This window comes from Paenibacillus sp. P36, from assembly GCF_045866505.1.
Taxonomy (GTDB): Bacteria; Bacillota; Bacilli; order Paenibacillales; family NBRC-103111; genus Paenibacillus_E; species Paenibacillus_E chondroitinus.
In genome coordinates, this window is record NZ_AP038372.1 from 6,367,824 (window position 1) to 6,425,079 (window position 57,256).

Annotated in this window: 59 protein-coding genes (2 of these 59 only partly in view); 7 read left to right on the plus strand and 52 right to left on the minus strand. The window is 47.0% G+C overall.

All coding sequences use genetic code 11. The annotated features are described in order from the left end of the window. Positions 1 to 88: the 5' portion of a DUF4267 domain-containing protein gene (locus tag ACKTT9_RS28325; protein ID WP_407868556.1), read on the minus strand. Its footprint begins 383 nt before the window's first position; 88 of the gene's 471 nt are visible here — the first part of the coding sequence; it begins with the start codon at positions 86 to 88; its stop codon lies off the left edge, out of view. Positions 89 to 207: 119 nt separating this feature from the next. On the opposite strand from ACKTT9_RS28325, the gene ACKTT9_RS28330 reads away from it, so the two are divergent. Beyond that, positions 208 to 540 (plus strand): helix-turn-helix domain-containing protein, encoded by a 333-nt coding sequence (locus ACKTT9_RS28330; RefSeq protein ID WP_157318613.1) that lies wholly within the window; start codon positions 208 to 210, stop codon positions 538 to 540. Here the strand turns inward: ACKTT9_RS28330 and ACKTT9_RS28335 are convergent. Beyond that, on the minus strand, positions 537 to 872 hold the full coding sequence (locus ACKTT9_RS28335) for a winged helix-turn-helix transcriptional regulator (RefSeq protein ID WP_407868557.1): 336 nt from the start codon (positions 870 to 872) through the stop codon (positions 537 to 539). The two genes, ACKTT9_RS28330 and ACKTT9_RS28335, sit on opposite strands and share 4 nt — an antisense overlap. Positions 873 to 1,134: 262 nt before the next feature. Here ACKTT9_RS28335 and ACKTT9_RS28340 point away from each other — a divergent pair, with 262 nt between their 5' ends. Together ACKTT9_RS28340 and ACKTT9_RS28345 are read left to right on the plus strand one after the other, a co-directional pair. After that, positions 1,135 to 2,034 carry an alpha/beta fold hydrolase gene (locus ACKTT9_RS28340; protein WP_407868558.1) on the plus strand — a complete coding sequence of 300 codons (900 nt, stop codon included), beginning with the start codon at positions 1,135 to 1,137 and terminating at the stop codon, positions 2,032 to 2,034. Beyond that, complete coding sequence (locus ACKTT9_RS28345; RefSeq protein ID WP_407868559.1) at positions 2,031 to 2,546, plus strand: dihydrofolate reductase family protein; 516 nt, start codon at positions 2,031 to 2,033, stop codon at positions 2,544 to 2,546. The genes ACKTT9_RS28340 and ACKTT9_RS28345 overlap by 4 nt, the downstream gene beginning before the upstream one ends. A gap of 242 nt (positions 2,547 to 2,788) precedes the next feature. Here the strand turns inward: ACKTT9_RS28345 and ACKTT9_RS28350 are convergent, their stop codons facing one another. Next, positions 2,789 to 3,130: a cupin domain-containing protein gene (locus ACKTT9_RS28350; protein ID WP_407868560.1), complete on the minus strand. Its 342-nt coding sequence runs from the start codon at positions 3,128 to 3,130 to the stop codon at positions 2,789 to 2,791. A 111-nt stretch (positions 3,131 to 3,241) separates the two neighbouring features. Continuing rightward, positions 3,242 to 3,877, minus strand: coding sequence for an NAD(P)H-dependent oxidoreductase (locus tag ACKTT9_RS28355; protein WP_407868561.1), 636 nt, complete (start codon positions 3,875 to 3,877; stop codon positions 3,242 to 3,244). A gap of 198 nt (positions 3,878 to 4,075) precedes the next feature. Between ACKTT9_RS28355 and ACKTT9_RS28360 the strand changes: the two genes are divergently transcribed. Continuing rightward, positions 4,076 to 4,723, plus strand: a complete 648-nt coding sequence (locus ACKTT9_RS28360) for a GntR family transcriptional regulator (protein ID WP_407868562.1) — start codon at positions 4,076 to 4,078, stop codon at positions 4,721 to 4,723. A 71-nt stretch (positions 4,724 to 4,794) separates the two neighbouring features. On the opposite strand, the gene ACKTT9_RS28365 is transcribed toward ACKTT9_RS28360, so the two are convergent. The 26 genes from ACKTT9_RS28365 to ACKTT9_RS28490 all read right to left on the minus strand — a co-directional run bounded on the left by ACKTT9_RS28365 (position 4,795) and on the right by ACKTT9_RS28490 (position 29,820). Continuing rightward, the gene (locus ACKTT9_RS28365; protein WP_407868563.1) at positions 4,795 to 5,397 is read right to left on the minus strand and encodes a DUF1003 domain-containing protein; all 603 of its coding nucleotides are present in this window, start codon (positions 5,395 to 5,397) and stop codon (positions 4,795 to 4,797) included. 59 nt (positions 5,398 to 5,456) lie between these two features. Then, complete coding sequence (locus tag ACKTT9_RS28370; RefSeq protein WP_407868564.1) at positions 5,457 to 5,987, minus strand: hypothetical protein; 531 nt, start codon at positions 5,985 to 5,987, stop codon at positions 5,457 to 5,459. A gap of 27 nt (positions 5,988 to 6,014) precedes the next feature. Further along, entirely contained in the window at positions 6,015 to 6,869 is an 855-nt protein-coding gene (locus tag ACKTT9_RS28375) for an SDR family oxidoreductase (RefSeq protein WP_407868565.1), read from the minus strand. Between the two features lie 98 nt (positions 6,870 to 6,967). Beyond that, a complete protein-coding gene (locus ACKTT9_RS28380; protein ID WP_407868566.1) occupies positions 6,968 to 7,471 on the minus strand; it encodes a DUF1572 family protein in 504 nt (167 codons plus the stop codon). A gap of 369 nt (positions 7,472 to 7,840) precedes the next feature. Continuing rightward, positions 7,841 to 8,809, minus strand: coding sequence for an MBL fold metallo-hydrolase (locus tag ACKTT9_RS28385; RefSeq protein ID WP_407868567.1), 969 nt, complete (start codon positions 8,807 to 8,809; stop codon positions 7,841 to 7,843). 2 nt (positions 8,810 to 8,811) lie between these two features. Beyond that, on the minus strand, positions 8,812 to 9,612 hold the full coding sequence (locus tag ACKTT9_RS28390; protein ID WP_407868568.1) for a hypothetical protein: 801 nt from the start codon (positions 9,610 to 9,612) through the stop codon (positions 8,812 to 8,814). 39 nt (positions 9,613 to 9,651) lie between these two features. Beyond that, complete coding sequence (accC, locus tag ACKTT9_RS28395) at positions 9,652 to 11,028, minus strand: acetyl-CoA carboxylase biotin carboxylase subunit (RefSeq protein WP_407868569.1); 1,377 nt, start codon at positions 11,026 to 11,028, stop codon at positions 9,652 to 9,654. Then, the gene (gene accB / locus ACKTT9_RS28400; RefSeq protein ID WP_407868570.1) at positions 11,025 to 11,537 is read right to left on the minus strand and encodes an acetyl-CoA carboxylase biotin carboxyl carrier protein; all 513 of its coding nucleotides are present in this window, start codon (positions 11,535 to 11,537) and stop codon (positions 11,025 to 11,027) included. Before accB ends, accC begins: the two co-directional genes overlap by 4 nt. A 49-nt stretch (positions 11,538 to 11,586) precedes the next feature. Next, complete coding sequence (gene accA, locus ACKTT9_RS28405; protein WP_407868571.1) at positions 11,587 to 12,600, minus strand: acetyl-CoA carboxylase carboxyl transferase subunit alpha; 1,014 nt, start codon at positions 12,598 to 12,600, stop codon at positions 11,587 to 11,589. A 1-nt stretch (position 12,601) separates the two neighbouring features. Then, positions 12,602 to 13,459, minus strand: coding sequence for an acetyl-CoA carboxylase, carboxyltransferase subunit beta (accD, locus tag ACKTT9_RS28410; protein ID WP_407868572.1), 858 nt, complete (start codon positions 13,457 to 13,459; stop codon positions 12,602 to 12,604). A gap of 2 nt (positions 13,460 to 13,461) precedes the next feature. Beyond that, a complete protein-coding gene (gene acpS, locus ACKTT9_RS28415; RefSeq protein WP_407868573.1) occupies positions 13,462 to 13,851 on the minus strand; it encodes a holo-ACP synthase in 390 nt (129 codons plus the stop codon). 5 nt (positions 13,852 to 13,856) lie between these two features. Then, positions 13,857 to 14,324, minus strand: coding sequence for a 3-hydroxyacyl-ACP dehydratase FabZ family protein (locus ACKTT9_RS28420; protein ID WP_407868574.1), 468 nt, complete (start codon positions 14,322 to 14,324; stop codon positions 13,857 to 13,859). Between the two features lie 17 nt (positions 14,325 to 14,341). Then, positions 14,342 to 15,124: an enoyl-CoA hydratase/isomerase family protein gene (locus tag ACKTT9_RS28425; protein ID WP_407868575.1), complete on the minus strand. Its 783-nt coding sequence runs from the start codon at positions 15,122 to 15,124 to the stop codon at positions 14,342 to 14,344. After that, a complete protein-coding gene (locus ACKTT9_RS28430; RefSeq protein WP_407868576.1) occupies positions 15,121 to 16,659 on the minus strand; it encodes a phytoene desaturase family protein in 1,539 nt (512 codons plus the stop codon). Before ACKTT9_RS28430 ends, ACKTT9_RS28425 begins: the two co-directional genes overlap by 4 nt. After that, on the minus strand, positions 16,649 to 17,473 hold the full coding sequence (locus ACKTT9_RS28435; RefSeq protein ID WP_407868577.1) for a 2-oxo acid dehydrogenase subunit E2: 825 nt from the start codon (positions 17,471 to 17,473) through the stop codon (positions 16,649 to 16,651). The genes ACKTT9_RS28430 and ACKTT9_RS28435 overlap by 11 nt, the downstream gene beginning before the upstream one ends. Beyond that, positions 17,473 to 17,715, minus strand: a complete 243-nt coding sequence (locus ACKTT9_RS28440) for an acyl carrier protein (RefSeq protein WP_407868578.1) — start codon at positions 17,713 to 17,715, stop codon at positions 17,473 to 17,475. Before ACKTT9_RS28440 ends, ACKTT9_RS28435 begins: the two co-directional genes overlap by 1 nt. Continuing rightward, positions 17,712 to 19,625, minus strand: a complete 1,914-nt coding sequence (locus tag ACKTT9_RS28445) for an HAD-IIIC family phosphatase (RefSeq protein WP_407868579.1) — start codon at positions 19,623 to 19,625, stop codon at positions 17,712 to 17,714. The genes ACKTT9_RS28440 and ACKTT9_RS28445 overlap by 4 nt, the downstream gene beginning before the upstream one ends. Further along, on the minus strand, positions 19,622 to 20,647 hold the full coding sequence (locus tag ACKTT9_RS28450; RefSeq protein WP_407873133.1) for a 3-oxoacyl-ACP synthase: 1,026 nt from the start codon (positions 20,645 to 20,647) through the stop codon (positions 19,622 to 19,624). The genes ACKTT9_RS28445 and ACKTT9_RS28450 overlap by 4 nt, the downstream gene beginning before the upstream one ends. Positions 20,648 to 20,695: 48 nt before the next feature. Continuing rightward, positions 20,696 to 21,433 (minus strand): SDR family NAD(P)-dependent oxidoreductase, encoded by a 738-nt coding sequence (locus ACKTT9_RS28455; RefSeq protein WP_407868580.1) that lies wholly within the window; start codon positions 21,431 to 21,433, stop codon positions 20,696 to 20,698. Positions 21,434 to 21,444: 11 nt separating this feature from the next. Continuing rightward, a complete protein-coding gene (locus ACKTT9_RS28460) occupies positions 21,445 to 22,188 on the minus strand; it encodes a 3-oxoacyl-ACP reductase family protein (protein WP_407868581.1) in 744 nt (247 codons plus the stop codon). Beyond that, a complete protein-coding gene (locus ACKTT9_RS28465; RefSeq protein ID WP_407868582.1) occupies positions 22,185 to 23,702 on the minus strand; it encodes a phytoene desaturase family protein in 1,518 nt (505 codons plus the stop codon). Before ACKTT9_RS28465 ends, ACKTT9_RS28460 begins: the two co-directional genes overlap by 4 nt. A gap of 88 nt (positions 23,703 to 23,790) precedes the next feature. Further along, complete coding sequence (locus ACKTT9_RS28470; RefSeq protein ID WP_407868583.1) at positions 23,791 to 24,078, minus strand: phosphopantetheine-binding protein; 288 nt, start codon at positions 24,076 to 24,078, stop codon at positions 23,791 to 23,793. Positions 24,079 to 24,164: 86 nt separating this feature from the next. Next, complete coding sequence (locus ACKTT9_RS28475; protein ID WP_407868584.1) at positions 24,165 to 26,537, minus strand: beta-ketoacyl synthase N-terminal-like domain-containing protein; 2,373 nt, start codon at positions 26,535 to 26,537, stop codon at positions 24,165 to 24,167. A 296-nt stretch (positions 26,538 to 26,833) separates the two neighbouring features. Continuing rightward, entirely contained in the window at positions 26,834 to 27,181 is a 348-nt protein-coding gene (locus ACKTT9_RS28480; protein WP_407868585.1) for a YrdB family protein, read from the minus strand. A 166-nt stretch (positions 27,182 to 27,347) separates the two neighbouring features. Beyond that, positions 27,348 to 28,604 carry an acyltransferase family protein gene (locus ACKTT9_RS28485; protein WP_407868586.1) on the minus strand — a complete coding sequence of 419 codons (1,257 nt, stop codon included), beginning with the start codon at positions 28,602 to 28,604 and terminating at the stop codon, positions 27,348 to 27,350. Beyond that, positions 28,594 to 29,820, minus strand: a complete 1,227-nt coding sequence (locus ACKTT9_RS28490; protein WP_407868587.1) for an FAD-dependent monooxygenase — start codon at positions 29,818 to 29,820, stop codon at positions 28,594 to 28,596. Before ACKTT9_RS28490 ends, ACKTT9_RS28485 begins: the two co-directional genes overlap by 11 nt. Positions 29,821 to 30,046: 226 nt before the next feature. Here ACKTT9_RS28490 and ACKTT9_RS28495 point away from each other — a divergent pair, with 226 nt between their 5' ends. Further along, positions 30,047 to 31,384, plus strand: coding sequence for a nucleotide disphospho-sugar-binding domain-containing protein (locus ACKTT9_RS28495; RefSeq protein WP_407868588.1), 1,338 nt, complete (start codon positions 30,047 to 30,049; stop codon positions 31,382 to 31,384). A 63-nt stretch (positions 31,385 to 31,447) separates the two neighbouring features. Here the strand turns inward: ACKTT9_RS28495 and ACKTT9_RS28500 are convergent, their stop codons facing one another. The 4 genes from ACKTT9_RS28500 to ACKTT9_RS28515 are packed head-to-tail and all read right to left on the minus strand — an operon-like array spanning position 31,448 to position 35,005. Then, positions 31,448 to 32,029: a TetR-like C-terminal domain-containing protein gene (locus ACKTT9_RS28500; RefSeq protein WP_407868589.1), complete on the minus strand. Its 582-nt coding sequence runs from the start codon at positions 32,027 to 32,029 to the stop codon at positions 31,448 to 31,450. A gap of 1 nt (position 32,030) precedes the next feature. Beyond that, positions 32,031 to 33,101, minus strand: coding sequence for a dTDP-glucose 4,6-dehydratase (gene rfbB, locus ACKTT9_RS28505; protein ID WP_407868590.1), 1,071 nt, complete (start codon positions 33,099 to 33,101; stop codon positions 32,031 to 32,033). Then, positions 33,098 to 34,012, minus strand: coding sequence for a glucose-1-phosphate thymidylyltransferase RfbA (rfbA, locus tag ACKTT9_RS28510; RefSeq protein ID WP_407868591.1), 915 nt, complete (start codon positions 34,010 to 34,012; stop codon positions 33,098 to 33,100). The genes rfbB and rfbA overlap by 4 nt, the downstream gene beginning before the upstream one ends. A gap of 12 nt (positions 34,013 to 34,024) precedes the next feature. Then, positions 34,025 to 35,005, minus strand: a complete 981-nt coding sequence (locus ACKTT9_RS28515) for a dTDP-glucose 4,6-dehydratase (protein WP_407868592.1) — start codon at positions 35,003 to 35,005, stop codon at positions 34,025 to 34,027. A gap of 212 nt (positions 35,006 to 35,217) precedes the next feature. Between ACKTT9_RS28515 and ACKTT9_RS28520 the strand changes: the two genes are divergently transcribed. Next, positions 35,218 to 35,934, plus strand: coding sequence for a hypothetical protein (locus ACKTT9_RS28520; protein ID WP_407868593.1), 717 nt, complete (start codon positions 35,218 to 35,220; stop codon positions 35,932 to 35,934). 28 nt (positions 35,935 to 35,962) lie between these two features. After that, positions 35,963 to 37,498, plus strand: coding sequence for an MDR family MFS transporter (locus ACKTT9_RS28525; RefSeq protein WP_407868594.1), 1,536 nt, complete (start codon positions 35,963 to 35,965; stop codon positions 37,496 to 37,498). Between the two features lie 51 nt (positions 37,499 to 37,549). Here ACKTT9_RS28525 and ACKTT9_RS28530 read toward each other — a convergent pair whose 3' ends face one another. The 18 genes from ACKTT9_RS28530 to ACKTT9_RS28615 all read right to left on the minus strand — a co-directional run. Beyond that, positions 37,550 to 38,140, minus strand: coding sequence for a TetR-like C-terminal domain-containing protein (locus ACKTT9_RS28530; protein WP_407868595.1), 591 nt, complete (start codon positions 38,138 to 38,140; stop codon positions 37,550 to 37,552). Positions 38,141 to 38,290: 150 nt separating this feature from the next. Then, positions 38,291 to 39,070 carry an SDR family oxidoreductase gene (locus tag ACKTT9_RS28535; protein ID WP_407868596.1) on the minus strand — a complete coding sequence of 260 codons (780 nt, stop codon included), beginning with the start codon at positions 39,068 to 39,070 and terminating at the stop codon, positions 38,291 to 38,293. Positions 39,071 to 39,202: 132 nt separating this feature from the next. Then, a complete protein-coding gene (locus ACKTT9_RS28540; RefSeq protein WP_407868597.1) occupies positions 39,203 to 40,402 on the minus strand; it encodes a macrolide family glycosyltransferase in 1,200 nt (399 codons plus the stop codon). An 89-nt stretch (positions 40,403 to 40,491) separates the two neighbouring features. Continuing rightward, positions 40,492 to 42,645: a pectate lyase gene (locus ACKTT9_RS28545; protein ID WP_407868598.1), complete on the minus strand. Its 2,154-nt coding sequence runs from the start codon at positions 42,643 to 42,645 to the stop codon at positions 40,492 to 40,494. 434 nt (positions 42,646 to 43,079) lie between these two features. Beyond that, on the minus strand, positions 43,080 to 43,460 hold the full coding sequence (locus tag ACKTT9_RS28550) for a MerR family transcriptional regulator (RefSeq protein WP_407868599.1): 381 nt from the start codon (positions 43,458 to 43,460) through the stop codon (positions 43,080 to 43,082). Positions 43,461 to 43,499: 39 nt separating this feature from the next. Continuing rightward, a complete protein-coding gene (locus ACKTT9_RS28555; protein ID WP_407868600.1) occupies positions 43,500 to 44,471 on the minus strand; it encodes an oxidoreductase in 972 nt (323 codons plus the stop codon). Positions 44,472 to 44,631: 160 nt separating this feature from the next. Further along, entirely contained in the window at positions 44,632 to 45,972 is a 1,341-nt protein-coding gene (locus ACKTT9_RS28560; RefSeq protein ID WP_407868601.1) for an LLM class flavin-dependent oxidoreductase, read from the minus strand. Between the two features lie 11 nt (positions 45,973 to 45,983). Continuing rightward, positions 45,984 to 47,126, minus strand: a complete 1,143-nt coding sequence (gene solA / locus ACKTT9_RS28565) for an N-methyl-L-tryptophan oxidase (protein WP_407868602.1) — start codon at positions 47,124 to 47,126, stop codon at positions 45,984 to 45,986. Positions 47,127 to 47,154: 28 nt separating this feature from the next. Next, positions 47,155 to 48,324 carry an amidohydrolase gene (locus tag ACKTT9_RS28570; RefSeq protein ID WP_407868603.1) on the minus strand — a complete coding sequence of 390 codons (1,170 nt, stop codon included), beginning with the start codon at positions 48,322 to 48,324 and terminating at the stop codon, positions 47,155 to 47,157. Positions 48,325 to 48,343: 19 nt separating this feature from the next. Beyond that, on the minus strand, positions 48,344 to 49,222 hold the full coding sequence (locus tag ACKTT9_RS28575; RefSeq protein ID WP_407868604.1) for a LysR family transcriptional regulator: 879 nt from the start codon (positions 49,220 to 49,222) through the stop codon (positions 48,344 to 48,346). 186 nt (positions 49,223 to 49,408) lie between these two features. Next, entirely contained in the window at positions 49,409 to 51,454 is a 2,046-nt protein-coding gene (locus tag ACKTT9_RS28580; protein ID WP_407868605.1) for a dipeptide ABC transporter ATP-binding protein, read from the minus strand. A 13-nt stretch (positions 51,455 to 51,467) separates the two neighbouring features. Beyond that, positions 51,468 to 52,361: an ABC transporter permease gene (locus ACKTT9_RS28585; protein WP_407868606.1), complete on the minus strand. Its 894-nt coding sequence runs from the start codon at positions 52,359 to 52,361 to the stop codon at positions 51,468 to 51,470. 54 nt (positions 52,362 to 52,415) lie between these two features. After that, positions 52,416 to 53,345, minus strand: coding sequence for an ABC transporter permease (locus tag ACKTT9_RS28590; RefSeq protein WP_127458470.1), 930 nt, complete (start codon positions 53,343 to 53,345; stop codon positions 52,416 to 52,418). Positions 53,346 to 53,358: 13 nt separating this feature from the next. Then, positions 53,359 to 55,014, minus strand: a complete 1,656-nt coding sequence (locus tag ACKTT9_RS28595) for an ABC transporter substrate-binding protein (RefSeq protein ID WP_407868607.1) — start codon at positions 55,012 to 55,014, stop codon at positions 53,359 to 53,361. A 47-nt stretch (positions 55,015 to 55,061) separates the two neighbouring features. Then, entirely contained in the window at positions 55,062 to 56,099 is a 1,038-nt protein-coding gene (locus tag ACKTT9_RS28600) for an LLM class flavin-dependent oxidoreductase (protein ID WP_407868608.1), read from the minus strand. After that, positions 56,096 to 56,635 (minus strand): GNAT family N-acetyltransferase, encoded by a 540-nt coding sequence (locus tag ACKTT9_RS28605; RefSeq protein ID WP_407868609.1) that lies wholly within the window; start codon positions 56,633 to 56,635, stop codon positions 56,096 to 56,098. The genes ACKTT9_RS28600 and ACKTT9_RS28605 overlap by 4 nt, the downstream gene beginning before the upstream one ends. Then, complete coding sequence (locus ACKTT9_RS28610) at positions 56,632 to 57,123, minus strand: DinB family protein (RefSeq protein ID WP_407868610.1); 492 nt, start codon at positions 57,121 to 57,123, stop codon at positions 56,632 to 56,634. Before ACKTT9_RS28610 ends, ACKTT9_RS28605 begins: the two co-directional genes overlap by 4 nt. A 44-nt stretch (positions 57,124 to 57,167) precedes the next feature. After that, on the minus strand, positions 57,168 to 57,256 hold the 3' portion of the coding sequence (locus ACKTT9_RS28615) for an LLM class flavin-dependent oxidoreductase (protein ID WP_407868611.1). The gene runs 928 nt beyond the window's last position; the window shows 89 of its 1,017 coding nt (coding positions 929-1,017); its start codon lies off the right edge, out of view; it ends in the stop codon at positions 57,168 to 57,170.

The following is a 57,256-nucleotide window of genomic DNA, read 5'->3' on the forward strand; positions in this document are numbered from 1 at the left end:
CTTTTACTCCTAAAAACAACATCAACAGCGTAACAACCCCCACTAACCAAAACGATACTGACTTTAATCCCCAATTCGATGTGCTCATTTTTTTGTCTCCTTTTTCCAATTTATTTGATTGACTTTATTGTACAGCGGGACTATTATTCTGTTAAGAACGCACTTTAAAGTACGCCACATACTTAAAAGTAAGGGTGTGATATATCAATGATTCATCAGCGCGAGTGTCCCATCGAGACGGTCATTCATGTTTTAGGTGGGAAGTGGAAACCAACGATCTTATGGAATTTGGTGGAATCCACCAAGAGGTATAGCGATCTGGAAAAGCTAATACCTGATGTCTCGCAAAAAATGCTCACACAACATCTTCGTGATCTAGAACAAGAAGGCGTGATCCAAAGAACGGTATACCCTACCGTCCCTCCAAAAGTAGAATATTCGCTTAGTGAATATGGCCGGACATTGGTCCCTGTTGCAGAAATCATGTGTGCTTGGGGAGAAAAACATAATGAACGCAAACAAAAAGAACCAGCGTCTTAAAGCTGGTTCTTTTTGTTTGCGTTTAAGTCATTTTCCTTAACCCAAGCCCACATAGCTGCAAAAATAGGCTGCAGTTCCCACCCGCGCTCCGTTAGCTCATATTCTACATGTAGGGGAACCCCGGGGTATAGCGTGCGCGTAATAATGCCTTTTTCCTCTAGTACCCTCAGTCGATCTGTTAATGTCTTCGGGCTTATCGGGTGCAACCTTCGCCGCAACTCTCCGAATCGCCTGGTGCCGACGAACAACTCCAACAAAAGAGGAAGTGTCCATTTACCATCCAAGATTTCGAGCAGAGGATCAATGGCTTCGATACAAGAACGATCCAACATGCACGTTTCCTCCATAGTTCATTTTGTGAAACTATTGCACCTTATTGTAACTACTTTTCAAATGTACCACAGTACTGTAGTCTTATTGAAGAGCAGAAATATAAGATTCTACTTCATATCGATTTCAACCCCTGCGTGGTGCGCGCAACCAGGGCGATTAAGCGATAGGATCAGGGCTTTGTACCGTTTTAATAATCTGAATATTCGGTCATTTAATCTATACCATTTAAACTTTGCCTGAAAAGGCTGATTGGAGGCACATATGCAAAGACCATTTGATGTAGATCCATCGGAGTATCCGTTCAAGGACAACTGGATGCCGTATCGCGATGGCATGATTCATTACGTTGACGAGGGGCAAGGCCCCGTCATTCTTCTTCTACACGGAAATCCCACCTGGTCGTATCTTTACCGGAATGTCATCAAAGAGTTGAGTGGTGAATGTCGGCTTATTGCACTGGATTACCCAGGACTCGGGATGTCACGGGCTCCTTCCGGCTATGGCTACACACCTCAGGAGCATTCGGAGGCGGTCGCCGAATTCATCCGGCGCTTAGATCTCAGAGACCTCGTACTAGTCGTGCAAGATTGGGGAGGTCCGATAGGGTTCAATTACGCCGTCAAACACCATAAGAATTTGCGCGGAATTGTCCTTATGAATACATGGGCATGGCCGGCAACACTCCCCGCGATGAAGCTATTCTCGTTAGCGATGGGGGGATGGCCAATCGGTTATTGGCTGCAAACAAGGCAAAACTTTTTTGCTAAGAAAATTGTTCCACATGGAATCCATCATACCGAGAAAGTTACGAATACCTTGAGAAAGGCCTATACCGATCCATTCCCAACGCCAACATCACGGAAACCTACCTGGGTATTCCCGAGGCAGATCCGAAAGGCACGTCCTTGGCTTGAGGAGATCGAGAAGAAACTTCCGGTTTTATCCCATTTGCCAACTCAGATTCTGTGGGGAACGAAAGATAGCGCGGGCTTTCCACTTGAAGAGATGTCCAAATGGCAGAGTTATTTGAAAATGAATGAAACCGAGTCGTTAGCCGACGCCTTCCACTATGTGCAGGAAGATCGGCCAGATCGGGTGACCGCATCCATTCGCAGAGTCCTTAAACGGACAGCGCAACAAACACAGGAGGTTATACGATGAAAACAATTTTATGGGCAACATTAACTGGTAACGGCAACTACGCGCAATCGAGTCCGAATCACCCGCCAAAAGAGGAAGCACTCGGCGATTTTGCAGCACATGCTAGAGAAGCAGGAAATTTCATTGTCGGAAGACGTACATTTGAAGGGATGCAAGCAAGCGGCAGTGGCGGCTATTTTTCCGAAATGGATATCGTCGTTGTATCAGGGAGCGTAAAAGAAATCCCCGGTGTGACGGTCGTAAGCTCGCCAAGCGACGCTTTAAGCTACCTGCGGGATAAAGGCTATCCAACTGCCCTCATTTCGGGAGGTGCGGACCTTCACAATGCTTTCCTGAGTCAAGGGCTTGTTGATGAACTCATATTCAATATCGCGCCAGTACTTGAAGGTAAAGGTCTCAATTTATTAATTGATACAGAGAAATACCAATACAAAGAGGTGGAATTGTTGAACTTCAAGTCGCTCGGCAGCGGCGTCGTTCAAGTGCACTATGCGATTGATCATCATATGTAAGGGATGAACACGAAAACCGCGCCTTTTAGGACGCGGTTCTTGTGTGTTACTCAACTACACTTTCACAGCTTTTATAGATAGCCATTGAGGAATAGCAGCTAAAGGATTTTTACGCCAGTTGCAGTAGTCTTCAAGCTCTTGTTCTGATGGTCGTGCCCCGTCATTTCTGCAAAGATTCAATTTAAGTATGCAGTTGATCCCAATAAAAGGAAAGTGAAAAGATTGTTTAAACTAATCTTAACTTAATCGACGACTATCCGGTCGCCTTTGCTTATTGGTTGCGAAATGACTAGAAATTCAACGTCCTCATTGGATTTATTAAACATTTGATGAGGGACTAATGGAGGAACTTCGACTCCTTCTTGTGGATGGAGGACAATCTCTTTTCCCTCCATTTCCATAGTTCCAATACCTGACAGAACGAAGAAAAATTGACGGGATTGCTGATGATAATGTTTGACCTCTGATGTATTCGCTGGCATCCTTTCATGAATGACGCTTAACTCATTTTTTTGAACTAAATGCCAACCGTCACATTGATCTCCCCACAAATAATGTTCCGCATTTTGCTTGCTTATTTTCATCTCGATATGCTCCTTCTCCGTTGTTTCAATAGAGAATCATTATACATAAAGATGAATAAAAATTCAAAGCGGCATTCCTTCTCCGAGATGGCTTCGGCAACGGGTTTTGTCTTAAAACTTTTGAGCCAACTCACGCGCGTATTGGATGGATTTCTCTTTAATGGCCGGTGCTTGATCAGCCTTTGCAGCAACGCCTTCTATAAAGATGCCTTCAAACGAGGGGACTGCAAAAAATTCCATAATCTTTTTTAAGTGACGATGACCGATTTCAAATTCTGCAAATGGCCCTCCTTGTGCGTAAAAATTGCCGCTTGCCTGAATATGTACAGCCTTTTTATCTTTTAACAGCCCAATAGGACCATTGTTCGTATATTTAAAAGTTTTTCCAGCAACACAAATCGAATCAATGTAGGCTTTCATTACGGGTGGGAATGAAAAATTCCACATGGGATTGACGAACACATATTTATCCGCATCAACAAATTGATCTACCAATTCGCCCATCCGATTTAATTTGTTTTGTTCTTCTTTTTTCAATTGATGAAACGGGGTGCCAGAACTTAATTTTCCCCAGCCGTTGCAGACATCCGAATCAATTTGTGGAATGTTCATTTGGTAGAGATCAAGATACAGCACTACGTCATGGGGATTAGCTTCTCTGTACGCCTTAATAAACTCATCTCCGACGGATAAACTATAGGAATTCTGGTGATCAGGGTGGGCTGTAATATACAATACCTTCGCCATTTTACTTAATCTCCTTTTGTTTGCTTCATAAACACTAGTAAGACAACTGGGAGATTCAAAATGTGACATCCCTTTTTGAAGTTGAAATGTCATTTTGTAAAGAAACCTTTACTTGCGAAATCTTCTTTTGATCGCATATGATACATGGTAGACACGCGGGTCCACCCCAAAACATCGTGCGAGAGGACTAGCAAGCATATGGCTTCCGTATCCTTGATTCAAACTGCCTATGATTATATTCATAGACAAATCATGCTGGGAGAGTTCATGCCCGGCACGCTCTTATCTGAAAATGAACTGGCCGATTTCCTCAACATGAGCCGAACGCCGGTGCGAAGCGCGATTACGCAATTAGAGCACGACGGACTGGTCGTTTCTCTGAAGAAGCGCGGCGTCCTGGTCAAGGAGCCCTCCCTGAAAGAAGCGATGGATATCATGGAGATTCTGTATGCGTTTCAGCAGCTGGCCTTGGAGCATATCGAAACCCACGGCGAGGTGCCGGACCTCAAGAAGCTCAAGGAATGCCTCGATCTGCAATTGGAAGCGACAGAGCAAGGTGCTTACTACCTCTATGTCAAATACACATTACAATTTGCGTACTATTTCATCAGCATCCTGAACAATAGCGCTATGCTCAAGATGATGGAGCTTTATATAGATAAAATCGTGCTCTATGCGACCATTAATTTTAAAATCACGCCGCATGAACCACACTACTCCGGCAATCGTGTGAATCAAGCGCTCTATGACACCATTGCCGCCAAGGATTGGACGGAAATGCGTCGAATTATCAAAACCTCCCATGACCATAACCGTGAACGGATGATCCGGTTAGGCCGCATATAACGTCAAAAAGCGTAAAGGGCACGGTACGTCCCTTACGCTTTTTATAATATCGCTGCAATTCAGCGGCAAATTCATTCTTTTTTCTTTATATCAAGACTAGAAAGCCTAGATTCTATTGAAGCAAGAAGCTTTTTAATCTCCAACAACTCGCCATTAAACTGTTCTAACGTATTTAAATCATCTTCCTCCATACGGTGCAGATGTTTTTGAATATCATCAATTTCCTGCTCTGCTTTATAATTAATGGCGAAATCGATAACCGACTCGTGTTTATCTCTGGCACTTTGCCGATTCTGGCTCATCATAATGATAGGCGCTTGAAAAGCTGCAAGAAAAGATAAGCACAGGTTCAGCAGGATAAATGGAGGTTCGTCAAAGTGAAGAGGTTTGATGAAAGGAAGCGTATTCCAAATCATCCATACGACCAGCACTGCACCAAAGCAACCGATGAAAGTCCAGCTTCCACCGAACTTGGCAATGCTATCGGCGAGCCGATCGGAAATCGTTGTATTTTCCGAATACTCTTCATCGACTCGATTCAGGATGCTTTTTTCATACTCGTCAACCAATCTGTCTATACGCAGCGCATTCGATTCACTAAGCTCAATATCAAACCCTTGAATGATAGAAGCCTCATCAAAAAAGTCATCGTTTTCCATATTCTTTTTGTTCATTTCTCGAATTCCATCCTTGTACACGATTAGTGCATGATTCCACCAAATTTATTTTTAACCTAATCGTGGGTTGTTATTCGAGGAATTTCCGTGATCATCCTATTGTCCTTGTCATACGCTGTTAATCTTAATTCGTTCATTTCAACTAAACTGTAAAATACTCTCTTCCAGTTCGTTTGAATGATCGTTCCCGTTATCACTTGATTGTACTTATCAATGATTTCTATCTTACTAATTTCGGGATCATCTATGTATCCGTAAATGAAATATCTTCTAACATTATCTTTAAAGTTGATTCCTTGTGCATCTACTAGAAATTTACTTCCATCCGTCATGGCGTTACTACTGCTAAGACTCCAACCTTCATGATCACTGCCATCAAAAACAGCCAAACCAATACCCACACTTCCACTATCAAAAAGAGCCTTGTATAGAATAAAAGGCCTTTCCATAACTGAGCCTTGATAAACGATTTCACGACTTTCTTTTTTATGATTTTTATAAAATGCTTCTTCTACTGTCTTGCTTTTACATCCAGAAACACTCATGCAGATTAGAATAAGCATTAGAATGGTCTTAAATATTTGCAATTTCCCCTCCGCATATATTGGGCTACACTACTGCAAAGCTTTTTCAACAAGTTCCTTAATAGGCGTCTGACCCCCAATCAACTGTTGCAGATCATCGGTCGTTTGCTCCATTTGTCCTTCTGCAATGGTACGATAAATAAAAGCCGTTGTTTCCGCAAAAGATTTCGGCAGCCCCGCCTGAACAAGCAAGCTCTTCTCCTCTTCATAAGACACGGACTGATGAGTCACGCTTTTACCAGATATGTCCGAAAGGATGTCAGCCAAATCATCAAAACTCCACGGAGTGTTGGACACGAGGTTATATGACTTATTTTCATGGCCTTCCTCTGTCAGAACGGTTGCTGCAGCCAAAGCCAAATCAATGCGACTAACCGAATTTATTTTGCCATTATTGGTATTAGTGAAAATGGTACCGCTCTTTATATAGGTTTTAAGTGACGCGTTAATAAAAAATTCCGTATACCCTCCGTTACGCAAAAAAGTGAAAGGAATCCGAGTCGTATGAATCGCATTCTCCGTAGCGAGATGAACACGAGCAAATGGATTGTCTTCAGCAAAAGCGAAGCTTGTATACGCAATATGTTGTATTTTTTGATCTCTGGCTGCTTTCACGACATTGGCATGTTGAACGACGCGCAGCGTATCATCGGATTCTGAACTTGAAATGAACAGCAGCTTCGTTCCAAGTCTAAAAGCATTTTGTAGAGATTCAGGGACACTATAGTCTGCCAAGCGAACTTCAATGCCAAGGGCTGCAAGAGCAGCCGCTTTTTCGAGATTGCGAACAACCGCGATAATATGACTTGCAGGTACTTTTTTAAGCAGATGCTGTATAACCAGATTACCCAACTGACCTGTCGCTCCTGTGACAATAATCTTCATCAACCGATCTTCCTCTCTATTCGTTCGTTGCGAGCTATACTTTTAAAATAGCTTTTACCGAAGCGATCCACAAGTGAGTTAATCCTTATAATTAAATTTTACTGCCACACGATGCGTCCTTTTCTCAGCTTGGCTATGTACACAATTTGCCCTGTATGATAATGAATTTCTCTTACCATAGCAATCATTAAGTTAAGTATGGTTGTTTGGTTGTTTACCTGGCTATATGTAAGTGGGGGCAGATTGAGAAAAGGTTGTGACATCAGCAAATGAGGATTTAACTTTAGATGTTCCAGATATTGAAGGATGATTTCAAATGCTTCCTTAGCCGTTTGATAAACTTCTTCTTTTGACATTTGAAGCCCTCTTTCAAACTCTTTTTCTCTATCCCTCGTGTCGGGTGTGCCATAAAAGATCTGTTCAATCCGTGAATGAACACATCCACGAATATGTGCAACTAGATTTGCAATACTGTTGCTTTCAACATTTGGCGACCAAGTCATATCTTCTTCCGACAATTGCTCAATCGCCTTAAGAGTCCCTCGCATTTCCGATCTGAACTTGGGCATCATGCTTTCAATAACCTCGATGGCAATATCCATAAACACACCTCATCATTTCATTTATTTGTAAGCATTCAAGCGCGATGAAACAAAAAAAACCGTCGAGGACGGTCCTTTTTATGTTGGATCCACTTCGAAGAGGAACTAGCGTCCGCTATTTGAAGAAATCGAGCTGTTTCCTCACTGAGTGGGAACTACAGGACCTTATTTCTCTCAAATGGTGGTTTTTCAGGTGAAATCGGCAAAATAGAGTACCGTAGTTCCCCTCGCATGTTAAAATATGTATTTTCAGCGAAATAGAGGCCTGTAGTTCCCCTATAGCTTCCCGGGGTTTCCATTACCCCAAATTTTACCAAAAATCCGGAAATATAACTATAGTACTCAAGATACAATTCATCAGTCCATGTGTTAAAAAACGAAATAATGCCACACTTGGCCAATCCGCTTTTTACCGACTTTATTTTGCATCTCCAAATAATCCAGACACCCGATGATCTCCGCCATCACGAAAGGAAAATCGCTTATATACAAGTTTTTGTATAAGGCCATGCCAAGCTCGCTAGGCATCGAGATTCCGCTAGCAACCAGCTGCCAAATCCGGTTCACCCTTCGATAAATGTGCTGTAATCTTTTCGAAATCAATTCCTTATACAGATAAATGGGTTCGCCATGTCCGGAAAATACCTTCACCATAGGAAGCTGCAAGCACTTCTGAAGCGAGGCCACATGCTGAATTAAAGACGGCGTACGCCGTCCAAACTGATCAGGCTCAATGAGCGCGCTGCTGGACATATGGCCGATCATCAAATCTCCGGCAAATAGCCATTGCCGCTCTCGATTGTACAGAGCAATGTGGTCTGGAGAATGGCCCAAGGTTTCTATGACCTGCATGTCCGCGAAGGTGTCTCCGTCATATAGCGGAACAATGTCTCCCGCAATTCGATGCTCGTTCATTGAAGCAGCTTCTTTTAATTTTTCCACTTGCTGTAAACCTAAGTCGCCACAACCCAAGGATTCATATAACTCTCCGAAAAATTGAATCCTAAACTGTAAAAAATCCCTGTCTCTCTTCAGCCTGTGAAGCGATTCGTGATGAGCATAGATGGGAATGTCATGATCGAAAGTAATTCTATTGATAATCCCGATATGATCTTGATGGCTATGTGTAACGATAATCCGATCCAAATCTTTCATGGCCAACCGATTAACGGCCATCGCTGTTAAAAATGCCGTCCAGCACTCTTCGGAATTGACCCCAGCATCAATCAAAGTGAGCGAACCCGCTTCCTCAAGCAGATAAAAGTTAAAGGTGCGCAAGCTGCGTGGAGTCGGAACGACAATCGGATACACCGTACACCCTGCTTCCGTTATTATCAAAGCTATTTCAATCTCCTTCTAGCTTGTTCAGGCTTGTTTATTTTTTCTTTATGGATGGACATCCAGGCAATGTTGACTTCATATGAAATATTCAAGGAATAATGCAAGACGGCTGTCACATGTTCTTTCCAATTTTGAAGCGACTCGATCGAGCACCCTCGCTGCAAAGACAATTTAATGAATACTTTATTCCTATCGACTTGAATAGAATGAACTTGCAGCATGGGATCTGCCGAAAGCGTGACGATATCCCTTATGCATTGCGGGTATATGGTTATTTTATCCCTAGAGAACGCCGGCTTCACCAGGATAACTTCTTCTCTCTGTTTGCCAAAATATATGGTCTGCTTGCTAAACCAACCTACATACGTTTTCTCGACGTCATCCGGCAGAATGGGAATCACATGATACCCGATACGCCGGCGTTCTCCAGCCAATTTCAACTCTTCCTCCGATTGGAAGGATTCGATAGGCAGCCATTCAATGGCACTTGGCAAATTCAAACGCTGTGCGATTTTCTCCACCATTTTCTTGGACGTACCAATCACTAAAATCTTCTTAATCCCGGACCTCACAATATAATTATATACTTGAAGGCGATGGGCGTCTGTGAAAAAAATAGCTGTTTTCGTAGCTGCATACGCGGTGCGTTCATTTTTCGCCGATTTCCCTGCTACACGTTGTTTGCCCATAATGAGAATACCGTCATCCACCACAGCGTCAATCTGATAGAGAGCAATAATCTCGCTGGATTTGTAACTCTTGCCGGTTCCACTTTTGCCGTACAATCCGTATACTTTCATTCTGCACCATTCCATCTTGATTAGCAGCCCTAGCCCCGGTTACGGCGTGTCACCCGCTGTGTTCACATCGTATTCTTCCAAGAACTTGATATCAAAACTTCCACTAGCAAATACCGGATGCTGCAAAAGACTCTGATGAAAAGGAATCGTCGTGCGTACACCCTCAATAAAAAATTCACCAAGCGCACGCTGCATTCTTGCGATGGCATCATTCCGATTTTTGCCCCACACAATGAGTTTGGCAATCATGGAATCATAATGTGGAGGAATGCTGTAATCCACATAGACAGCGCTGTCGACACGAACACCAAACCCACCTGGCGGCAAATAAAATTGAATTCTGCCCGGCGACGGCATGAAATTTCGTGCAGGATCTTCCGCATTAATCCTGCACTCGATGGCGCAGCCTCGAATTTCCACATCTTCCTGGCGAAATGAGAGCTGATTTCCTTCCGCTACACGAATCATTTCCTGCACGATGTCCACGCCGGTAACCATTTCAGTCACGGGATGCTCCACTTGAATTCTCGTGTTCATCTCCATGAAATAAAAGCTGCCGTCCTCACCGAGCAGAAATTCCAATGTCCCCGCCCCGACATAGTTCACCGATTTGGCAGCTCGTACCGCCGCCTCGCCCATTCGTCTGCGTATTTCCGCTGTCAACGTTGGGCACGGGGATTCTTCCACAAGCTTCTGGCGCCTGCGCTGAATGGAGCAATCTCTTTCACCCAAATGCACCACATTGCCGTGCTGGTCCGCCATGATTTGAATCTCCACATGTTTCATCCCGGTCAGAAACTTCTCCAAATACACGCCCGCATTGCCGAACGCCATCTGAGCTTCCTGCTTGGCAGCCGCTACCTGGCGGATCAGTTCATCTTCGTCGTGAACGACGCGAATTCCCTTGCCTCCGCCACCGGCTGTCGCTTTAATAATGACCGGATAACCGATGTCCCGTGCGATCCGGATCGCTTCCTCGGTGGAATCGACGATGCCGTCCGACCCCGGAATAACGGGGACTTGCGCCTCTTTCATCGTCATCTTGGCTGAAGACTTATCTCCCATCCTGGCAATAGCAGACGCGGAAGGTCCGATAAACGTCATATTCACGCTCGAACACAGTTCAGCGAAATCAGCATTCTCAGCCAGGAAGCCATAACCGGGATGGATAGCATCCGCCCCTGTCAACATCGCCACACTGATCAAATTGTCGAAACGAAGATAGCTGTCCTTCGAAGCGAAGGGGCCGATACAGTAGGCTTCATCCGCCAATTGTACATGCAGCGCGTCACGATCCGCTTCCGAATAAACAGCCACCGATTGAATGCCAAGCTCTTTGCAAGCTCGGATAATACGTACGGCGATTTCCCCGCGATTGGCGATAACCACTTTTCGAAACTGTCGAACCTCACTCATATTGGCTTCACCAGAAACATCGGCTGCCCGTATTCCACGAGTTGGCCGTTTTCCACAAGAATCTGCACAATTTCGCCTGCACATTCCGCCTCGATTTCATTCATCAGCTTCATAGCTTCCAAGATGCACACGACCGTCCTTTCTTTCACCTGTTCGCCTACTTTTACGAATGCCGGTTTATCAGGTGAAGGCGCGTGGTAGAAGGTTCCAACCATAGGCGATACGATCGGTTTGAGTTCCGTTTTCACATCCATCAAAGGACGCGCAAAACTCAATGCTTCAACAGAATCTGCCGTTTGCATAACAGAAGGTTCCCTCTCTTGCGAAGAGGCTTGAATCTGTGTCACTGGAGAAACGGGACGGTAATCCGTTGGTGCCGTAACCCCAGCTCTCGTCTTATTTTGTGTGGAGATCTTTAAACGCATGCCATCCTTTTCCAACTCCAGCTCCTCGATAGAACTAGCATCGACAGTCTTGATTAGGTCGCTAATTTCCTTAAAGCTCAGCATGCTGCATTCTCCTTCATCCGACGTATCCTTATGTCATCTATCCTAAGGATTACACGTTGATTAAAATTTCGGTATGCATAACTTGGATACTATGCTTATGAATGTTCGGTTCACTTGTATCGAACGTGAAAGTTCCCATCTTGCGGAATTTCTTATAGCGGTCTTCACGCAATTGTTTTTTGTCCATGAATTGCAGCACACGCAGATGTCGAAGGACGGCATTTTTCATGAGAGCCGCTTGTACTTCCAGACTGGCAGGAGACGGTTCGGGGATGATGTCATCGATGATTCCAAGTTCCTGTAAATCTTGCGCCGTAATTTTCATTGCTCCTGCAGCTTGTTCCGCCTTGGACGCATCTTTCCACAAAATGGCCGCAGCCGCATTCGGTGAAGCAACCGAATAAATGGCATGCTCCAGCATCATGACTCTGTTCCCTACACCAAGTGCCAAAGCACCGCCGCTGCCTCCCTCCCCGATGACGATGCAAATGACAGGGATGTCGAGCTTGGACATCTCATATAGATTACGGGCAATTGCTTCGGATTGCCCCCGCTCCTCGGCTGCTTCACCTGGAAAAGCACCTGGCGTATCTATAAAAGTAATAAGCGGACGGTTAAACCGATTGGCTTGGTGCATCAGGCGCAGTGCCTTACGGAAGCCTTCCGGATGGGGCATTCCGAAGTTTCGGCTCAGATTCTCCTTCGTATTTCTTCCCTTTTGGTGACCGATAACGGTCACTGGGATACCGTTTAATTTAGCAATACCGCCTACAATGGCCTGGTCATCTCCAAACAATCGGTCCCCTTGCATTTCGAAAAAATCTGTAAACATGTGCCGTATATAATCAAGTGTTGTGGGACGCCCCGGATGCCGGGCGATCTGCATCTTTTGAGCCGCTGTCAAATTATTGTAAATTTCATCCTTCAAAGTGTCGAAGCGCTCTTCAAGGACGGAGATTTCATGCTGAAAATCCATATTTTTATCCGTGGAAAAAGATCGCAAATCTTCAATTTTACCGCGAAGCTCCGTAAGCGTTTGTTCAAAAGGCAGATCATTACGCATTTTACACAACCTCCTTATGGGATGGATGAAGCTCCAGCAATTGAGCTAACGTTGCTCGCAATTCTTTCCGATGAACAACCCGATCCAGTTGACCATGATCCAAATGAAATTCCGATTTCTGGAAGTTATCGGGTAGCTTTTGTTTAATCGTCTGTTCAATAACGATACGTCCGGCAAATCCGAAAGCAGCGCCGGGCTCGGCCAAGATAATGTCGCCAAGCATGGCAAAGCTTGCGGAAACGCCACCGTAGGTCGGATTGGTGATGACAGAAATGTACAATCCGCCCTGTTCCTGAAACTTGGCGATCGCTGCGCTGGTTTTGGCCATCTGCATCAAACAAAGGATGCTTTCCTGCATACGGGCTCCACCCGATGTGGAGAAAATAAGCAGCGGCAGTTTTTTTGCCATCGCAGATTCGATCGCCCTCGTCACCTTCTCGCCGACCACCGAGCCCATCGTTCCTGCGAAGAAGTCAAAGCTCATGATCACGCCAACAAGAGGCATTCCGTTAATCTTGCCTTCTCCCGTAATAACGGCCTCCTTAAGGCCCGACTTCTCCTTCTGTACCGCTAATTTATCCGGATACCCAGGAAATGCGAGTGGATCCTCGGAAATCATGTCCGCGTCAAATTCCTTAAAGCTGCCCTCATCGAAGGTTTCTTTAATTCGCTCAGGCACACTCAGTTTGAAATGGTGATCGCATTTCGAGCATACCTTGGCGTTCTTGTCCAGCTCTTTAAAGTATTGTATCGCTGTGCATTGCGGGCATTTGCTTAACAGCCCGTCGGGGATTTCAGGCGGAGTACGGTCTGATGCCGAGGCAATTGTGGCATACGATTTTTTCCTTTGAAATAACATGGCTACACCTCTACCCTTTCAATCATGACAACCGCTGCCGCGGTATGTTTGGTGTGCGTAATTGTGACATGGGAACGAATGGGCTCCTTGTACTGATTCACTATTACAGCTGGCATCCACAATTCCGGTTTGCCCAAGCTGTCTGGCACGATCTCAAGGCTTTTGGGTGTTACAATACTCGAAAGCCCCGTCCCCAGTGCCTTGGATGCGGCTTCCTTAGCGGCAAAACGTCCAGAAAGCCATTCCGTTTTCCGCCTCGGAGCCCGCAATTGTTCGTACAGATGGAGCTCCCGTTCTGACAACAACAACCGGATGAAGGAGGTTTCTTCTCTTGCCACGATTTTCTGAATCCGTTCGATATCCACCAAATCTAGCCCGATCCCTATCAACATAGCGACTATCCTTCGGGGAGGAAAAAGATCAGTTCGCCTTTTGCTACTTTGGCTTGTGTACTCCCATTGATGATGCGCACCTTGGTGGTATGGTAGTTGCCGAGCTTCTCCTTCATTTCCACGATGATGTGTAAAGTGTCGCCTGGTCTGCTTGGATTAATAAACCGGAAATCTTGCGTTCGTACCAAATAGCCGATGCGCGCTTCCGCTTTATCCAAATCTTCCAAGGCAATCGATAGCAGCATACTTGCCTGTGCGGCCATCTCAATCATCAGAACGCCAGGAACGATTGGTTCCCCTGGGAAATGACCGGCGAAATACGGTTCATTATAAGCAACATTTTTCACACATTCGATGGTACTGCCCTCCAAACGGATCACGCGGTCGATAAATAGGAACGGAGGAGCTTGCTTCAAGATCTGGTGCGGCGGTCTGTTCAGCACATCCATTCTCTTTTGTTCCAATACGCTCATTCGTTATTAACCCCCTGTCAATTAGTCAGCGACATCCCTGCAACGCTTTTTAAACGGCCAGTAAGCTCAGGAAAGTTCAAACAATCCGTCAGATACCGTTTCTCCTTCTCCAAATGCTCTTCCAAAGTGGAATAAAACGACGTGCGAAGAAGCTCTTTCATCCGCTGCAGATTCCTGGATTCGCCTTGCACGAACTGACGGCATAACGTATCAATGCGCTCCAGCATGACTGCTCTTTTCTCTACGACATCATGAAAGAGCCCCCAATCCGCCACTTCCTTCGCAGTAAACATGCGTCCGGTCAACAGCAACTCCATCGTATGCGAGAGTCCGATATAACGAGGTAGGAAATAACTCGCGCTGAGGTCCGGAGTAAACCCCATATAATGGAAGTTCTCGATAAACTTCGCTTTCTCTTCAGCGATTCGGTAATCGCAAGCAAGCATAATGTTAAGACCGCCGCCATAGGCATATCCATGAACCCCTGCAATGGTCAGTTTGGGAGAATGATAGATTTCCAGAATCACTTGATTAAGTTTCTCCACCACCTCGGACAATAAAGCCGCCCCATTCTGAAGCGTGGATAGTTCAATGAGTTCATCCAGTGCAGGACCGGAGGAAAAAAACGCTCGCGCCTTGGAAAGGAACACAATCGCATTGCAGCTCGGGTTCTCATTCGCTTCTCGCACAGCTTCATATAGTTCAGTCGCCATTGCCAGGTCCAAACTATTTTTCGTTTCAGGGTTGTTCATTAAAATGTAATAAATCCCTTCTTTATCGTCGACTTGTATCGAGCTCATAAACCTTCACCTGCCTGAACCAGTAATTTCATCTCGTTTGACGAAGAAGAGGTTTCATTTATGATTTTATGATACAGCTTATAGCCTGATAGCAATGCGGATACAACACCTCCGCCCGGATCGGTCCAGTGGCCGGATAGATAAAGTCCAGCAATCGGTGTACCGTGCTGTGGACGCGAAGTCATCTGTTTCATGTTCTGCTCCCAACCGTAGGTAGCGCCTTGGCTGTTGTTTGTATATCGCTCCATCGTCAGGGGCGAGCCGGATTCAACAAAATCGAGATGACGGCCTAAATCCGGTATGGCTTTTTCCGCCATACGTATTAAAGCTTCTTGATACTTAGGCTTCTCCGTTTTCCAATCGGCACCGACATCATAAGGAACAAGCGTCGTCAGAATCGCCGTGTGTTTTCCTTGCGGGGCTAAACTTGCATCAGCCAGCGTCGGGCATGAAATAGCAAGACCGCACAAACCATCAACACCCGATTGCTTCAAATTCAAATGTTGATCATATGTTTTGGAGTAGTCATAGTGGTTGTAAATGAACGTTTCATGAGCCAGCCCGTACGATTCCAAAGGCAAATCGGTTCCGATAAAAACTTCGAACGCCGACATGGAAACCGTCATTTCAGCGAGGCGTTTCACATATCTGGCAGGGAAATGCTGTTCCCCGACGAGCCCGTGCACCATTTTTTTCAGATCTCCGTTACAGATAACAATCGGCGCCTGCACATACTCTCCAGTTTGCAAAACGATTCCCTTCGCTTGCTTATCTTCAACAACAATCCGTTTCACTTCATTGCGCAGGCATACTTCGCCACCGCATTCTTCAATACGTTCCACGAAAGCATTAGCCAGTTCTTGAAAGCTTCCTTTTAAATAGTAAATATCTTCATTAAAATAACTCATAATGGCGTAAGCGAAATATAGCGCGCTGCCTCGTGTTGGTGGGGCTCCATAATAGCTCCAAAGTGCGGCAAACGTATACGCAGCTTTTTCATCCGTCAAATGCTTAAAGAGCAGTTCATGGAACGTCATATAACGGTATTTCATAATGACCTGGTTGGACATGACATGAAACGGATCACGGGCATGAAGCAGCTCAATCGTTGCGTTATAGATTTGCTGCATGTCGTGGACGAGATTCACAAACCCGTTTCTTTGACTCGGAAAAAGGCGAGCGTAGGTTTCGATCAGTCCCTCCACTTGTCTTGGCACCGTGAAACGGTGTTCGGGATAAATGGCTGTAAAGATTTCAGGCAGCTGAATAAAAGGCAGTTTATCCGCAAGTCCCGCTTTGCTAAGCAGGTCATGAAGCAATCCGTGTTTCTCCGCACCGGCAACAATGCGAACAGCAGCATCAAATGTATACTTATGCCTGCCAAACGAATGCGCATACCCGCCGGCAAAATAATGCCGTTCGGCTACTAGCACAGAGTAACCTTGTTGAGCTAAGTAAGCTGCGGCCCCTAAGCCCCCCATACCTGCACCGATCACAATGACATCATATTTGTCCTTTTTAGGTTTACGAGCCAATGAAACTCACCTCTTTTTCCTCATTGTTTGTTTGAATAGATGAAGCATGAAACTCCAGAAATTCCTTTACTTCAGCGAGGATGTCGGCGGCAAGGGCTCCATCAATAGCCCGATGATCAAAAGCGAGGCTTAATTTCATTATCGGGCGAATCACAATTTGACTTGCTATTGCGACGGGCTTGTCTTGGGTGGTTCCTACCCCAAAACAAAGGGTATTCGAAATTATCGGGTAAAATGCTTGGATCGGCCGATGTCCTAGAGAGGTGATGGTGAACGTCCCTTGCAGCTTGTCACGGTTTTCCAGCTTTCCCATGGCCAGGCGGTAAGCGATTTTGCCCAGCCACATCGGCAGAGACTGAAGTTTGCGCACGCCGTTGAACTCAGCAATATCGTCAACATCTCTGTCACGATAGTATTCGATCACCCTCTGCATCTCTTCCAAGGACTTTTGGTCCGAATCTGCAATGAGTCCCGATAATACGACCCGACTCCCGCCAATCGACTTATCCATGGTGAACTTAGCTGAAATGTTCGAATACACAGCCACTTTCGGAATCAATCCATGCTTGACGGAAGCGTTGGCCTCAGGATACTTCTGAAGGATCCGGGATATAGCCTCGATCAAATAAACAAGATAGCTAATCCGCTCTCCAGCTGCTGCACGTTCAGATCTTCGCTGCTTAACAGCTGACATATCAATCTCTGTGTCTAAATAAACCGTTTTGAATTCCTTGGCATAATCCAAAAAGTGATAAGTATGTCTTCTTGCCTGCGGCATAGGTAAAATGCTCGTCTTGCCCCTGGCACGAATCATTAAACAACCTCCTCGGTTGCGGCGATAAGCAAATCCTTCAGACTTTGTGCGTTCATCACTTGTTCAACCGGCAGACGTACACCTAAGGCCGACTCCAAATGCACCATTAAACGCACCGCATTTACGGAATCCCAATCCGGAAGCTCTTCCATTCTCATTTCATCGTGCAGGTCATTTTCGTCCATATCCAGTACGTCGGCAACGACTTCCTTGAGTGCTTTCATCCCGATCATTGAACTCATTGAGCAGCAATCTCCTCTCCGGTTAACATGTTAATCCATGCAACTTCATCAGGTATGTTCTGCAATCGTTGAACAAATTGCTGCTTCCCCTCATCCATGGGAGCATCTTGATCAGTTTCTACGCGTTCAAACCCGTGCAGCACGTAGAAATCCTTCACAATCACATTCTTTGCCGTAGGAATGTACTCCCCATACACTTCCTGAACGCCTTCTTCTTTGGCCTTCCATAACACATGACGCATAATGGCGGTCTCAATCCTCCTGGAAAATACCCGGCAGCTCATCATGAAATTATCAATCCGCCACGCCGTCTCTGACTTCTCCACAAGTACGCAGCCAATTAATCCGTAGTCACCGAAGCGATCTTTGGTCTGAAATCCGAACACCCAATAATCGCCACTGTTTTCGAATTGTTCGATCTCTGATTCCTGATAGCGTCTGGACGTCATGTTAAACTGGTTCGTTCTCACCGTTAGCTGGGCAAGTCGAGGAAGATTAAAGCCATTAGCGGGTAAAAGATTCACTTGAATATCCAACGAATGCAAATAATCTTCTACCGAACCGCTGGATTGCTTCAACTGCTCCCTTTCAACCTCCCGTTTATATTGGTTCGTACGCTCCAAATCTGTCGATGTCAGCTTGTTCAGGTTAAACCAGCCGGCAGATAATACAGACTGGGCATAATAGGAAGGGTCTTGGGGCAGTTCGGGCACTGTGACATCAGTTAATGAATCACGCACCAGATTCCGCTCGAATGGATTATCATCAATAAATACCAGACTATCGAGCCCGATATTCAGTGCGCTGGCAATCGTTTTAATATTCTCGTGTTTAGGATCCCAATTGGCACGAATGATGACGATATCTTCCAAACCAAGCTGCATATGCGGATGCGTTTCGAACATCTCCCGCACGACGGACTCTTCATTTTTGCTGCTCACCGCCAACAGAACACCTTGATTCTTCAACTGCCGGATTGCTTTTTGAAAATCCACAAAAATTTTGCCCGGTGCCGAATCGCCCAATTGCACGCCGTTGATTCCGTCATCTCCCACGATTCCGCCCCATAGCGTGTTATCCAAATCAAGGACAAGGCACTTCTTGGTTAAGCCCAAGATGCCTCTTGCTACTTTTACACTTTCTGATGCGTAAGCAAACAAAACGTCCTGACTCAAATGGAAGCTTCCATATTGCACTAATCGCGGGTCGGAAAGATTAGCTACTTGATGCTCTTGCAGCAAAATTTCCGTATCCATTACGATGACCTGACTCCAAGCATTAGCCAACTCCAAAAGCCCGATGTTGAAGGATCGCCATATCCGACTGATCTTGGCTTTCGTCTTATAATCGATTTTGGTATTATACGTTTCGCTAGTCAGCGGAACTGTATTGAACACCAGCAAGCCTTTGCAATGCTCTTGATAAATGCCTACGAGCTGCCCCAGCTGCTCCAGCTTTCTTTCACAAGCAAGCTCCAGATCAGCGACATCCCAATCACGAGGCAGTTCTTCCATGACGGTATGTTCATCCAGCAGGCAAACCGTCAATTGCGGAGACATCTCGTATAAGCCACTGCCCGCATTCATTAGCTCATACACATATTGATTGAACCCTGCTGCGTACACGTCAGGCCAGACGCCTTCGCACAACAATAGAGGTCTAAGCATGAGCGGAAAAGAATCACTTGTGAAGCTGCTGAGCACTGCTACTTTCAACGGTTTTATAGGCTGTGTATCTGCTTCTTGCCAAGCATCATGAGCAACGCTTTTCAACATATACCCGATTCTTTCGCAAAACATGGCATCGCGGTTTGCCTGAATGGCACCGACGACCTGTTGCCGATTCGCACCGAGCGAGCCATCGTTCTTCATTTGACGAATGCTTGCAATGAGTTCTTTATTAGTTATCATCTGGCTTCCTCTTTCGTTAAAGCCATGCCTGTCTTAATCCATTTGGAGGATTCAATGGCAATGCAAACCGCTTTTTCTCCAGGGTGCATTCTGTCGATCAGCTGCTCCAACTGCAAATACGGGAGCGCATTCCCGTTATTTCCTGTCTCAGCGACACAATTGATTGTCCTCGTTGAATCAAGTTCAAGGGATTGCACGATGCGATCGGTCATATGTCCGCCTAATTGCGGAGGCAAATAATGAGCAACAGACTCGACGGGACATTGCAACTTCTCCAAGAGTTCCTCCAACATTTCTTTGGCCATAACGGGAACATCCCGTTCAATCGCTTTGTAGTCCTCCTTAGCAGACTGAACTTTCTTGCCCTCTTCCGGACTTTCTTGCAGACCGAACCAATTCATCATTTGACCTGGCTCCCGGTTTAAACCCTCAAAGCGGTTGACGATATGCGAAATAGTGATGCCTTCATGCTCCGAATCCGTGGATAACACAGCCGCTCCCGCTCCGTCGCCGAACAAAGCTAGATTGATCAATTCCGAGGAGCGCAGCTTTTTGAAATCACGGCGGAAGCTCATGTATTTGTTACAAACATCTCCTCCGATAACAAGTGCATTCGTGAAGGCTCCTGTAAGCAAGAAGCGATACGCAACTTCCAAGCCTTGAATGGCTCCAGAGCACCCGGCCTGAATTTCATAAGTGGGTATCCGATTCATCCCGAGCCGGTCGGCTACCAGATTAACCGTTGCAGGCATCAAATGATCCGGCGTAGCCGTCGACATCACAATCAAGTCAATCTCGTCGTTCGTGAGACCTGCTCTTGTAATGGCTTTCTGTGCTGCTTCATAGGCGAGTTCTTGCAGCTGGAATTTGACGGACTTCTCGTCCAGATCAACGGCAAAATGCCGTGTTTTTGTACCGATCATGAGGTCGATCCAATCTTCACGCAGTCCAAATACCTCTTCCATCTTGGAATTAGGAACCGGATTCCCTGGAAGCGCGGTGGCAACTCCAATGAGCTTCACGGATTTCAAATGATTTTCCTCCCCTGAGTAAGAATGTCGAATTTCAACCTATAGATTGGTTTCCACGCCGATGCCAATTTCGAAATTTTGCCCTCCTATCAAGCTGTTAGGCGCATGAATAATGAAATCCAACATCGCCAGCATTTCGCTCATCGGCTTCATCACCGGCTTTAACCCGTAGATCTCCAGCTTTCGTTGCTTTTCTTTTTTCTCACTCTTCTCAAAATCGGCATCATGGTAACCAAATGTCATGACATTGACGTCAATGCGAAAGGCACTGCATTCTCGTGACAAACATTTCATCATAGAAATTTTGCCATGATTCATGATCGGAGAACTAGGATATTCATCATAGTAGAGCGTGTCATAGATGATCGGAAACACAATTTTCCCGGATTTACGCTTGATCATATGACTAACCGCTGATTTGTTCCACAAAAAGATCCGCTCAAACAGGGCAGGAATTTGTTCTCCAAATTCATCCGGCCCCTCTTCGAACATGCTCTCTTCATCGAGCATTTCATTGCCATGAATCATGACATCAAGCTCACCCATGACAGAGACAGCCTCTTCCATCATGGCGGCGTATTCCGCTTCTTCAGCGGGCATACCATTCACAATATGAAGTCTTTGAGCGGCATCACTTTCCAAAGAACGAGCGTATGCTATCCCTTGCTCCGAACCTTCGATGTGCAGCACAACTCGATGCCCAATTGACAGCATGCGAGTCGCAATCATTTGGTTGAATGCTTGCTGCCCATTTGTAATAAAGATCGACTTGTTCATCCTGTCTCCTCCTATCTGATAAAGCCGCCGTCCACTTTCAACACGCTGCCCGCCACATAATCGGACATCGGGCTGGCCAGGAAGAGGACCGAATCCGCAATTTCCCGTGGCTCCCCCAGTCTCTTCATATTCGTATGCAAGAGAAAATTATCCAGCTTGTCCTGAGGGACGTGACCGATCATTTCGGTATTGATCATTCCGGGAGCGATCGCGTTGACATAAATCCCTTTGGATGCATAACGCCGGGCCAACATGCGAGTCAAGCCGATGATGGCACCTTTGGATGCTCCATAATTCGTTTGCGCTTCACGGCCTAGAACACCGGTAACCGAAATCACGTTTATGATTTTGCCACTGCCCTTGCGCTCCATATACGGAATGACTTCTTTCGAACAACAGTAGGTACCTTCGAAGTTCGTGCGGAACACCCGGTTCCATTCATCCAGCAGCATCTGGGAAGAGAAATTGTCGGCCACAATGCCCGCATTATTGATCAAAATATCAATGCTGCCGTACTCCGTTATCATTTGCTCCATCATGTGCCGAATGAATCCCTGGTCAGTTATCGAGCCTTTGAAAAAGGTAACCTTCATGCCCTTCGAACGAAGGTCCTCTTGGATCTCTTGTGCCATTTGATCGCTGCTGGCATATACACCCACGACCGTTGCGCCTTCCTCAGCAAACCTGTACAAAATCGCCTTCCCAATCCCACGAGTAGCGCCTGTTATGATTGCTACGCGATCTTTCATCATCATCTCAGTACCACCTCTTTGTTCTGAAGCATTAGTTGCTTGGCCAAATTATATCCGCTCCAAATAACTCCGCTGTATCCTCCCCCTGGCTGTGTCCATGCCCCTGCCAAGTACAAGCCTTGGATGGGGGTCGTTTGGGGCAGCCTGCGATGCAGACACTGATCCACCGATTGCTGTGCGCCATAAATAGCGCCATGCCAGTTGCTGGTATAGGCATGATTCGTTCGCGGAGTCGAGAGCTCTGCATAAAGAATATGCTCGCTTACATTCGGGTACAATCGCTCCAGCCTATTGATCAGGATGCGGGTGACCGCCTCTTTTTTCTGCCGATAAGTTTCTTCATCGATTTTATTCCAGCCATCATACTGGCTTAACACAAACAAAGACATCGTGGTTTTACCATCAGCTTGATAAGAAGGATTCAGGTTTTCGTAGATCGTAATGCTAAACGGCATGGTCTCGTAGCTTTCATTCCGCATTTCCTCGTAGGCTTGCTCAAGGTCATAATGCTCGTTAACAAATATTTCATGATCCGTCTCCCCATAAACGCTAGGGAAGTCAATGTCCAGCAGCAAATAAGCCTGAACACACGCGAGGCTCGGCTTGAGCGATTCAATCTTTTTGACATATCGGCGTGGCAGCTGATCGTATCCGATCATCTTGCCAAACGTCTGCATGGGGTCCACATTGGAGATAACAACATCTGATGCAAATTCACCTTTCAGCGTTGTAACGCCCTTCACGGCTCCATTCTCCACTTGAATTTGCGTGACGTGCTGCCGTGTAAGTACTTCTCCCCCATGGTTCTTGATCATTTGAACGAGAGCATTGGAGATTTGTTGGGAACGACCTTTGGGATAATAACCGCCATTCAGCATATATTCCGTCCATGCGTAAGCATAATAAACGGCGGATATCTGGGAAGGGGGAAGTCCATAATACTGCCACTGCTGAGCAATAATGGACTTGAGTTCTGCGCTCGTCAGGAACTGATCAAGCACCTGTTGCAAAGATAAATTGTTATAGGCTAATACAGTTGGGCCATCTTGGAATAAATCATTTGCTTGCCCTTGATTTGTTTTGTTCATCATTAAGAGGATCTCTTTGCGAAGCTGACAAAATTGTTCAAATAACCGCTTGATTCCGTTCCGTTCATCCGGGTACTTGGTCCCCAGGTCTTGCATGTAGGTTTCATAATTATCAACCCGGATCTCATCTCCAGGAAATACAGCTCGATAAAGTGTTTTGGCACGAAGGAATTCAACATGATCCATTAATCCTATTTCGTTTAATACTTCACGAAGAGCACCCTGCTCGCCAAGGTCTCCCATCAGATGCAGCGATACTTCGAATTCGACCGGACGCACGATGCCCTTTACTTTTCGGGTAAAAGAAGTCGCATAACCGCCCGGAATAAAATGACGCTCCAGAACCCGAACCTTCATTCCGGCTTTAGCAAGCATGGCTCCGCTGACCAACCCGCCAAGACCTGCACCGATGATCGTAACTTCCTTCATTTCCGATATACCTCCAAAGTTCCGGCAGCCGGCGATCAGCGTGTTGCTACGGGGATCGTCGGCTGCACAGCAGAGTGGGTGCCGATGGTTAGTTCGCTACAGCGGACAATTGCTCGGAAACAAATTGGGATAATGTCTCTACCGAATAGAAGTGCTTTCTGATTGCTTCTTGATTCATACCGTGCAATTTGACGCCAAACTCCGCTTCTAACCCGGCTACGACATCAAGAGCCTCAACGGAGTCCAGTCCAAGACCTTCACCGAACAATGGAGCATTATCCTCGATTTCCTCTGCCGTAATGTCCTCCAGCTCAAGGCGGTCAATCAAAATATTTTGTTTAATAGCAAACTTAATTTCTTCTACATTTTTCATCATTTTTCTCTCCCATCAGATCTTTTTTTATATGTTCATGAATCGACTCCCGCTTAGGAATCGTTCCTTGAAACCGTTCCTCACACTTCTTATTGCTCTCCAGGGGCAACGACAACGGCTGTATAATTTCCGTTAATGGAAGAACTTACGACCAGCCCATAGTTTCCTTGCATCCCTTTGCTTACAAAAGCAGCAGCTGCAGCAACGTCCAATCCGTTGTCAGAAATCTGTTTGTTGGCATGTAAAATATCAACGGCGGCGCTCAAATGGAATAAAGAACCAGCAGACTCACAATAGCCAAAACGATCATTCAGACACACCACAGGCAGGTCATTATCGGAAAACACTTCATCTAGCGCCTCTCGTTCAGCTGAATGCTCGTCCGTTCCAAGAAAACTGTTAAATAGTACAAAGCCTATGGAAGAAGCTTCAACACCGGATCGTGCTAAAGCCATCTCTATAACACGCTTCACTACATTGACGTCAGAGCCGCCTTTGACTCCGCTAAAAGCAGTTCCAAACCCCTTAAGCTCAGCATATACTTTTTTTCCTGCCAACTTCGCCTGTTCCAGATCCATAAATACGAGAAACGCGCTGCCTTCGCCCATCTCATAGAGAATATTGTCCAGACCTAGGGCTGTATCTACTTGCTTCGAAAATAGAGAACGCTCGTCTCCTGCACCAATGAGACTGTACGTTTGAATTCCTGCGCGAATCGTCTCGTAGCCGTATAGCGCACTGTTTAATCCATCGTTGCCGCCTGTACTCATTGAAGTACCGTAACCCCTAAGGCCTAGCTTCTTAGCAATTTTCCCGGCTGTCGAATTCAGCACCATATCCGGAAAGTAGACGCCACTCGCATGCTCGGGACCTTTTTCAAAAATAGCCGATAAATATTTTTGCGCGCTTTCCAAGCTTCCCCGAGATGTCCCGTAGAATAAGCCGATATCACAGCTATTCTCATTAATCGAGAGGTCTGCATCTTGAAGGGCCAGATGTGCGGCTCCAATGCTGTATTGGGAAAGTGAGTTCATTCTACGTTCATATAATTCTTTGTTATATTCTTTCAGGGAGAAGGTGGTCTCTGCTGCCGTCACTGCCATCTCCTCTTCCGTAAGCCAAGGAAGAATACTGCCTGAGCGGTGTCCGAATCGGGAAACCGTTCCAAGTCCAACGACAGCTACTCGTTTTGGTCCTTCCGTATTTAACTCATTTAACTCATGTAACTCTTCTGTTATTCTCCCCCTATCAGCCCAGTTATAAGAAACGATGGAACAATTATGACCTCCGAAAGCGGAGTTGTTGCATAGGAAGTATCTCACACCACTTTCTCTCATCTCGTTGACAACAAGATTAATTGGATTCACACCTTCGCGCGGTGTTTCAAAATGAAGGGTAGCCGGAAGCAATCCTTCTTGCAGCGCCAGAAGCGTCGTTACGTATTCGATCGAGGCTGCTGCACCTAAGTTATGACCGAAGTAGGCCTTGCTTGAACTGATCAGAATTTGATTGAATCGCTCTTCGCCAAACAATTGGCGCAAGCCATATAGTTCTGCTGAATCATTCGCCTTCGTCCCTGTACCGTGCGTGTTAATATAATCGATCTGATCCTTCGATATGCCAGCGTTGCTTAAGGCAAACTCGACTGCCAACTGGATGCCTTTCCCTTCGGGCTCAGGCGCCGTTTCATGATAGGCGTCGCTGCTCAAACCGTATCCGCAAATTTCAGAATAAATCGTGGCATTCCGTGCCAGTGCACTCTCCAAGGACTCCAGCACAACGAAAGCTGCACCTTCTCCCAAGCTTAAACCGAACTTGTTATTGTAAGGTGAACAAGGGACTGTGTTCAGTGCCTGCAAGACGTTGAATCCGGCATAAACCGAGGATGACATGGAATCCGAACCGCCAGCCAGCATCTTATCGGCGTAGCCGGTCGTAATCATATCGTACGCATAGCCAATCGCATTACCGCTTGCGGCACATGCCGTATTTAATGTATTAACAGGACCCTGCATACCGAAATACATGGCGATATTGTCTCCTTGCTGAAAGAACGGATAACGCGAAGTCCGTTTCACATCGAGCTCAGTAACCGTTGCTTGCTCCTCCAAGGAATTAATTCCCCCGTTGCAGGTGCCGAACGCTACACCGAAACGAGCCGCATTCTCACTGTTAATGGCAATACCGCTATCGGCCATCGCTTCTTTAGCGGCGATAATCCCGAATTGGCTGCAGTAGTCGTAAAGTTCTTGTTCCTCCACCGAGAAATAGTTCTCTGGGTGATAGTCCTTCACTTCGGCGCCAATTCGGCTAATAAACTTATCTGTCTCGAATCGGGTCATGGAGCCAATACCTGTTTCATTTTTCTTCATTTTGGCAAGAACTTGAGACTTGTCTGCTCCAAGCGAACAAATGATACCTATTCCTGTTACAACGACACGCTTTTTTGGTTTCAGTTTCATAAAGTCCTCCACCCTAATTTGAGATTTTACATAAATTCAATAATTTCTTACTTTTTACACTCTCCACTCAAATATTTCCATTGATTCTCAAGATAACAAGATAAAATATATTAGGCAAGTTAAAAAATAGTTAAGATATAATATTACAATGGTTAAAGTTAATACTAATCTATTTTATAATTAAATAACATCATTATTTAATTAACTAATATAATTATTGTAAACGCGAATAAATAAATTACCTATATTTGTATTTTTATTCAATACTTAAATGACGTTATCCTGTTCCCTATTCGTTATTTCAAGAGCCTTTCCCCCAAAACATACACCAAGGCATGATGTACGATCGAAATCAATCCAAGCGTTACGCCAAGGGTTCGCTGGCCTGCTGAATACCATGCTGTTGCGGCTAAACCGGATAAGATTAACTCCTGAACAAGCCGATAAGGTTCAGGCGTGGCAACCACTTTTCGAAAATCGAACAAGCTCCAAAACCCAAAAATTAACAAGGGCGCTCCTATGCTTAGCAGCGTGCTTTGCGTCGCGTTTTTACCGCTATGATACCCCCAGTAAGCTAAAGCAACGACAATGCCTAGCTCCATAAGCCCTCTGAGCGCTAAGTTCAGCCAACTGAAGATCAACAAGATTAGCCACACCACCCTTCCATAGCTCATAAGTATATGTAACAATTGTACTAATTCTATTAGTTAAATTGAAAATAAAATTAATGATAAATACGAATAAAATAAAAAATAGCTGCAGGGACACCCCTAACAGCCAGTAATGAAGCATGGAAATTAATGAATCATGTCACGCTTCCAATAGAGGTTGAGGCGTATTCCCCATAAATTTTCTCTTACCGTGAGACCAGTGAAGTACCGGCTTTTCAACGAAATAAAAGGAAAGCGTTGCGAATAAAAAGGAGACGACTAGAACGACACCGGACACACTGAGCCAAGTGCTTAGACTTTGGGTGCCCATGTACTGGAAGTCCTTAGCCCACGTGACCGAGGAGACACCAATGATCACAAAATGCCAAAGATACAGTCCAAATGACACTTTAGACGTAAACTTAAACACGCGATTATCCAATAGGTTTGCAGCCCATCTCGATTGTGAAGCAGCGCACAAACTAATGGCTATGAGCAAGGAATAAAACGGGAAGAAAAAGGGCTGTTTTTGTAAACTAAGACTGAATTCAGGCATGTGGCGTACGAACCACAGGAGCGCAAACGAGCCAAGAAGTCCTCCTAAACTCACAAAATCGAATACCCCCATGGCTCGAATCCTGTTGATTCCATGAGAGCTTTGACGCAGTCCTGCAGACACACCGGCAGCCAAGATCCCAATGGTAAACTGACCGAAAAAACCGACAGGATTATAGTTCGGCATCCAATACTTGGCACCGCCAATCCAGCCATAGTCCCAGCCTTTCCCTTCACTGCCCGTAGAAAAGAATAAGTGAACAAGTTGATTTAGACCTAGGATAAGGACAAATACCACCACCCAGTACAACAGCCCATTCCGAATAGTCCGTTGCTTGAACATCCATCGATATAGGCCAAACATAAACAGAGGCATCAATACATAACAAAAGACTTCAAAACTAATAGACCATAAAGGACCGTTCACTTCATTAGGGAACAACGTTATGTAATGAAATCCTGCCGTAAACGTTAGTTCTGCCATCAGCCGCGCCCAGAAGTGCTCCGTTGGTACATGAAATAGAACCGTAATCAACGTTGCAACTATAACTGCTATATAATAACCCGGCATAATTCTAGCTGCGCGTCGAACTACATACTGCTTAATATCCGGATATGCGCTGCCGTCAAGGTACTTCTGCCAATACGGTGATGCTAATAAATACCCGCTTAATACAAAAAACACACTTACTCCAGCATTCCCCATCAGCAAAAAGGATTGCAGTTCCTGCATCCAAGGCGACTGCGACTGCATCGCCAGAAATTGTGACAGGTGGTGGAAAATGACGGCCAGACAGGCCATTGCTCTGAATCCATCCGCCCCGCTTAAACGATTGTCCATTAGGTTGGATTTAGTGGACATGGATGAGATTCTCTCTAATGATTCCGTACGCCATTTTCGTAGCAAGCTCCACTTTCATAGGAGACTGATTAAGCATTTGCATCTTCATACGTCTCTTCATCATGTCTTCATCGCTTTCAGCCATAAGCTCCTTTTCCTGATCAGCCTGAAATGCTTGAATAAAGCCCACATGTTCCTGGCGTCTCGCTTGGAAAGACTGGAATGCTTCTTGCGGAATGACCGATTCCGGATTTAGTGCAAGATAGTCTAAGATGACAGGCGCCAATTCATACGCATCTTGAATAGCCAAGTTGACCCCTTGTCCTAATATTGGGGAAACCGTATGCGCTGAATCTCCAATCAAGACAAGTCCGTCACGGGACCACTGGGATACCTCTGCCGTGAAAATATCAAGTAGAACCGTATCTTTCCAGCTTTGAATATGTTGCTGCACGATACCGTCCAACTGAGGCTCCAGTCTACAAACGGTGTCATAGAAAACGCTAATATCTTGTTTTCTAAATTCCTGATAAGCACCTTTGGCAATGTTTATGCCAACACGCAGTTGATCCGGATAAGTAGGCAAAATAATCAAGTGCTGATGCCCGTCGACTTTAATCCGGGTTGCACTTTCCCATCCTTCAGGGCGCGGTACGCGGAACCAAACGGCATCCCGCTTGAAATGTTCAATTTTGGCAGGAATACCGGCCATCTCGCGAATTCGTGTGTACCGTCCGCTCGCATCAACGACGACGGAACTATTCACCGTCACCAATTCCCCGGATTTTTCACGATACACAGCCCCCTTGATTTGCCCATGCTGTTCAATGAGTTCAACCCCTGTTGCTCCCATTTTCAAATGGAAATTAGGATATTCACCGGCTTTGTCCAATATGGCCCCAATTAAAACCGGTTGCGGCAAATCGATAATAAACTTCTGTTCATAAGGAAACTCATGAAAATTGACGGAGAAGATCTTATCCCCCTGGTCGTACATCTCCAGCCCCTCCACCTGCAAAAACCCATGCTTTTTGAGATCATCGAGAATATCCAATTCATTCAGAATGACTACCGACCCTTGAGAAATCGATTCCCCACGAAACTCCCTTGAAAATGCTTGATGTTGTTCCAATACCACTACTTCAAGATCACTTTGTTTGGCAAGCAATAATCCTAACATTGCACCTGCGGGACCAGCTCCAACAATACATACATCAGCCTGAATGACTTGATTCATAACAAATCCTCCTTGAGTTTGATTAGTCCCCGGCAAGGTACCGAAGCATTCCAACGTCTGTTGACTGATATTGACCTTTATGATAAGCTAATACACATAAAAATTAAACTAATTACTTTAGTTTGTCAACAACAACATGAAGTAAAGAATTTATTAAGATTAGCATATTGGCTTCACCTACATACGATTTTACACCCCAAATCAAAAGTTATTAGGAGGAGAAAATTTGGCACGCTTTCTAATCGCAGTATGGCCTTCTGATGGACACGTAAATCCGACAATCCCTTTAGCCAGAAAACTTGTTGAACGAGGTCATGAGGTCATCTGGTACGGCAGTTCGCTTTTTAAAGAGAAAATTCAGTCTACCGGTGTCACTTTCGTTCCATTCACCCACCTCAAGAATTTCAGCGGCTCCACACTCAACGAACATTTTCCCAAGTACATGGAATTAAAGGGGCTCAAACAGTTCAAATGGGGGGTCCGCAACATCATTGGCGGCACCATGGAAGGGTTTGATCAGGATGTGAAAGCGATTCGCGAAACCTTCAAACCAGACGTGCTTGTGATCTGCCCTACCTACACGGGCATTATTCCGCTGCGCAGACGCGGGGATCAAATAAAGACGGTTTGTCTCGGCATGCTACCCTTATCGGTCACCAGCAAAGACATTGCGCCGTTCGGACTCGGCATCAAGCCTATCGATTCCTCTTTCGGACGTCTCCGGAACAGCCTGCTGCATTTCCTTGTTCAGAAAATCGTGTTTCGCAAAGAGCAGCAGCATTTTAACAATATCTTAAAGAAAATGGGACTTCCTAACTTGGATCGCTGGGTATTTGACGCAGCCGTCTTTTATTCGGATGTGTACTTGCAAGGGACATGCCCTTCATTTGAATACCCGAACCGCAATCTTCCTTCCAATGTACAATTTGTTGGGCCCTTCAATTTAACCACTCCCGCACATGATTTCCCGCTCCCATCTTGGTGGGGGGAATTGCAGACAGCCAAACGCGTTGTACTTGTCACACAAGGGACGCTGGCGAATGAAGATTTTAATCAATTGATGTTTCCTGCGATTCAAGCACTGGCGAATAAGGACGTTCTGGTTGTAGCTACAACGGGTAACAAACCGTTGACGAATCTATCTTTTCAATTGCCGGACAATGTCAAGGTAGAACGATTTATTCCCTATTCGCTTCTCATGCCTCATCTGGATGCCATGGTGACCAATGCCGGGTATGGCGGAGTTCATTATGCAATCCAACACGGAGTTCCGCTTATCGTGTGGGGGAAATCTGAAGATAAAAGTGAAGTCAGTGCCCGCGTCGACTGGTCCGGAATCGGCATCAGCCTTAAATCGAACCGGGTAACAGCGGAGGAAGTCGGACAGGCGGTCGACCAATTGTTTGCCAATCCTAGCTTTAAGCAAAGGGTCACCAAGTTGCAAAAAGAGATTGAAGCTCTTGACGCCTACTCGCTCTCCCTTCAATGTCTCGAAAACCTGGCATCGGAAGTTTCTCATCCAACGGCTCAAAAAAGTTCAGAGAAAACGCTTAGTTTTGCTTAATCAACGCCAAGACCAAAATCCCGCATTCTCCGTCAAGGAGGATGCGGGATTTTATATATAGAGTTAATGAGCTGTTTGGGATAAGCGGACATGCAGCCCAGCCAAGAACGTATCGATAATCGTCTGTAGGCTTATGTCCAAATCAAACGGCAGACCAAAGCCTCCCTTTTGTTCAAGCGATGCAAAGCCGTGCAAAATGCTCCGCAAAGCGCGGGCCATATGAATGGCATCCTTTTCCTCAAGCTGATACACTTTCAACACCTGGGTGACGAGATCTACAATTTCTTGCCCGACCTCCTGTGAATCTGGCTCTTGAGGTCCAGCAGCCAGGAGTGTGACCTCATAGAGACCGGGATGCGACCTTGCAAAAGCAACATAAGCTTTGGCCATTTCGCGAATCGCTTCGTCACCGGAGCGGCCAATTGCCGCACGGATAAGCACATTAAGTAGTTGCTCCAACCCATAGATGGAGAGCAGTTTGCGAATGGCTGGAAGACCTTTGAAATGATTGTAAAGGGATGGGGAACGGATATCGAGCTTTTGCGCAAGCGAGGTGATCGATAATTCTTCCACCCCGCCTGTGTCAACAATTTCTGTAGCCGCTTGCAAAATGACGTTTAAGTTAATACTATTTCTTGGTGCCAACTTATACACCTACCGTTTGTTTCGGCTGATAGAGCTCCCTGTACCATTCAATGGTTTGGCGCAGCCCCGAGCCAAACGGAATACTGGCTTTCCAGCCCAATTCTTGGTACATTTTGCTGCAATCGATCGCATAACGCCAATCATGCCCGGGCCGATCATGAACGAACTGAATCAGTTCGCTGTAGCTGGATAAGCCCGCTTCCCTCAGCCTTTCAGATGCCAATTCATCCAGAATCGCGCAAATTTCCAGCGCTAAACTTAGATTATTGCGTTCGTTATCCGAGCCCACATTATAGGTCTCGCCGTTGATCCCGTTGTGATAAACAAGATCAATCGCCTCGACATGATCTTGCACATGGAGCCAATCCCGCACATTGCGGCCGTTGCCATAAATCGGTATCGGCCGCAATTGAAGGGCAGAACGAATCACTGTCGGAATGAGCTTTTCGTCATGCTGCCGTGGCCCATAATTGTTGGAGCAATTGGTGATTACCGCATTAAGGCCATAAGTGCGGTTAAAGCTTCTCACTAGCAGATCGGAGCTCGCTTTGCTCGCGCTGTAGGGACTATTCGGGGCATATTTGCTTTCTTCCGAGAACTTTCCTGTTTCCCCAAGAGCTCCATAGACTTCATCCGTTGAAATGTGGTGGAAGCGGCAATCTTCATATCCTGGCTTTACTGCTCCCGGACCCTCCATCCAATGCCGCATCGCTGCATTCAACAACGTGAATGTACCCACGATATTGGTTTGAACAAATACGCCGGGGTTCGAAATCGAATTGTCCACATGGGATTCGGCTGCAAAATGTACGACTCCCCTGATGTTATACGCTGTAAAAATAAAATCAACCAATTCTTGATTCTCAATCGATCCATGCAGGAACGTATAGTGAGGGAACTTTTCCACTTGCTCATTGAAGTCTTCCGAGGCGGCATAGGTCAACTTGTCCAGGTTCACAATTTCGTAATCCGGATACTTGGACAGCATATGAAGGATAAAGTTGGAGCCGATGAATCCAGAGCCCCCAGTTACCAGGATAGCATTGGGGTTCATTGGATAAGAGAGCTTCATGCCAAATGCACCTCCATTCTATTGGACGCAGTCGTGTGCTTATTGTGATCTCTTTTAACAATGTCCAGCAAATACTGACCATATTCGTTCTTCAATCGTTTGGCAATGTGAATGAGCTGATCCTGATTAATATAGTTTAAATGAAACGCAATTTCCTCGATGCACGCGATCTTGAATCCTTGCCGTTTCTCCAATGTCTCGATGAACTGAGAAGCTTGCATTAAGGAATCATGCGTACCGGCATCGAGCCAAGCTAAACCCCGACCAAGCACCGTTACACGCAGCTTCTTCTGCGCCAAATAAACAGCATTCAAATCCGTTATCTCTAATTCTCCTCGCGCAGACGGTTTAAGCGACTTGGCAATCCGAACGACGTCATTGTCGTAGAAATATAACCCTGTTACCGCATAGTCTGATTTCGGATGCACCGGTTTCTCCTCAACCGATAATACACGATTATTCGCATCAAACTCGACAACGCCAAATCGGGACGGATCCTTGACCCGGTAACCGAACACGGTAGCTCCATTCCTGTTTTTCACCGTTTCCTGCAGCATGGCTGTAAAACCTTGACCGAAGAAGATGTTGTCCCCCAGAATGAGCGCAACATCATCGTTGCCAATGAACGATTCTCCGATCAGAAAAGCTTCCGCCAGACCTCCCGGATGCTCTTGCACCGCGTAAGAAATTGAAAGGCCGAGGGTACTCCCGTCTCCGAACAAACCTTGGTAGCGTGGGGTATCCTGCTGCGTACCGATGATCAGAATCTCGCGAATACCGGCCAACATCAGAACAGAAAGCGGGTAATAAATCATGGGTTTATCGTAAATGGGCAGCAAATGTTTCGTCACGGAAATGGTGAGCGGGTATAGCCGTGTCCCCTGCCCGCCAGCTAGAATAATGCCTTTCATCTGATCATCCTCCTAATGGATCGTAGTTACTTCTCCTTGAGCGGTCCACCACTCGGCATTGCTTTGATACCATGAAGCTGTCTCACGAATTCCTTCCTCGAGTCGGTAAGTCGGTTGCCATCCGGTATCCGCAGTCAACTTGTCACAACTGAGCGGGTATCTGTCAAAGTTCCCTGGCCGATCAGGGACAGACTGCACCAATGACCATGGACGGTCTAAACATTGAAGCACCGTTTGCACAATTTCCTTCGTCGTAGCCGTTTGGTTTCCCGAAATATTGTAAACGGAACCTGCGACTCCATGATGGATAATCGCGTCAAGAGCGGAACAATGGTCTTCAATATGCAGCCAGTCCCGCATTTGTTCCCCATCACCGTATAACGGAATCGGCCTGTTTTGAAGGGCATTCGTAATCACAAGAGGCATCAATTTTTCCGGTGTCTGATACTGACCATAATTGTTGGAGCACCTGGTAATAATCGTATCCATGCCAAACGCCTGATGGTACGACTGAGTAATCAATTCGGTCGCGACCTTGCTTGCTCCATATGGATTAACAGGGGCAAGACGATAAGTTTCAGACACCTCGCTCCCCTTAAGTACGGGACCGTACACTTCAGCGGAAGAAATTTGTATCACGCGTTTGACGCTAAACTTCCGTGCCATATCCAGGACCATTTGCGATCCAATGACATTGGCGCTAATGAGCGAACCAGGTGACTGCAAACTTCGGTCAATGTGCGTTTGTCCCGCCAAATTCACCACGACATCCACCCCTAATCCAAAAGCACGTACAAGAGCCAGCTCATTCTCGATCATTCCGTCAACATAAATGTAATTGGGATTTGCTTGGAATCGCGCGACATTCATAGCCCGGCTTCCCGCTCTGTAAGGAGAAAAATTAATGATTGTGTAGTCTGGATGCTGTTGAAACAAATGATTGGTCAAGTTTGTCCCTATGAACCCTGAACCGCCAGTTAGCAAAATGCGCATTTGTTTTCCCTCCACTTCTCTCGTTACAGTTAAGTCCTCATTATGATGAAACTACTTTGAATTTAGACTAATATAATTAGTCTGTCAATTAATTTAAGTAATTTAATAATAAAATAATAAGTTGACTAACTAAGTTAATTAGTTTTATGATAATGAAAACATAACATTCATAAGGGTTGAATCTATCCTTAATCTACTGGAGGTCTGTTGGCATGAAATCAAGTGTGTCTGCGGGGAAAGTGACGATCACGCACGAAAATAAGATCTATACGAGTTCATCCAAATCTGCGAATGTGTTTCGGATTCAGTTGACAAGCATCGGATTAGGCATCTCCGGCATCCTGTTTGTCCTTTATCCGGCAATTCGCCCTTTCTCGGATGAAGCATCCTTGTCGGGGGCGGCAGCGTTCGCCTCACCGGAATGGTTGATTGCGCACGTTATGGCGATGCTCGCATTCATTCTTTTAACGTTTGGCTTATTGGGGTTTTACCTTTTTCTCCAAGAAACATACACGGATCGCCTTGCATTCTTGGGATTTGTTTTGAGCTTGCTGGGAACGGGTCTGACACTACCCTTTTACGGAGCTGAAGTTTTTGGCCTGCATGCCATTGGACAGGAAGCCATTAAGCTTCAGAACTCAGACTTAATCGGTATGGCGAATGTCGTCCGTTTCGGACCTGGATTCACTATGATTCTAATTGGGCTCTTATCACTGGCAATTGGTTGCATCCTAACCGCCATTGGCATTTGGAAATCGCGTATCCTGCCGAAGTGGAGCGGTATTCCCCTTGCTCTAGGATTTCTGCTCTACATTCCGCAGTTCGTGGGAACTCAGCCAATCAGGGTGGCTCACGGCTTTGTTGTAGCAATAGGATGTCTATGGATGGCTGTGAGTTTATTTCGAAAAAGCCGCCTCTCGCAAAGGTAACGGCTGGAAACTAATGGAGGTACGTGACATGCTGCAACAAAAAAATAAGAAGTTGGGTATTGTGTTCGCCGGCCTTTTATTAGGCATTCTAATGGCGTCGATGGATAATACCATTGTTACCACCGCCATGGGAACCATTGTCGGAGATCTTGGGGGATTAGACAAATTCGTTTGGGTGTCATCTGCGTATATGATTTCTGAAATGGCAGGGATGCCAATCTTCGGTAAACTTTCCGATATGTACGGTCGTAAGAAGTTTTTTGTATTCGGCATCATTGTCTTTATAATCGGATCCATTCTCTGTGGAACTGCACAATCCATGATTCAGCTTAGCATTTATCGCGCTATTCAGGGAATTAGCGGTGGCGCTATCATCCCCATTGCTTTCACGATTATGTATGATGTCGTTCCTGCGGAAAATCGAGGAAAGCTTGGCGGCTTATTCGGCGCTGTATTCGGAATTGCCAGCATCTTTGGCCCTTTGATCGGCGCCTTCATTACGGATCACATTAACTGGCATTGGGTATTTTACATCAATCTCCCGATCGGATTCCTTGCGCTTCTTTTTGTCGCCCTATTCTACCAAGAATCTCATGAGCATTCTAAACAGAAGATCGACTGGTGGGGAGCGCTGACTTTAGTCGGAGCAATCGTGTGTCTAATGTTCGGTTTAGAACTTACCGGGAGGCCGCTTGGTACGAATTCGGGGCTGATTATTGGCTTGTTTGGAGGTTTCGGTATCCTGACCGTCTTATTCCTGATTGCCGAAACGCGCGCCGCAGAGCCAATTATTCCCTTCGCCATGTTTAAAAAGAGATTATACGCCATGAGTAATGCAACCGCGATATTCGGTGGGGCAGCCTTCGTCATCACGTCGGTTTATACTCCGATCTTCATTCAAGGCGTGCTCGGGGGCTCCGCCACAAACTCGGGACTGGTTCTGCTTCCTATGATGCTGGGAACCGTTGTTACGGCAACCATCGGTGGCTTTTTGATGAGTAAATTCAGTTACCGGGCTATCATGATACCAGCTTCGATTATGTTTGCAGCCGGCATCTATTTATTAACCACGCTTTCTTCAGGTTCCTCCCAGCTTCTCGTTACGACATACATGATCATTGTTGGGCTAGGTATCGGATTTTCATTCTCTGTCCTAGGAAATGCATCGATTCACGGAATTGAAGCCAACCAACGCGGTTCGGCCAGTTCAACGCTAACTTTCCTCCGTTCGCTCGGCATGACGGTAGGCATTACGATTTTCGGCATCATTCAAAGCCAATCTTTCATGAACAAGCTGGCATCGAGTGCTGCCGTCAAAGACCAGCTCCCGCAAGGGATGGCGCTTACCGATCCGCACGCTCTTCTTGATCCTGCTGTCCGAATGAACATTCCCGCTTCGGTACTTGATACCATCACCCAAGCATTGTCTTCTTCCATTGTGCTTACATTTGGCTGGGCTTTGATTCCAGCACTGCTTACCGTTTTGTCAGCCATAGCGATGAGCAAAGAAAAGTTGGAAGCCGATCCTGAAGTCAATGCCAAAGCATCTGCAATCGTTCATTAAAAACCAAACAACCCCCACACCACTCCGAGAGGGTGGATGCGGGGGTTGTTTTTATCTCGCTTTCAGAGCAGCGCTTGGATAGCGCGCATGCAAACCGGCCAAGAACGTATCGATAATCATTTGTAAACTATCGTCCAGATCATAGGGAAGGCCGAAGCCGCCCTTCTGCTCCAGCGAAGCAAAACCATGCAAGATGCTCCGCAGCGCTCGTGCCATATGGATGGCATCCAACTCTTCAAGTTGATACGCTTTCAATACTTGAGTCACGAGATCGACGATTTCCTGGCCGACTTTAACCACTTCAGCGTCTTGCGGGTCCGCAGCTTGCAGCGTCACTTCATATAAACCAGGATGCGACCTTGCGAATTTCACATATGCTTTCGCCATCTCATGAATCGCTTCGTCACCGGAGCGACCGATCGCAGCGCGTATCAGAACATTGAGTAGCTGCTCCAATCCGTAAACAGAAAGCAATTTCCGAATCCCTACGAGACCATTGAAATGGTTGTACAGGGAAGGGGAGCGAATATCCAGCTTTTGAGCAAGTGCCGTTAATGTCAATTCTTCAACACCGCTCGTATCCACGATTTCCGCTGCCGCTTTCAAAATGTTGTTCAAGTTAATACTGTTTCTTGGTGCCATGGTTGTTACTCCTTTGTTGAACTTCCGATCCTTATTATAGCATTATAACTAATGAAAATAGTTATATCAAGTTACTCATTACAATTTAACTATAAATCATACACTATAATTCCCAGTCATTTTTTAAAAAATAATATAATTAATTTATAATTAATTTTGCTCACTTAACATCTTGTCCGCCGATTTGCTGAGCTGGCTGAATATAAACTTTGGTGCGATTCGATTCATAAGCTTCAAAGCGTTGCTTTGCCCAGGGCGGATTTCGAAGTTATCCTGCTCCATCCCCCGAATCGCAGCGCCCACCATGATGGAGACGTTCATCGCCTTCGATCCCGCCAGATCCGCCGGGTCGAACGAATCTACGAGCGGAGTATCCGTCAGAGGAGGCGCTAGTTCGAACACTTTTACCCTTGTGTTTTTGAGCTGTACTCTCAGCGACTGTGTAAAAGAGTGAATTCCTGCTTTTGCTGCGCAATACACCGGCGAAATCGGCAGTGGGACAAAGGCGAGGCCAGACGATACGTTCAGGATCGCAGCCGACTCTTGCATTTTCAAATGTGTAAGAAATTGCTTCACCATCCGGATCGGACCGCTCAAATTCGTCTCGATCTCGCGGTTTAGATCCTCCAGATCAACATCCTGATCATGTAGATTAAGCCTGCGCATGAATCCTGCGTTGTTGATTAGCACATTAAGCTCGGGAAATTGCTTCACAACCGTTTCAAATAAAGCCGCAATTGCCTTAGGATCCCCAGCATCACTTTGTATCGTATGTAAAGTTGGCAGCTTTATCTTCGCTGCATCCAGCCTCGCTTGATCCCGCCCCGTTATGATGACGGTATTCCCCTGCTTTATCAGCTGCACGGCAAATTCGAAGCCGATGCCGGATGACCCTCCTGTGATAAGTACCGTATTCCCGCTCATTTTCATGCGATCTCGACCTTCCTTTCATTTTTTACTATCCTATTCTGAAGAAAATTTAAATAGTCTATTTCACTCGTTCCGCGTGTAAGAGGCTGCACGCGGCAGCCTCCGGTTTGATATTTTACTAATGTTCCTCAGTTATTCATTGTGACTTTTATACTTAAAAATCTCGTCAACAGCTTGCCGGTACCCGCCTGATTGCCTGAGGGATTCCCTCGTATTTGCTACAGCAATCTTGTAAGAGGGTTCGCTTAACACATGGTCTACGGCTTCCCGCAGTTGATTCGCTGTCAAGCTTTGCATTTGCAATTGCATGCCTGCCCCGACAGAGGCGACTTGCGCGGCAACCATCGGCTGATCGGCGCTTTGTGGGATGACAATTAGCGGAACCCCGTAATAGAGACCTTCATGGGCACTATTCATTCCACCATGTGTAATAAATAATTTGGTATAGGGCAGTAACTGTGTTTGTGAAACATAATTTTTCACGATGAAGTTTGGAGGGATCTCCCCCAGATCAGCCATTTGTGTCCTATTCCCAATAGACATGACAACCGTATGATCCGTGTTCCCCAATGCCTCAAAACAAAGCTTATAGAAATCTATGGCTTGGTTAAAAACTGTCCCCAGTGAAATGTAAATGGGTTCCTTCCCTACAATTGCTGCAAGGTCAAAGTTCTCTTGCGGCACCCGCGAAGCGATGGACGGACCTACAAATTTAAAGGTAGGGTCAAACGCTGCGCCATTAGGCTGAAACTCCCTAGTTGTATAAACGATTGTAAGAGGCGCAGGATTACAAAACACTTCATAGCGTGAAGGGATCCCCACAGCATATTGTTCCTGTAATTTTGACGTTAAGCTTTGAAATTTATCATCGATAGCTTTAAGTGTTTCTGTAGGGATTCTCGCAGAAATTTGTTCCACTAATTGATCAAATGAGCCTTTCGTCTGTGCAAAAGAAGTACAAGAGTTGATTGCCGGAAGCTTAAGAATTTGCGCAAGCAAATGGCCGCAACCAAACATCGAATCATGAATGATGTAATCAAAATGCTCATTTTCAATCTGCTCAAGAACACTAGGAATCACGATATCTGCCGTAAGCAAAAGACCGTTGATTCTCTCAAGCAAATAATCTCGCCCGCCGGAGATAAAAGCTTTGATAAATTTCTGATCGTCAAATGTTCGTACGGAAGCTCCCGTCTTTTCTATGCGCTCCCGATAAGCCTCGATACAAAAGTACACAACCTCTTCCCCACGTGAAATCAGTTCTTGCACTACGCCAATAGTTGGATTGATATGTCCCTCTGAGCCGCCATTAATAAATAACACACGCGCCATTTCCATCACTCCTTAACCTATATTTTACCACAAAAAAAAGGAACTATGACGGGATCATAGTTCCTGAACGAGAGTGCAGCCATCTATTTCTATTCTAGTTTCATGTAATAAAGATTCGTAACGTCATCCTTAGTGATGGTATGTGCGCCAGGCGCAAGCGATACGCTGACAGTGCCATTTGCAAGCGCATAGCTTGTTCCGTCTATGTTGATTTTTGTTCCATCTGCCGTATTCAAAACTAAAGTTAATGTTGCAGCTGTTATTGAAGTGAACCCAATACTCGTGGCAGACTCGATTTTTAAACATTGCGTTAATGTTAAACCGTTATATACCACGGTTCCCTTGGAAGTGGAGAGGTTCCCTTGGATATTGAAAAAGCTGCTTGTTTTTCCATCTGTCGTGAAGTTATGGACAATTGTCGATGCAGGCGGTGGTGTTTGTACCGGCGGTGTTGGCGTTGATGTCGGAGGCGTTGGCGTTGCCGTTGGTGTTGCCGTTGGTGTTGCCGTTGGTGTTGCCGTCGGTGGTGTCGGCGTTGGCGTCGGTGTTGATCCAGTGGAATTACCGCCTACAGATACAAGCTGGGTCGTGTAACTTTGTATTTTAGACATCAGTGCTGTATTCAGGATAGAGGACGTGTCATCAACGGAATCATTGAACTCCCATGTAAAATCTCCACTACCAAGGCGGCCGGCTTCTGTCGTAACAACTTGCTCAACAGTGCCTACAGCATCAACGTTAGAGGCAATCACACCCGTATCAATTGTAGTATCAAAATTATTATAAGCTGTACCGCCTGATACTGTTTTGAATGTATTTGGAACGGTTTGATTTCTTGTTGAAGCTAAGTAAGCATCGAATTGCGTAGCACTGGCCGGGGCTGTTCCACTATCGGAATTCGCATAAATGATACTGCCAGGATCAAGGATAAGGTTGTTGTAGGCTTTAATCATACCGCCAGGTTCCCCAGAGAATGTGCCTTCCCCATCATGCATATCCGTTCCTTGTAAGGAAATGAGCATTGGATTTTTGGTATGCCTGAAATAATTGGATTCTACAAATGCAGAGCTGCCTGTTGTAGCACCAACACCGTATTTGGAGACGCCGTCAAAAAAGTTATTGTAAATATGAATCGTTCCCGTTCTGATCCGCGGATGGCGAGAGTCTGAATGATCAAACCAGTTATGGTGGAAGGTTACAAAAAATTCGGACGACTCACTCAAACCGACAAGAGCAGCTTTGCCAGAATCCCAGTAATGGTTATAAGCGACTGTAATATACGTTGTTCCTTTTTTCAGATCCGTGGAGCCATCGCCTTTTGCCTGGTCAGCGTCTCCTCCTGCTGTTCCATAGAAAATATCATTATTATGCAGCCATACATTGGCATTGCCTGTATCAAGTGAAAGACCATCGTCAGGGAATAACATGATGCCTAGGTTTCTAACTTCTACATTGCCGACGTATCTAAGCAGCATTCCCCATCCATACGCATAGGCATCTTTTCCGATACCTTCTAATGTGATGTTCATTTCTGAATAATTGGATTTCCCTTTTACTTCAAGGAATCCACTGCTGTTTAGTTGTCCACTCATGTCAGAGGCTGTAACTTTTCCAATAAATCGGATCGCGAGCGGTGTTTTATCATAGCCTTTTTGTCTGAGGGCCAGAATTGAACCTAGTCCAACACCTGTTTGTAAATCGCCAGCGCTATTGATTTTCACACCAAGGGTTACCGTTTTCGCAGTTGTAGATGTGACATACAGAACTTGAGCGCCATTCTTAAGTGTACCATCCTCATTATAAGCACCTGAACCCGTACCAAACGGAGAGTTATTGGCAAAAGCAAAACCGGATCTGTCGTGCGGCGCTACGGATATCGCATTTGAAACAATGCTTTCTTTGGAACCATCTGACAGGACAACTTCCACTTTCATGATGTAATTTCCAGCTGCAAGCCCTACCGCATCAGCTCTCCAATAAGCAGCGTACTTACGGATTAGTTGCGTATCAATTTGTTTATATTGCGAATCTGCTGCAGCTGCCTGCTTAACAAACACATTATATCCTTGAGCATTGCTTACAGGTGACCATTCAACGAAAGCCGTCTCATTCCACCCTCCACTATTCGTGATCGAAATACTGGAGGCTTGCGCCACCTTAGTTACTAATCCGGTTCCGATTAGAGAGATTATAAGAACAAACAATAGAACGTAATTCGATACCTTTGCAACACTTTTTCTCAAATGAATTCCTCCCGCGTTTAATTGGCATAAACAACTGAAATCGCTTACAAGTCGTTTGATCCCTCCTCACATCACCACATTTAATTGGATTATTTTGGAACATCCACAGCTTATCAGTTTTGAATGCGGTTCCGAAACAATCATTTGATCATATCGCCCGTTAATCTGAGCTAATGATTATTGGGAGCGTTAATGATACTTCCTGACTCTGGATACACAAGTGCTCCCTTAAAAATGGAAAAACTACCGCTAATCGAAGCAAATCCGGTGCAAGGAAGGAGATAGCTGGAGAAACTCTATCTAAATCACTGCTGACGGTCCAAAATCGACGGATTTGCTGAAATTAGCGGTAGAAAGTCCAGTTAGTTAAGCAAAAGTAGCTCAGACGCGCAAAGTAGCTGGAATAATCGGCGTTATCCACTAAGTAATTCTATCTATCCACGAGGCTTGGAATGATGCTCTATAAGATCCTCATAATGTGTAAGTTTAAAATTCATGACAGACAGAGCTTCTTGCATTTCATTAATCTGCGCCTCAATCTTGCGTTGATGCTCCTTGAGTATGCGGTGGCAGCTCTCATATTCATGATTGGCTGCCAGGGTCATATACCTTTCAATTTCCTTAAGGGGCATGTTAGTTTTTTTTAGCTTCGTCACGAAAATAATTCGGCTCAAATCTTCCTGATCGTATTCCCTCTGCCCGGTTTTACCACGCTTAATCGTAGGCATTAATCCAATTTTCTCATAATAACGTATCGTATCATAACTGAGTCCGGTCTTATCGGAGATCTCAGCAATTGAATAAGTCGGCTCCATTCTTCTCCTTCTTTCCAAATCATTGGATGACCCCTAAGCTCAGGCCATGAACTTAATATGGGTCATCTCCTCACTAACCTGCCATAGCCGCTCGGCCAAATCCGGATCGATCGCCCAAGGAAATACGCCTTCTATGCGTTGGCTCAGCCCTTGCGGAGCGTTGGCCGGAACAACTTCGGCAATATCAACATCCAGGCAGTAGACGCCGCCTTTCCCGTTCAGTTGTTTACTGGTCGCACACCATACACTCGTAGCGGCTCCTTGCTCGGCCGTTTTGAATACCCCATTTGCGGCGACCTTCTCCTCGTCTGACATAAACCGAACCAAATCCGTCATAATTCTGCCGGGATGCACAGAGAAAGCGCGAACTCCGTGCGCCTTCCCCCGTTTGTCCAGCGCAACGGCAAAAAGCGCATTCGCCGACTTGGACTGGCCGTATGCTTTCCATTTATCGTACTCTTGCTGCTTGAAATGAATATCGTCAAAATTAACGCCTCCGAAGCGAACCCCGGTTGAAGAAACGGAGACGACCCGCGCGCTTCCCGCCTGTTTCAATGCCGGCCAAAGACGCAGCGTCAGCTGAAAGTGCCCCAAATGATTAGTTGCAAATTGGGATTCGTAGCCGCGTTTGTCAAGAACATATGGAGGAGCCATGATCCCCGCGTTATTGATCAGAATATCCAGTGGACGGCCAGAGTCCAGAAACTGCTTAGCAAATGCGTCTATGGATGCAGGATCTATCAGATCCAGCTCGGCCAGTTCAACCCGCGGGATGCCGGCAACGGAAACGCGAGCTTTCTCTGGTGTACGTGCCGGAACAATGACGGTCGCCCCTGCTTCAGCTAGCGCGCGGGTTGTTTCAAGTCCGACGCCTGAGTACCCACCGGTCACGATGGCGATCTTCCCGCCTAAATCTTGTCCTTCCAATACCTCCCGGGCTGTTGATTGCGCGCCAAATCCAGAATGGATCGGTTGTTGAGGTGTCACTTGATCGTTATTTTCAGTAGTCATGTTTATTTTCCTCCCTAAACTCATTCGTTCTTCTTGTACACCCCTGCATTGTAAAGCATGGAGTAAACTCCAGCGCAAGCGGATTTCTACCCGGATGCCCCGCTCTAACAACAACAAACCGGAACCCCCAAGAGTCCCGGTCTTTCCTTGCTTATTCAAATCAGCTATGCAAAGCGGTTTGATTCTGTTTCGTATAGCGGTTTTCCGGTATCGGTAACCCTAGGTTGCCCCTTAGCGTATCCGCTTCATACTCTTCGCGGAACAAACCGCGCTCCTGCAGAATCGGCACGACAAGTTCAACGAAGTCCTCGAGGCCTTGAGGTGTGGCGCTGCCTACAATGAAGCCATCGGCTCCGCCTTCTTCAAACCATGCCTGCAATTTATCAGCGACAACTTCCGGCGTTCCCAGGAAGGTCGGCTTCGGCGTGGCCACTTGGAGGGCTACCTGGCGAAGCGTTAATCCCTCAGCTTTCGCCCATGCTTTCATTTTGTCCGTTGCGCTCTGGAAGCTATTGCGGCCAAGATCGCCAAGCTCAGGGAACGGCTCATCCAGCGGATATTGCGAGAAGTCGTGATGCTCGTAGAAGCGGCCTAGGAAATCAAGTGCTTTGTCGATCGACGTGAGATTCGCAATTTCCTGATACTTACGCTCCGCTTCTTCCTGAGTTCGGCCCACGATTGGCCCTATGCCCGGAAGAATGACGATTTCATCAGGATTGCGCCCCAATGCTTTCGCACGTCCTTTTACATCGGCATAATACTTTTGGGCATCCTCCAAAGTCTCCTGTCCAGTGAAAATGGCATTCGCTACTTTAGCGGCGAAATTCTTACCGTCTTCGGATGCACCTGCTTGGAAAATAACCGGCTGCCCTTGCTTGGAGCGTGCGACATTAAGCGGACCTTTGACGGAGAAAAACTCGCCCTTATGGTTCAAAGTGTGCAGCTTCGATGGATCGAAGAATACGCCTTTTTCTTTGTCTCTCACAAAAGCATCGTCTTCCCAGGAATCCCATAGTCCCGTTGTGACTTCCAAATACTCATTCGCAATCCGATACCGCTCGGCGTGAGCCGGATGCTGGTCTTCCCGTTTGCCATAGTTAAGCGCAGAACCCTCCAAGGGAGACGTCACAACATTCCAGCCCGCTCTGCCGCCGCTAATCACATCCAGGGAGCCGAATTGCCGGGCAACTGTAAAAGGTTCACTATAAGAAGTTGACAATGTCCCAACTAGACCAATTTTGGAGCTAATGCCGGCCAAAGCGCTTAGAATGGTGATAGGTTCAAACCGATTTAGAAAATGAGGGATGGATTTCTCAGTAATATACAAACCGTCAGCAATGAAGACGAAGTCAAACTTGCCTTCTTCCGCTTTGAGCGTCCATTTTTTATAGAGCTCAAAATTCACACTGGCATCTGTAATGGCATCCGGGTGTCTCCATCCCGATATATTTCCTCCAACACCGTGAAGGATGGCACCTAACTTTATTTTTTTCTTGCTCATGTCTCTTCCTCCTAAGATTTCATGTGATTAAAACGTGACAGTGAAAAAGTACTCAGATCCACCGTGGTTGGCACTTGTTGAACAAGATCGGCAAGCAGTGAACCGACCGCACTTGCAAATTTGAAACCATGCCCTGAGAACCCGCCAGCCAGATAAACATTGGCATAAAGCGGATGGCGGTCAATGATGAAATGCTCATCCGGAGTTAACTCGTATTTGCAGACTGCACTTTGCAGCAGCTCCCCTGCTGACTGCGGCAGGAAAGCGGATAAAGTGCGGCGCAAATCCCCTTCATCCTCCTCAAGATGTCCGAATGGCGCAACCTGCTCCCCTGGAGACCAAGGTAATCCCCCGTCATGGCGGCCGATTTTGATACCCGCACCGTTAATATTCGGAAAGCCGTAATAACCTCCCTTTTGCGTTTCGAGCGTAAATCCCGGAAATATGCCTGCATCGTAAAATTGAGGCTCAGTTCGAAACCACCCCACCGTTTTGCGAACAGCCCGAATCGGCAATGTCACGAATGGTTCTAAATGCTTGAACCAGGCTCCGGCGGTTATGATCAGTTGATCCGCTGAAAATTCTCCAGCTCGTGTACGTACACGGACACCTGCTCCATCCGCCTGAATATGCTGAACCGGATTATAGGGCAGCAGCATGGCGCCTTCGGCCAAAGCCAACTTGCGATAAGCGGCAATACACTGCTCGCTGTACAAATATCCGGCATTCGGTTCATACATCGCTTCATAAGATTCAGGCAGCGTAATGCCTGCATAGCGCCGGTGAACCTCTGCCGCATCCAGCATTTCCACTTGAACGCCTGCCTCTGCGCAGCCAGGTAATCTGGGGATGAATTTGCCGATTGATCGATCGGCCATATTGAGCACACCAGAGCGAGCAAGCAGCTTTTGCCCGCTGGCATCCTCGAGTTCCCTCCATAAGCGGTCGGCGTCCAACGCCAAATTTATATAGGACTTCCCCCCGCTATAGGCATGGCGGATTAACCGCGGCTCTCCATGATGGCTTCCATTTTCGTGCGGGGGATCATACGAATCGATCATCAAGGTGCGGACTCCCCGCCTGGCCAGATAATAACCTGCGCTCATGCCCATGGACCCGGCTCCGACAACGATCACTTCAAACGAATTTTTCATGCCTGACCTCCTCCAAGGCCTCCAGGGCCTACCCCTCCGCGGCGAACCGGTTCAGCTCATCGACTGCCAATTCGGTAAAAAACAAGGCCGAAACGGACAAAGCCCGTTCATCGATATCAAAAGCAGGATGGTGCCATTCCCGAGGTCCGGATGTTCCCATAAAGGCAAAAAATCCCGGTATATCCTGCTGGTAAAAAGCAAAATCTTCCCCTGCCGGTGAGGGCGTTGGTGTCGTGACCTCAAAACCAAGCCGCTTAGCCACCTTGCCAGCCGCTTCGGCAAGCGCCTCATCGTTGTGCACGGACGGTGGTCCCTGCAGCCAGCGCAGCGATGCTTTGACCCCATACGCCGAAGCGATGCCTGTCACAATTTCACTGAAGCGCTGCTTGACTCGGGTACGGACCTCAGCGTCGAACGTTCGCACCGTACCGTCCAAGATCGCTTTCTCCGGTATGATGTTCCAGGCGGTCCCCGTATGCAGTCGCGTTACGCTGACAACCGCGCTTTCGAGGGGACTTACATTGCGGCTGACAATTGACTGGAGAGCCGTGACCAGATAAGCCGCCGCTACGACCGGATCTACGCTAGCTTCCGGCACGGCAGCATGCGATCCAACACCTTCCAGTTCGACGAGAAAACCGTCGGCAGCAGCCATCAGTGCACCCGGGCGAATCCCGATAGTGCCTACAGGCAAATCTGGCTTATTGTGCATGCCATAGATCGCACGAACGCCTTTCAGCGCGCCGGCTCTGATCACCTTTTGAGCACCCGCGGCCTTTTCTTCCGCCGGTTGAAACACCAACCGAACGCTCCCAGCGAGCTCGTGTTCTCTCTCTTTTAGAAGTAATGCTGCGCCTATTAAAGCGGCGGTGTGAAAATCATGGCCGCATGCATGCATTTTGCCCCCATATTTAGAAGCGAAGCTGAGTCCTGTCTCCTCTTGAATCGGCAGCGCATCGATATCGGCACGCAGCGCCACAACTGGCCCCCCGTGCAGTCCGCCTACCTCGGCAATCAAGCCCGTTTCCAGATTGAATTCGGAGGCAATACGGATATCGGCGGCCTCCAGCGTCGTTCGGATAAACGCCGTTGTCTCGAACTCCTCATGGGACAGCTCCGGAAACTGATGAAGGTGACGCCGGATATCCACCAGTTTTTGTTGAAATATATGTGGTTTGTTGATACTAACTTCCGCCATGATGTTTCCTCCTGATTGTTTATCTTTCGTGCCCGCTTCGATTCGCCAGAAAAAACTGCAGAATCTCCGACTGCTCGCCATTCAAACTGATTAAATTCGTCTGTAGAGCGACGCTCGCTACCCCAGCTAAATCTACAGGATGCAGAAGCTGCTCGCGCACTTCCTTATCGACGCATAGACCCGGGAGGAAACAGAGGCCTGCTTTGTTCAAAACAAGCTTCTTGGCCGTCTCTGCGTTATCGGTCTGGATTTCGATGGCCGGAGGTTTATCCAAACTTTGAAATAGCCTGTGAATTCGCAGCCAATCGAGCGATCCGCATTCGAAAAACACGAAGGGATGGTCGAGGATCAAATCAAGAGGCACCTCTTTTTGACCTACAAGCGGATGGTCCGCATAGGCATATAACCGGATAGGATCTTCGTAATACTTGACCGAATGCAAATTAGGATGGCTAATATTCCGGACGAAACCGATATCCAGCTCTTTATTCAGAACTTTGGACATGATTTCGTCGGTCCCCGCTGTTGTTAATTTGATTTGAAGTCCCGGAAACTGACGTTTCAGCTTAGGCAGCAATTCCGGCAGCATATAGTTGGAGGCAGACACCGTGCAGCCCAATCGAAGCTCCTGTGGATCCGTCCGCTGGCGCTGGATGTGCTGCTTGCCTTTCTGATACACTTGCAGCAGCTGCTGGGCATAAGGTAAAAACTGCCTGCCTTTCTCCGTGAGCTGTACTTGCTTGCCCAAACGGTCGAACAGCCGAATGTCCAACTCGCGTTCGAGTGATTGAATGCGGGCAGTAACCGAGGGTTGCGACAAGAACAATACTTCCGCTACTTTATTAAAACTTCCGTAGTGATACACATAAACAAATGCCTCAATGTTTTCAATATTCATACGCGGTACCCCAGATCAAATAGAATAAGATGAGTCAGCATCCAAGCACAAAAAGACCTCCGAGCCCTTCATCTGACAAACATACAGATCAAGGCTTCACAGGTCTCCGGCTGCCCGGTTGACAGCTATTGAATTATTCTATACTTTACCGATAAATACCAAGTATGTCAATCGGAATTTACATATTTATAACAATGGATCGTGGCAGGCCACGTAATGTTCTTGGCTTATTTCGCGAAACAACGGTTCTTCAGCAGCACATCTTGCGGTCGCCGCCGGGCACCTCGTGCGGAACCTGCAGCCTGACGGGGGACTGGCCGGTGACGGAATTTCCCCCTCAATGGCTTTGAACGAGCGCTGCCGAAGCGGATCGGGAGCCGGGATGGAAGCCACCAGCGCCCTTGTGTAGGGATGTGCCGGATGGCGGAACAATTGCTCGCTTGGCGCAATTTCAATCAGCTTGCCTAAATACATGACGCCGATACGGTCAGAGACATACCGGACAACATGCAGGCCATGGCCGATAAAAAGCATCGTAAGGTCTAGCTGCTTGCGCAGTTGTTGCAGCAGATTAATAATCTGCGCTTGAACGGATACATCAAGGGCCGAAACCGCTTCGTCCGCCAATAAGAATTTAGGCCCAAGAGCAATCGCTCTCGCAATGCCGATGCGCTGGCGTTGTCCGCCGGAGAACTCATGCGGATAGCGCTCATAAGCACTTGCATCAAGTCCCACAAGGTGCAGCAATGACTCTACGGCTTCTCTTCTTTCCTTCCCCTTCCGCACACCATGAACCGCGAATGGTTCGCCGATAATATCCCCTACCTTCCACCGGGGGTCGACGGAGCCATGCGGATCTTGGAAGATCATCTGCATATTCTTCCGTTGTTGACGTAGTAGGGAACCTGATAATGCGCCCAGGTCCTGATTCTCAAATAAGACAGTACCGGAGGTAGGCTTCTCCAAATGAAGCAGCATCCGCCCAAGCGTCGACTTACCGCTTCCCGATTCGCCGACCAGACCGAACGTTTCGCCTTTTCGAATCGTGAAGGATACATCATCGACAGCTTGAATCCATTGGCGATCCCTTGAAAGGAAAGAGCTCTTCACAGGATAATGTTTCGTAACATGGTGCAGCTCAATGAGCGGTACATCCTTCGGTACAGTATCCTGCTTCGAGCTCATTTCATTCTGCGTAGAGCGCTCGCGAATTTCCAGCTCAGTAACCCGCTCCGGTACCCGGGCATCTAGCAGTTCCGGCAGGAGATCAGCATGCCAGCAAGCGGATTGTCGGCCGCCTCGATCTTCCAACGCCGGCGCCTCACGGGCGCACAGCTCTGTCGCATAGGCACAGCGAGGATGAAAACGACATCCCGTTGGAAGATTGTTCATACCGGGTATCGAACCGGGGATGGCATAAAGCGGCTGAGCGCGATCACTGTCCAGTGTCGTAATTGAGCGTAATAGCCCCAGCGTATACGGATGCCGTGGCTGAGTGAATAGTTCCACTGCTGTCGATTGCTCGACGATTTGACCGGCATACATGACAATGATTCGGTCTGCCATCTCTGCTGCAACCCCAAGATCGTGGGTGATCAGCAGGATGGACATATTGAACTCGCTCCTCAGCTCTTGCAGGAGCTGCAAAATCTGCGCCTGAATCGTGACGTCCAGAGCGGTTGTCGGCTCGTCTGCGATCAGCAATTCCGGTTTACCGCTTAGAGCCATCGCGATCATGGCCCGTTGGAGCATCCCTCCGGACAGCTCGCCCGGATATTGCTTGAGTCGAAGCTTCGGCTCTGGAATGCCTACTCGCTGAAGCAGCCGAACAGCCTCGTCCTCTGCCTCTCGGACCGTGATATGACGATCATGGCGCCTAATTGTCTCGATGATTTGGCTGCCAATCGTAAAAACAGGATCAAATGCCGCCATCGGCTCCTGAAACACCATGGCAATTCTCTTCCCCCGCAAAGAACGCAGTTTTTGCTGCGAAAGCGTAGTGACATCGACATCGCCAAGCTTGATCGTGCCTGACGTAATCGACCCGTTCTCATGTTCAATTAAGCGCATGATCGCTTTGGACGTAACGGACTTCCCACTGCCAGATTCACCGACGAGACAAACAATCTCACCCGGCTGAATGGAAAAACTGATATCGCTGATAGCCTGCATCACATTTCGATTTACAGCAAACTCTACACCAAGTTGATCTACTGATAACTGTGCACCCATCCCCTGTTCCCCCCTATGATGGCCGTTTCTTGGGATCAAGCGTATCGCGCAGTTCATCGCCGAGGACATTGATAGACAATACGAACAAAGTAATGGCCAATCCCGGAAACGTACAAATCCACCAAGCTACGGTTAAATAACCCCTGCCTTGGGAAAGCAGAGCGCCCCAATCCGGTATTTCTTTTAGCACGCCAAGCCCCAGAAAACTGAGACCGGACCCGGTCAATATCGAGGTTCCCACACCTATAGCCGCCATAACCAGCAGAGGAGATAACGAATTCGGCAGCACATGCTTCATGAATAAGGAAAGCTGTGTCGCCCCGATGGATCGGGAAGCGGTAATGAACGGACGATTTTTCACACTCAAGATCTGCCCCCGCATGACACGCGCATAGTTAGGAACTGCGGCTAATGCAACAGCGAGAACAATATTCCAAAGCCCAGGGCCGAGCGCCGCAGCAATCGCTAGCGCCAACAATACGCTGGGAACTGTCATGACGATATCATTAAGCCGCATCAGCACACGGTCCGTCCATCCTCCGAAATATCCCGCGTAAGCGCCGATTAGCCCTCCCAGCAGCCCGCCAACAATAACAGAAGCAAAACCGATAAACAGAGATTCCCTGGCGCCGTACACAATAAGACTGAACACATCCCGGCCAAAATAATCCGTCCCCAACACATGGACGCCACCCGGAGGAAGCAAGATTTGATCTGCTTGCATGTCAGTCGGTACGTATGGGGCAATCCACCCGGGCACAATAGCGCAAATGATGAGAAAGACAACGACAACCGTTGACGCATATAAAATGAAACGTGAAGGGCTCAGATTCAGATTCTTACGGTGAAGGGTCAGACCGGTTCGTTTGACCCGCCATAAGGGCTTCGCGTTAACTGCTTCCCTCATCCTGGGCATCCTCCTTAAAGTTTTCGTTAAAAAACTGACTTCGTAAGCATAAGCTTAATTTTGAAAACGTCTAACCCGAGGGTCTATATAGGCATAAGAGATATCGACAAGAAGATTCACCAGGATGTAAATCATCGCGGAGAATAAAATAACACCCTGCACGACCGGTAAATCCTTGGCCATAATGGCGTCCGCAATAATTCTCCCGATGCCTTGACGCGAGAACACCGTCTCAATGACAACCGTGCCAGCCAACATCTCGCCAAGAAGAATCCCCAACATCGTAACGGCAGGAATCAAGGCATTGCGCAGCGCGTGGCGGTACATGACCGAGCGCTCGAGCAGGCCCTTGGCGCGAAGCGTTGTAATAAACGCTTCTCCAAGCACTTCCAGCATGGCATTTCTCACCATACGAACAATAAAACCCGCTCCCAGCATGCCCAAAGTCACTGCCGGCAGAACCAGCGTCTGCCAGCCGTTGGAGCCGAGCGCAGGCAGCCAACCAAGATACACCGAAAAGATGAGAATAAGCAAAATTCCTGACCAGAAAGTCGGCATGGAAATACCGAACAACCCGACAATTCTGGCGATGATATCAATGGGTTTATTGCGATGAATCGCCGATAAGACCCCAAGTACAAGCCCAACTGTAACAGAGACCAGCGATGCTGCGGCTGTTAGTGCCAGTGTCGCCGGGAAGTGCATCATGATTTTGGGCAGAACAGGCTCTGAGTTTACCAGCGATTTACCAAAATCGCCAACAAGCACATGGCTGAAATAGGTCGTAAACTGCTCCAAAAACGGCCGATCTACCCCAAGCTGATGGCGTAAATTCGCAATCGCTTCTGGACTCATCGTACTCGGATCAATGATGTTCATCACCACATCGCCAGGCAGTACATAAAGCACACAAAACACCAAAACCGAAGAACCCACAATAACGCCTAACGAGCTGATGAATCTTACGATGATTGCGTTAACCATCTGAACGGCCTCCTTATTTTTTGAGGATAGACGCGTCATTGAACAGTGGGTAGCCTAATGAATCAAATTTGATGCCACTAACATTTTTCGAGACAGCAACGGTGTAGGGGAAAATGTAAACCGGAATAATGACCGCATTGTCAATGATATAGTTCTGTACATTTTTGTAAATTTCCTTACGCTTAGCCTCATCCGCTTCCACAACGCCTTGTTCGAGCAGCTTATCGATAGCCGGATCCGATAAATGAGAAAGGGATGGGCGGGCATTCGGCGCTGTTGTATGGTAGAACGAATTCAAGGCTACTGGATCGGAATTCACTTGGCTGTTACCGTAGAGATCATAGGCTTGAGCGGTATAAATGACACTTTGAACGTCCTTCGTAATTTCAACTTCGACGGATACGCCGACTTTCTTCAGCTGCTGCTGGATGATGGCGGCAATATCATTGCGCTTCTCCCGGTTCGGCGAACCGTCTACATAATGCAGCGTCAGTTTTTTACCGTCTTTCTCACGTACGCCGTCAGTCCCTTTCACCCAGCCCAATTCATCAAACAGGCGGTTCGCTTTGTCCAGATCCGGTTTTATCTTATTTTCAAGTGAAGCATCGTAACCGAAAATCGTAGGTGTCAAAGGGGACCACGCACGTTGATAGGTGCCCAGGTATAACGTTTTGACAATGGAATCAACATCAATGGCGGATTGCACAGCCTGGCGTGCCTTCACATCATTCCAAGGAGCTCTGCTTTGGTTAAAAAAGAGCGTGTACGGCAAGCCGCTTGTATTCACTTGCAGCAGCTGAAGCTTGGCATCGTTTTTCAGCGCCACGATATTTTGCGGTGGCACCGTTTCTGCCGCCGTGACCTGCCCGCTCTGCACACTGCCTAGCCGTGTCGCTTCTTCGGGAATTATTTTAAACGTAATCGCGTCCAGATAGGCTTTGCCTTTATTGTCAACCAACGCAGGTGCCCAGTTATAATCCGGATTGCGCTCGACTTTAATTTCAGAATTGTCATCCCATTTGACGAATTTGAAGGGCCCGGTTCCCACGGGATTTTTACCGAATTGATCACCATATTTCTTGGCTGCTGTTGGAGATACGATGCCTAGCATCGCCTGGCTTAAGTTACCGAGGAAAGCTACGGACGGTGACTCCAGATTGATCTTAATCGTATACTCGTCAATGACTTCCGACGATTTGTAAGGCTTAAGCAAAGCGGAAGCATTAGCTGCTTTCGTGGCTGGATCGAGAATACGATCATAGCTGTATTTCACGGCTTCTGCATTAAAAGGCGTCCCGTCCTGAAACTTCACATCTTTGCGCAGCTTGAAGGTGTAGCTTTTACCATCCGGCGAAATGGACCATTCCGTTGCCAGCCATGGTTTAATCGTGTTGTCCGGCAGCTGCACAACCAGACTATCATAGATCGTCCGGAATACTCGAACGGCAACGGCTAAACCGCTGCGATGCGGATCAAGCGTATCCGGCGAGGTTGCCAGAGCAAATGAAATCTCACCTCCGCTCGTCGCCTGCCCGTTCCCAGCAGCTTGAGCCGAGCTTGCAGGTGAGGCCGTTGGGCTTCCTGTGCCGCCAGCTCCTGCGCAAGCCGACATCACTATCATGGCAACTGCCAGCAGTAACGTGACTGGTATATAACGTAACTTCCTCATCGTGTGCACACTCCTATGTCAAATAAATAGATTTAAGCGGACCAAATTTAAGCAGACCAAACACTGCTTGCAATCTCCCTGCGAAGCACTGGCATAACCTCAGAAGCAAACCACGCCATCTGCTCGCGCTGCTCCGCTTCCGTCAGGCCGTCTACACTTATCGACATGACCTGATGGCCGTAAGCGGCTTGATAGGTCAATATTTTCTCAATAACACGCTCAGGACTGCCCACTAGCAAAGGCCCGTTGGCTAAGTTATCCTCCAGAGAAGTAAAAGGCGATTGGTTATGTTTCGCGGAATCTGTAGAATGAAACGCCTCATAATACGGACGATAACGCCGAATCGCTTCCTCTGTTGTTTTAGCTAAATATAAGGTGCCTGCCCCTGCTCCAACTACAGCATGCTTAGGATCATGTCCGTAATAAGCCCATCTCTCCCGGTAGTGATCAATCAACGCTTTGTACTTCGGTAATGGATGAAACGTATTGGACGAAAAAATCGGTTCGCCATATTGGGCGGCCAGCTCCGTGGAGAGCGGCGACGAGGCACTGCCATGCCAAATCGGAATTGTAGATTGAAGCGGTCTAGGCAAAATGGTTACTTCCCGCAATGGAGGCCGATACTTGCCATCCCAGCTGACATTTTCTTCACTCCATAATCGTTTGAGCAGGGCATATCTCTCAGCAAGCGAATCCCACTGCTCTTCTTCTTTGATGCCAAATAGCGGATAATGCCGGGGGTCATTGCCTTTCCCGATAATCAACTCCAAGCGGCCTCCCGATAGATGATCCAACGTAGCATAATCTTCGGCGACGCGAACGGGATCGAGGACACTAAGCACTGCGACCGTCGTCAGCAGACGAATGCGCGAAGTGTGCGCAGCAATAGCCGTCAGTAGCACAGCCGGTGAGGAAGAAAGAAACGGAGGCCCGTGTCTTTCCCCGATCCCATAGGCGTCAAATCCGAGCTTTTCTGCATAAATGGCCTGCTGGAGAATGTTCTGGAACTTCTCTTGCGTTGTCAGCGTTTCACCCGTAACCGCATTGCGGATATTCATCACTAAGCTGAATAAAGCGAATTTCATTTTTGACCTCCTTGGCGACGCCGGCGAATGATCTCGGCATGCAAGGGAGGGTTCACGATTTTACGCAGCAAATACATCGTGCCGTCGCCATTCCCCCGGTCAATAGCATCAATGCGTTCATAGCCTTTTCGTTCGTACATATCCAGCAGCCATGGATGTTTCTCCGCTGTGGCAAGGGTGACAGCCGATTCGCCCAGTTCATCGCGAATGATGGCTTCCTCCACCCAAGCCAACAGCTTCGTGCCAAGTCCGCCGCCCTGCGCATCAGGATGGACCGCAAACCATTTGAGAAACGGGTACTCCCTGTTCCACTTGTTTCCAGTCTCCTTGGATAACGTTAGAGTTGCGGCAATCTGTCCATCCTTTTCCAAAACGTAGCAGGCATTCTTTGCGATATTATCTTCGACTAATGCCAAATCAGCATGTGCTGCAGGCCATTGCAGTTTCAGCTCGCGTATCGTGATATACGCATCGTAGATGATTTCCAGCAGCCTCTTGGCATCTCTGGGCTCAGCAAGGCGATAGGTTTCGCTCATGGCGAGCTCACCTCTGGCTGGTTGGCGCTAGCGTATGAGCGTTTAATGCGATCGATTTGGGAAAGATGGTTATTCACATGCTTCGTAAAGCCCTGAATAATGTTCGTAATACTTACGGTGTCGCCTTTGGCATTGATGCCGGTCTTTTGCCAATCCTCATCGTTTAAACGCTCAAATAACAAGCTGTTATATCGGAGCAATTGATGAAAGATCGTCAAATTATCGGCAGCAGCGCCGTCATTGGCCTTTTGTCCGCTAACCCAAGCGTCTTGGTTAAAAGCAGGCAGTCGAACCGTCGTCCCCGCTAAAATGTCACGAATACGGAAAGAAATGACAAGGCTATGATCGGCCAGGTGGGTCAAAACCTCCGTTACGCTCCACGAAGCAGGAGCCTCTTTCCAGCTTAATTGTTCCTGGCTTAACCCTTCTACAGCGCCAAGTAACTGGTTATACGTATCCAAATAGGGTTGAATGTCAGTATGACTCATCGTTTATCCTCCTAAAAAATGAATAGTTCATTTACTATGCAGTCCTACGCAATTGTTTCTACGTCGTTCAATGCTTCCGCCAGTCTTTCGTAAGAACGAACTCTTTCTGCGAAATCCTCGATTCTAGCTGTTA

What these genes read in the sequence shown, in the direction of transcription:
- ACKTT9_RS28330 (WP_157318613.1), top strand. Translation starts at nt 208, where the DNA reads ATGATTCATCAGCGCGAGTGTCCCATCGAGACGGTCATTCATGTTTTA.
- ACKTT9_RS28335 (WP_407868557.1), bottom strand. Translation starts at nt 872, where the DNA reads ATGTTGGATCGTTCTTGTATCGAAGCCATTGATCCTCTGCTCGAAATC.
- ACKTT9_RS28340 (WP_407868558.1), top strand. Translation starts at nt 1,135, where the DNA reads ATGCAAAGACCATTTGATGTAGATCCATCGGAGTATCCGTTCAAGGAC.
- ACKTT9_RS28345 (WP_407868559.1), top strand. Translation starts at nt 2,031, where the DNA reads ATGAAAACAATTTTATGGGCAACATTAACTGGTAACGGCAACTACGCG.
- ACKTT9_RS28350 (WP_407868560.1), bottom strand. Translation starts at nt 3,130, where the DNA reads ATGAAAATAAGCAAGCAAAATGCGGAACATTATTTGTGGGGAGATCAA.
- ACKTT9_RS28355 (WP_407868561.1), bottom strand. Translation starts at nt 3,877, where the DNA reads ATGGCGAAGGTATTGTATATTACAGCCCACCCTGATCACCAGAATTCC.
- ACKTT9_RS28360 (WP_407868562.1), top strand. Translation starts at nt 4,076, where the DNA reads ATGGCTTCCGTATCCTTGATTCAAACTGCCTATGATTATATTCATAGA.
- ACKTT9_RS28365 (WP_407868563.1), bottom strand. Translation starts at nt 5,397, where the DNA reads ATGAACAAAAAGAATATGGAAAACGATGACTTTTTTGATGAGGCTTCT.
- ACKTT9_RS28375 (WP_407868565.1), bottom strand. Translation starts at nt 6,869, where the DNA reads ATGAAGATTATTGTCACAGGAGCGACAGGTCAGTTGGGTAATCTGGTT.
- ACKTT9_RS28380 (WP_407868566.1), bottom strand. Translation starts at nt 7,471, where the DNA reads ATGGATATTGCCATCGAGGTTATTGAAAGCATGATGCCCAAGTTCAGA.
- ACKTT9_RS28390 (WP_407868568.1), bottom strand. Translation starts at nt 9,612, where the DNA reads ATGAAAGTATACGGATTGTACGGCAAAAGTGGAACCGGCAAGAGTTAC.
- accC (WP_407868569.1), bottom strand. Translation starts at nt 11,028, where the DNA reads ATGAGTGAGGTTCGACAGTTTCGAAAAGTGGTTATCGCCAATCGCGGG.
- accB (WP_407868570.1), bottom strand. Translation starts at nt 11,537, where the DNA reads ATGCTGAGCTTTAAGGAAATTAGCGACCTAATCAAGACTGTCGATGCT.
- accA (WP_407868571.1), bottom strand. Translation starts at nt 12,600, where the DNA reads ATGCGTAATGATCTGCCTTTTGAACAAACGCTTACGGAGCTTCGCGGT.
- accD (WP_407868572.1), bottom strand. Translation starts at nt 13,459, where the DNA reads ATGTTATTTCAAAGGAAAAAATCGTATGCCACAATTGCCTCGGCATCA.
- acpS (WP_407868573.1), bottom strand. Translation starts at nt 13,851, where the DNA reads ATGTTGATAGGGATCGGGCTAGATTTGGTGGATATCGAACGGATTCAG.
- ACKTT9_RS28420 (WP_407868574.1), bottom strand. Translation starts at nt 14,324, where the DNA reads ATGAGCGTATTGGAACAAAAGAGAATGGATGTGCTGAACAGACCGCCG.
- ACKTT9_RS28425 (WP_407868575.1), bottom strand. Translation starts at nt 15,124, where the DNA reads ATGAGCTCGATACAAGTCGACGATAAAGAAGGGATTTATTACATTTTA.
- ACKTT9_RS28435 (WP_407868577.1), bottom strand. Translation starts at nt 17,473, where the DNA reads ATGATTCGTGCCAGGGGCAAGACGAGCATTTTACCTATGCCGCAGGCA.
- ACKTT9_RS28440 (WP_407868578.1), bottom strand. Translation starts at nt 17,715, where the DNA reads ATGAGTTCAATGATCGGGATGAAAGCACTCAAGGAAGTCGTTGCCGAC.
- ACKTT9_RS28445 (WP_407868579.1), bottom strand. Translation starts at nt 19,625, where the DNA reads ATGATAACTAATAAAGAACTCATTGCAAGCATTCGTCAAATGAAGAAC.
- ACKTT9_RS28455 (WP_407868580.1), bottom strand. Translation starts at nt 21,433, where the DNA reads ATGAACAAGTCGATCTTTATTACAAATGGGCAGCAAGCATTCAACCAA.
- ACKTT9_RS28460 (WP_407868581.1), bottom strand. Translation starts at nt 22,188, where the DNA reads ATGATGATGAAAGATCGCGTAGCAATCATAACAGGCGCTACTCGTGGG.
- ACKTT9_RS28465 (WP_407868582.1), bottom strand. Translation starts at nt 23,702, where the DNA reads ATGAAGGAAGTTACGATCATCGGTGCAGGTCTTGGCGGGTTGGTCAGC.
- ACKTT9_RS28470 (WP_407868583.1), bottom strand. Translation starts at nt 24,078, where the DNA reads ATGATGAAAAATGTAGAAGAAATTAAGTTTGCTATTAAACAAAATATT.
- ACKTT9_RS28475 (WP_407868584.1), bottom strand. Translation starts at nt 26,537, where the DNA reads ATGAAACTGAAACCAAAAAAGCGTGTCGTTGTAACAGGAATAGGTATC.
- ACKTT9_RS28485 (WP_407868586.1), bottom strand. Translation starts at nt 28,604, where the DNA reads ATGTCCACTAAATCCAACCTAATGGACAATCGTTTAAGCGGGGCGGAT.
- ACKTT9_RS28490 (WP_407868587.1), bottom strand. Translation starts at nt 29,820, where the DNA reads ATGAATCAAGTCATTCAGGCTGATGTATGTATTGTTGGAGCTGGTCCC.
- rfbB (WP_407868590.1), bottom strand. Translation starts at nt 33,101, where the DNA reads ATGAAGCTCTCTTATCCAATGAACCCCAATGCTATCCTGGTAACTGGG.
- rfbA (WP_407868591.1), bottom strand. Translation starts at nt 34,012, where the DNA reads ATGAAAGGCATTATTCTAGCTGGCGGGCAGGGGACACGGCTATACCCG.
- ACKTT9_RS28515 (WP_407868592.1), bottom strand. Translation starts at nt 35,005, where the DNA reads ATGCGCATTTTGCTAACTGGCGGTTCAGGGTTCATAGGGACAAACTTG.
- ACKTT9_RS28520 (WP_407868593.1), top strand. Translation starts at nt 35,218, where the DNA reads ATGAAATCAAGTGTGTCTGCGGGGAAAGTGACGATCACGCACGAAAAT.
- ACKTT9_RS28525 (WP_407868594.1), top strand. Translation starts at nt 35,963, where the DNA reads ATGCTGCAACAAAAAAATAAGAAGTTGGGTATTGTGTTCGCCGGCCTT.
- ACKTT9_RS28530 (WP_407868595.1), bottom strand. Translation starts at nt 38,140, where the DNA reads ATGGCACCAAGAAACAGTATTAACTTGAACAACATTTTGAAAGCGGCA.
- ACKTT9_RS28535 (WP_407868596.1), bottom strand. Translation starts at nt 39,070, where the DNA reads ATGAAAATGAGCGGGAATACGGTACTTATCACAGGAGGGTCATCCGGC.
- ACKTT9_RS28540 (WP_407868597.1), bottom strand. Translation starts at nt 40,402, where the DNA reads ATGGCGCGTGTGTTATTTATTAATGGCGGCTCAGAGGGACATATCAAT.
- ACKTT9_RS28550 (WP_407868599.1), bottom strand. Translation starts at nt 43,460, where the DNA reads ATGGAGCCGACTTATTCAATTGCTGAGATCTCCGATAAGACCGGACTC.
- ACKTT9_RS28555 (WP_407868600.1), bottom strand. Translation starts at nt 44,471, where the DNA reads ATGACTACTGAAAATAACGATCAAGTGACACCTCAACAACCGATCCAT.
- ACKTT9_RS28560 (WP_407868601.1), bottom strand. Translation starts at nt 45,972, where the DNA reads ATGAGCAAGAAAAAAATAAAGTTAGGTGCCATCCTTCACGGTGTTGGA.
- solA (WP_407868602.1), bottom strand. Translation starts at nt 47,126, where the DNA reads ATGAAAAATTCGTTTGAAGTGATCGTTGTCGGAGCCGGGTCCATGGGC.
- ACKTT9_RS28570 (WP_407868603.1), bottom strand. Translation starts at nt 48,324, where the DNA reads ATGGCGGAAGTTAGTATCAACAAACCACATATATTTCAACAAAAACTG.
- ACKTT9_RS28575 (WP_407868604.1), bottom strand. Translation starts at nt 49,222, where the DNA reads ATGAATATTGAAAACATTGAGGCATTTGTTTATGTGTATCACTACGGA.
- ACKTT9_RS28580 (WP_407868605.1), bottom strand. Translation starts at nt 51,454, where the DNA reads ATGGGTGCACAGTTATCAGTAGATCAACTTGGTGTAGAGTTTGCTGTA.
- ACKTT9_RS28585 (WP_407868606.1), bottom strand. Translation starts at nt 52,361, where the DNA reads ATGAGGGAAGCAGTTAACGCGAAGCCCTTATGGCGGGTCAAACGAACC.
- ACKTT9_RS28590 (WP_127458470.1), bottom strand. Translation starts at nt 53,345, where the DNA reads ATGGTTAACGCAATCATCGTAAGATTCATCAGCTCGTTAGGCGTTATT.
- ACKTT9_RS28595 (WP_407868607.1), bottom strand. Translation starts at nt 55,014, where the DNA reads ATGAGGAAGTTACGTTATATACCAGTCACGTTACTGCTGGCAGTTGCC.
- ACKTT9_RS28600 (WP_407868608.1), bottom strand. Translation starts at nt 56,099, where the DNA reads ATGAAATTCGCTTTATTCAGCTTAGTGATGAATATCCGCAATGCGGTT.
- ACKTT9_RS28605 (WP_407868609.1), bottom strand. Translation starts at nt 56,635, where the DNA reads ATGAGCGAAACCTATCGCCTTGCTGAGCCCAGAGATGCCAAGAGGCTG.
- ACKTT9_RS28610 (WP_407868610.1), bottom strand. Translation starts at nt 57,123, where the DNA reads ATGAGTCATACTGACATTCAACCCTATTTGGATACGTATAACCAGTTA.